At 71.7% G+C, this 56,452-nt stretch carries 52 protein-coding genes, 1 pseudogene and 1 riboswitch (2 of these 54 only partly in view); of the genes and pseudogenes, 18 read left to right on the top strand and 35 right to left on the bottom strand.

The window, feature by feature from the left end; all coding sequences use genetic code 11:
* Positions 1-14: the start of a class II 3-deoxy-7-phosphoheptulonate synthase gene (locus tag AMK26_RS04795; RefSeq protein WP_073753038.1), read on the bottom strand. Its footprint begins 1,333 nt before the window's first position; the window shows 14 of its 1,347 coding nt (coding positions 1-14); the start codon lies at positions 12-14; the stop codon falls past the left edge of the window.
* Positions 15-123: 109 nt separating this feature from the next.
* On the opposite strand from AMK26_RS04795, the gene AMK26_RS38670 reads away from it, so the two are divergent.
* Positions 124-180: a trp operon leader peptide gene (locus AMK26_RS38670; RefSeq protein ID WP_078912442.1), complete on the top strand. Its 57-nt coding sequence runs from the start codon at positions 124-126 to the stop codon at positions 178-180.
* Between the two features lie 111 nt (positions 181-291).
* Positions 292-2,163, top strand: coding sequence for an anthranilate synthase family protein (locus AMK26_RS04785; protein ID WP_073752216.1), 1,872 nt, complete (start codon positions 292-294; stop codon positions 2,161-2,163).
* A 59-nt stretch (positions 2,164-2,222) separates the two neighbouring features.
* On the opposite strand, the gene AMK26_RS04780 is transcribed toward AMK26_RS04785, so the two are convergent.
* The 4 genes from AMK26_RS04780 to AMK26_RS04765 form a co-directional block, all read right to left on the bottom strand.
* Positions 2,223-3,251 carry a 6-phosphofructokinase gene (locus AMK26_RS04780; RefSeq protein WP_073752214.1) on the bottom strand — a complete coding sequence of 343 codons (1,029 nt, stop codon included), beginning with the start codon at positions 3,249-3,251 and terminating at the stop codon, positions 2,223-2,225.
* 125 nt (positions 3,252-3,376) lie between these two features.
* On the bottom strand, positions 3,377-4,048 hold the full coding sequence (locus AMK26_RS04775; RefSeq protein WP_073752213.1) for a response regulator: 672 nt from the start codon (positions 4,046-4,048) through the stop codon (positions 3,377-3,379).
* Entirely contained in the window at positions 4,045-5,253 is a 1,209-nt protein-coding gene (gene macS / locus AMK26_RS04770) for a MacS family sensor histidine kinase (RefSeq protein ID WP_073752211.1), read from the bottom strand. The genes AMK26_RS04775 and macS overlap by 4 nt, the downstream gene beginning before the upstream one ends.
* A 28-nt stretch (positions 5,254-5,281) precedes the next feature.
* Positions 5,282-6,028: a lysophospholipid acyltransferase family protein gene (locus AMK26_RS04765; protein ID WP_073752209.1), complete on the bottom strand. Its 747-nt coding sequence runs from the start codon at positions 6,026-6,028 to the stop codon at positions 5,282-5,284.
* A 205-nt stretch (positions 6,029-6,233) separates the two neighbouring features.
* Between AMK26_RS04765 and AMK26_RS04760 the strand changes: the two genes are divergently transcribed.
* Both AMK26_RS04760 and AMK26_RS04755 read left to right on the top strand, forming a co-directional pair.
* The gene (locus AMK26_RS04760; RefSeq protein ID WP_073752200.1) at positions 6,234-7,040 is read left to right on the top strand and encodes an alpha/beta hydrolase; all 807 of its coding nucleotides are present in this window, start codon (positions 6,234-6,236) and stop codon (positions 7,038-7,040) included.
* The gene (locus tag AMK26_RS04755; protein WP_073752198.1) at positions 7,033-7,593 is read left to right on the top strand and encodes a hypothetical protein; all 561 of its coding nucleotides are present in this window, start codon (positions 7,033-7,035) and stop codon (positions 7,591-7,593) included. The genes AMK26_RS04760 and AMK26_RS04755 overlap by 8 nt, the downstream gene beginning before the upstream one ends.
* Positions 7,594-7,627: 34 nt before the next feature.
* Here the strand turns inward: AMK26_RS04755 and AMK26_RS04750 are convergent, their stop codons facing one another.
* The 6 genes from AMK26_RS04750 to AMK26_RS04725 form a co-directional block, all read right to left on the bottom strand.
* Positions 7,628-8,386: an endonuclease/exonuclease/phosphatase family protein gene (locus AMK26_RS04750; protein ID WP_073752196.1), complete on the bottom strand. Its 759-nt coding sequence runs from the start codon at positions 8,384-8,386 to the stop codon at positions 7,628-7,630.
* 73 nt (positions 8,387-8,459) lie between these two features.
* Positions 8,460-9,401, bottom strand: coding sequence for an ROK family glucokinase (locus tag AMK26_RS04745; RefSeq protein WP_073752194.1), 942 nt, complete (start codon positions 9,399-9,401; stop codon positions 8,460-8,462).
* A 50-nt stretch (positions 9,402-9,451) separates the two neighbouring features.
* Entirely contained in the window at positions 9,452-9,886 is a 435-nt protein-coding gene (locus tag AMK26_RS04740; RefSeq protein ID WP_073752192.1) for a DUF5304 domain-containing protein, read from the bottom strand.
* A gap of 39 nt (positions 9,887-9,925) precedes the next feature.
* Positions 9,926-11,050 carry an ArsA family ATPase gene (locus tag AMK26_RS04735; RefSeq protein ID WP_073752190.1) on the bottom strand — a complete coding sequence of 375 codons (1,125 nt, stop codon included), beginning with the start codon at positions 11,048-11,050 and terminating at the stop codon, positions 9,926-9,928.
* Between the two features lie 386 nt (positions 11,051-11,436).
* The gene (locus tag AMK26_RS04730; protein WP_073752189.1) at positions 11,437-11,886 is read right to left on the bottom strand and encodes an SRPBCC family protein; all 450 of its coding nucleotides are present in this window, start codon (positions 11,884-11,886) and stop codon (positions 11,437-11,439) included.
* Between the two features lie 75 nt (positions 11,887-11,961).
* Entirely contained in the window at positions 11,962-12,729 is a 768-nt protein-coding gene (locus AMK26_RS04725; RefSeq protein ID WP_073752187.1) for a metallophosphoesterase family protein, read from the bottom strand.
* A 257-nt stretch (positions 12,730-12,986) separates the two neighbouring features.
* On the opposite strand from AMK26_RS04725, the gene AMK26_RS04720 reads away from it, so the two are divergent.
* Entirely contained in the window at positions 12,987-14,783 is a 1,797-nt protein-coding gene (locus tag AMK26_RS04720) for an AMP-dependent synthetase/ligase (RefSeq protein WP_073752185.1), read from the top strand.
* Here AMK26_RS04720 and AMK26_RS04715 read toward each other — a convergent pair.
* On the bottom strand, positions 14,771-16,360 hold the full coding sequence (locus AMK26_RS04715; RefSeq protein WP_073752183.1) for a GMC oxidoreductase: 1,590 nt from the start codon (positions 16,358-16,360) through the stop codon (positions 14,771-14,773). The genes AMK26_RS04720 and AMK26_RS04715 overlap by 13 nt on opposite strands.
* 411 nt (positions 16,361-16,771) lie before the next feature.
* Complete coding sequence (locus AMK26_RS04710) at positions 16,772-17,914, bottom strand: glycosyltransferase family 4 protein (protein WP_073752181.1); 1,143 nt, start codon at positions 17,912-17,914, stop codon at positions 16,772-16,774.
* Between the two features lie 96 nt (positions 17,915-18,010).
* Here AMK26_RS04710 and AMK26_RS04705 point away from each other — a divergent pair, with 96 nt between their 5' ends.
* Entirely contained in the window at positions 18,011-19,270 is a 1,260-nt protein-coding gene (locus AMK26_RS04705) for a glycosyltransferase family 87 protein (protein WP_073753036.1), read from the top strand.
* A 99-nt stretch (positions 19,271-19,369) separates the two neighbouring features.
* Here AMK26_RS04705 and AMK26_RS04700 read toward each other — a convergent pair whose 3' ends face one another.
* From AMK26_RS04700 to AMK26_RS04680, 5 genes are all read right to left on the bottom strand, one after another.
* Positions 19,370-20,500, bottom strand: a complete 1,131-nt coding sequence (locus AMK26_RS04700) for a hypothetical protein (protein ID WP_073752179.1) — start codon at positions 20,498-20,500, stop codon at positions 19,370-19,372.
* 15 nt (positions 20,501-20,515) lie between these two features.
* Positions 20,516-21,547 carry a C40 family peptidase gene (locus AMK26_RS04695; protein WP_073752177.1) on the bottom strand — a complete coding sequence of 344 codons (1,032 nt, stop codon included), beginning with the start codon at positions 21,545-21,547 and terminating at the stop codon, positions 20,516-20,518.
* 218 nt (positions 21,548-21,765) lie between these two features.
* Positions 21,766-22,791 carry a C40 family peptidase gene (locus tag AMK26_RS04690; RefSeq protein WP_073753034.1) on the bottom strand — a complete coding sequence of 342 codons (1,026 nt, stop codon included), beginning with the start codon at positions 22,789-22,791 and terminating at the stop codon, positions 21,766-21,768.
* Positions 22,792-23,112: 321 nt separating this feature from the next.
* The gene (locus AMK26_RS04685) at positions 23,113-24,477 is read right to left on the bottom strand and encodes an NYN domain-containing protein (protein ID WP_073752175.1); all 1,365 of its coding nucleotides are present in this window, start codon (positions 24,475-24,477) and stop codon (positions 23,113-23,115) included.
* 54 nt (positions 24,478-24,531) lie between these two features.
* Positions 24,532-24,774, bottom strand: a complete 243-nt coding sequence (locus tag AMK26_RS04680; protein ID WP_073752173.1) for a hypothetical protein — start codon at positions 24,772-24,774, stop codon at positions 24,532-24,534.
* Between the two features lie 151 nt (positions 24,775-24,925).
* On the opposite strand from AMK26_RS04680, the gene AMK26_RS04675 reads away from it, so the two are divergent.
* From AMK26_RS04675 to AMK26_RS04645, 7 genes and pseudogenes are all read left to right on the top strand, one after another.
* Positions 24,926-25,624, top strand: coding sequence for a rhomboid family intramembrane serine protease (locus AMK26_RS04675; RefSeq protein WP_073752172.1), 699 nt, complete (start codon positions 24,926-24,928; stop codon positions 25,622-25,624).
* Complete coding sequence (locus tag AMK26_RS04670; protein ID WP_073752170.1) at positions 25,621-25,902, top strand: Lrp/AsnC family transcriptional regulator; 282 nt, start codon at positions 25,621-25,623, stop codon at positions 25,900-25,902. Before AMK26_RS04675 ends, AMK26_RS04670 begins: the two co-directional genes overlap by 4 nt.
* 308 nt (positions 25,903-26,210) lie before the next feature.
* Positions 26,211-26,621 (top strand): hypothetical protein, encoded by a 411-nt coding sequence (locus tag AMK26_RS04665; protein ID WP_073752168.1) that lies wholly within the window; start codon positions 26,211-26,213, stop codon positions 26,619-26,621.
* The gene (locus AMK26_RS04660; RefSeq protein ID WP_073752166.1) at positions 26,584-28,032 is read left to right on the top strand and encodes a sensor histidine kinase; all 1,449 of its coding nucleotides are present in this window, start codon (positions 26,584-26,586) and stop codon (positions 28,030-28,032) included. The genes AMK26_RS04665 and AMK26_RS04660 overlap by 38 nt, the downstream gene beginning before the upstream one ends.
* On the top strand, positions 28,029-28,688 hold the full coding sequence (locus AMK26_RS04655; protein ID WP_073752164.1) for a response regulator transcription factor: 660 nt from the start codon (positions 28,029-28,031) through the stop codon (positions 28,686-28,688). The genes AMK26_RS04660 and AMK26_RS04655 overlap by 4 nt, the downstream gene beginning before the upstream one ends.
* Before the next feature lie 61 nt (positions 28,689-28,749).
* Positions 28,750-30,180, top strand: coding sequence for an SLC13 family permease (locus tag AMK26_RS04650; protein WP_073753032.1), 1,431 nt, complete (start codon positions 28,750-28,752; stop codon positions 30,178-30,180).
* Positions 30,177-31,352: pseudogene (locus AMK26_RS04645) on the top strand (glycerate kinase family protein); the annotation flags it as partial. The gene AMK26_RS04650 and the pseudogene AMK26_RS04645, both read left to right, overlap by 4 nt.
* On the opposite strand, the gene AMK26_RS04640 reads toward AMK26_RS04645, so the two are convergent.
* From AMK26_RS04640 to ctaE, 6 genes are all read right to left on the bottom strand, one after another.
* Positions 31,336-32,694, bottom strand: coding sequence for an aminotransferase class V-fold PLP-dependent enzyme (locus AMK26_RS04640; protein WP_073752160.1), 1,359 nt, complete (start codon positions 32,692-32,694; stop codon positions 31,336-31,338). The pseudogene AMK26_RS04645 and the gene AMK26_RS04640 overlap by 17 nt on opposite strands.
* A 186-nt stretch (positions 32,695-32,880) precedes the next feature.
* Positions 32,881-32,998, bottom strand: a riboswitch (SAM riboswitch).
* A 97-nt stretch (positions 32,999-33,095) separates the two neighbouring features.
* The gene (gene trpD / locus AMK26_RS04635) at positions 33,096-34,160 is read right to left on the bottom strand and encodes an anthranilate phosphoribosyltransferase (protein WP_073752158.1); all 1,065 of its coding nucleotides are present in this window, start codon (positions 34,158-34,160) and stop codon (positions 33,096-33,098) included.
* A gap of 147 nt (positions 34,161-34,307) precedes the next feature.
* A complete protein-coding gene (gene qcrB / locus AMK26_RS04630; protein ID WP_073752156.1) occupies positions 34,308-35,939 on the bottom strand; it encodes a cytochrome bc1 complex cytochrome b subunit in 1,632 nt (543 codons plus the stop codon).
* The gene (gene qcrA, locus AMK26_RS04625; RefSeq protein WP_073752154.1) at positions 35,936-36,988 is read right to left on the bottom strand and encodes a cytochrome bc1 complex Rieske iron-sulfur subunit; all 1,053 of its coding nucleotides are present in this window, start codon (positions 36,986-36,988) and stop codon (positions 35,936-35,938) included. Before qcrA ends, qcrB begins: the two co-directional genes overlap by 4 nt.
* Positions 36,985-37,794 (bottom strand): cytochrome bc1 complex diheme cytochrome c subunit, encoded by an 810-nt coding sequence (gene qcrC / locus AMK26_RS04620; protein WP_073752152.1) that lies wholly within the window; start codon positions 37,792-37,794, stop codon positions 36,985-36,987. Before qcrC ends, qcrA begins: the two co-directional genes overlap by 4 nt.
* Before the next feature lie 77 nt (positions 37,795-37,871).
* On the bottom strand, positions 37,872-38,492 hold the full coding sequence (gene ctaE / locus AMK26_RS04615; RefSeq protein WP_073752150.1) for an aa3-type cytochrome oxidase subunit III: 621 nt from the start codon (positions 38,490-38,492) through the stop codon (positions 37,872-37,874).
* Between the two features lie 198 nt (positions 38,493-38,690).
* Between ctaE and AMK26_RS04610 the strand changes: the two genes are divergently transcribed.
* Complete coding sequence (locus AMK26_RS04610; RefSeq protein WP_073752148.1) at positions 38,691-39,092, top strand: response regulator transcription factor; 402 nt, start codon at positions 38,691-38,693, stop codon at positions 39,090-39,092.
* Between the two features lie 31 nt (positions 39,093-39,123).
* Here AMK26_RS04610 and AMK26_RS04605 read toward each other — a convergent pair whose 3' ends face one another.
* The 4 genes from AMK26_RS04605 to ctaC form a co-directional block, all read right to left on the bottom strand.
* Positions 39,124-40,365 (bottom strand): L,D-transpeptidase, encoded by a 1,242-nt coding sequence (locus AMK26_RS04605; RefSeq protein ID WP_073752146.1) that lies wholly within the window; start codon positions 40,363-40,365, stop codon positions 39,124-39,126.
* 124 nt (positions 40,366-40,489) lie between these two features.
* Entirely contained in the window at positions 40,490-40,888 is a 399-nt protein-coding gene (locus tag AMK26_RS04600) for a cytochrome c oxidase subunit 4 (protein WP_073752144.1), read from the bottom strand.
* Positions 40,885-42,633, bottom strand: a complete 1,749-nt coding sequence (gene ctaD / locus AMK26_RS04595; protein WP_073752142.1) for an aa3-type cytochrome oxidase subunit I — start codon at positions 42,631-42,633, stop codon at positions 40,885-40,887. The genes AMK26_RS04600 and ctaD overlap by 4 nt, the downstream gene beginning before the upstream one ends.
* Positions 42,630-43,595 carry an aa3-type cytochrome oxidase subunit II gene (gene ctaC, locus AMK26_RS04590; protein ID WP_073752140.1) on the bottom strand — a complete coding sequence of 322 codons (966 nt, stop codon included), beginning with the start codon at positions 43,593-43,595 and terminating at the stop codon, positions 42,630-42,632. Before ctaC ends, ctaD begins: the two co-directional genes overlap by 4 nt.
* A gap of 320 nt (positions 43,596-43,915) precedes the next feature.
* On the opposite strand from ctaC, the gene AMK26_RS04585 reads away from it, so the two are divergent.
* The gene (locus AMK26_RS04585; RefSeq protein ID WP_073752138.1) at positions 43,916-45,295 is read left to right on the top strand and encodes a cysteine desulfurase/sulfurtransferase TusA family protein; all 1,380 of its coding nucleotides are present in this window, start codon (positions 43,916-43,918) and stop codon (positions 45,293-45,295) included.
* Between the two features lie 81 nt (positions 45,296-45,376).
* Here the strand turns inward: AMK26_RS04585 and AMK26_RS04580 are convergent, their stop codons facing one another.
* Complete coding sequence (locus AMK26_RS04580) at positions 45,377-46,351, bottom strand: carbohydrate kinase family protein (protein WP_073752136.1); 975 nt, start codon at positions 46,349-46,351, stop codon at positions 45,377-45,379.
* 127 nt (positions 46,352-46,478) lie between these two features.
* Here AMK26_RS04580 and AMK26_RS04575 point away from each other — a divergent pair, with 127 nt between their 5' ends.
* Together AMK26_RS04575 and AMK26_RS04570 are read left to right on the top strand one after the other, a co-directional pair.
* A complete protein-coding gene (locus AMK26_RS04575; RefSeq protein WP_073752135.1) occupies positions 46,479-46,685 on the top strand; it encodes a hypothetical protein in 207 nt (68 codons plus the stop codon).
* A 76-nt stretch (positions 46,686-46,761) separates the two neighbouring features.
* The gene (locus tag AMK26_RS04570; RefSeq protein WP_073752133.1) at positions 46,762-48,207 is read left to right on the top strand and encodes a hypothetical protein; all 1,446 of its coding nucleotides are present in this window, start codon (positions 46,762-46,764) and stop codon (positions 48,205-48,207) included.
* Between the two features lie 72 nt (positions 48,208-48,279).
* Here AMK26_RS04570 and erpA read toward each other — a convergent pair whose 3' ends face one another.
* Positions 48,280-48,636 carry an iron-sulfur cluster insertion protein ErpA gene (gene erpA, locus AMK26_RS04565; RefSeq protein WP_064071056.1) on the bottom strand — a complete coding sequence of 119 codons (357 nt, stop codon included), beginning with the start codon at positions 48,634-48,636 and terminating at the stop codon, positions 48,280-48,282.
* A gap of 243 nt (positions 48,637-48,879) precedes the next feature.
* Between erpA and nadA the strand changes: the two genes are divergently transcribed.
* Positions 48,880-50,067, top strand: a complete 1,188-nt coding sequence (gene nadA, locus AMK26_RS04560; RefSeq protein WP_073752131.1) for a quinolinate synthase NadA — start codon at positions 48,880-48,882, stop codon at positions 50,065-50,067.
* A 187-nt stretch (positions 50,068-50,254) separates the two neighbouring features.
* On the opposite strand, the gene AMK26_RS04555 is transcribed toward nadA, so the two are convergent.
* From AMK26_RS04555 to AMK26_RS04535, 5 genes are all read right to left on the bottom strand, one after another.
* The gene (locus AMK26_RS04555; RefSeq protein ID WP_073752129.1) at positions 50,255-53,368 is read right to left on the bottom strand and encodes an efflux RND transporter permease subunit; all 3,114 of its coding nucleotides are present in this window, start codon (positions 53,366-53,368) and stop codon (positions 50,255-50,257) included.
* A gap of 119 nt (positions 53,369-53,487) precedes the next feature.
* Positions 53,488-54,177: a response regulator gene (locus AMK26_RS04550; protein WP_073752127.1), complete on the bottom strand. Its 690-nt coding sequence runs from the start codon at positions 54,175-54,177 to the stop codon at positions 53,488-53,490.
* Positions 54,174-55,397, bottom strand: coding sequence for a sensor histidine kinase (locus AMK26_RS04545; protein ID WP_073752095.1), 1,224 nt, complete (start codon positions 55,395-55,397; stop codon positions 54,174-54,176). Before AMK26_RS04545 ends, AMK26_RS04550 begins: the two co-directional genes overlap by 4 nt.
* 276 nt (positions 55,398-55,673) lie before the next feature.
* Positions 55,674-55,952, bottom strand: coding sequence for a PspA-associated protein PspAA (gene pspAA, locus AMK26_RS04540; protein WP_073752093.1), 279 nt, complete (start codon positions 55,950-55,952; stop codon positions 55,674-55,676).
* Between the two features lie 12 nt (positions 55,953-55,964).
* Positions 55,965-56,452, bottom strand: partial view of a PspA/IM30 family protein gene (locus tag AMK26_RS04535; protein WP_073752091.1) — the 3' portion only. The gene runs 307 nt beyond the window's last position; the window shows 488 of its 795 coding nt (coding positions 308-795); the start codon falls outside the window, past its right edge; it ends in the stop codon at positions 55,965-55,967.

Below are 56,452 nucleotides of genomic sequence, written 5' to 3'. Positions count from 1 at the left end.
GACTTAGCGTTCACGGTCACCTGCACAACCTTACGGGGTCTTCCCATACGTCCAGCTGGCCGCTCACCTGATGAGACAACGAATCTTGAAGGTTCTGGGGTTCCATGCGGTAGGGTGCGGCCCATGTTCGCGCTTTCGACCCAGAACTGGTGGTGGACCGCTCATCCGGCGGCCCACTGACTGCGCGTACACCGACACACGCGAAGGCCGCCCGAGGGGCGGCCTTCTTCCGTTTCGTACGGGCCGTTCCTCCCCACCTGGACATCCGTCCACCTGGAAGGAACACATCCGATGGACCTCACTCGGCTGCTCGACGACTCCTGCCCGCCCTTCGCCCTGCTGCGCCGCCGCACCCCCGGTCGGGACCACGACACCGTCGAGGTGCTGATCGGCGCCGTGCACGAGGCCGGGCGCCTGGCCGAGATCCCCGTCGGGGACCGGCCTTCCCTCGCCCTGGTGCCGTTCCGGCAGCTGCGGGAGCGGGGCTTCGACGTGCGGGACGACGGCACGCCGCTGTCCGTGCTGGTCGCCGACGAGGCGTACGAGCTGCCGCTCGCCGACGCGCTGGAGCAGCTTCCGGCGCACGACGTGACGGTCGAGGACGGTGCCTTCGACGTGTCCGACGAGGAGTACGCGGGGACCGTGCGCCGCGTCATCGAGGACGAGATCGGGCGCGGCGAGGGGGCGAACTTCGTCATCCGCCGTACGTACACCGGCACGATCCCCGGGTTCGGGCGGCGTGACGCGCTGGCGCTGTTCCGCCGGCTGCTGGCCGGCGAGCGGGGCGCGTACTGGACCTTCGTCGTGCACACCGGGGAGCGCACGCTGGTCGGGGCGAGCCCCGAGGTGCACGTCCGCATGTCGGGCGGGACGGTCACCATGAACCCGATCAGCGGCACCTACCGCTATCCGGCCGGCGGGCCGACTCCCGAGGGCCTGCTGACGTTTCTCGCCGACCGGAAGGAGACCGACGAACTCTCCATGGTGGTGGACGAGGAGCTGAAGATGATGTGCACGGTCGGCGACATGGGCGGGGTGGTGATCGGGCCGAGACTCAAGGAGATGGCGCACCTCGCGCACACCGAGTACGAGCTGCGGGGCCGGTCCTCCCTGGACGTACGGGAGGTGCTGCGCGAGACGATGTTCGCGGCCACCGTCACCGGGTCGCCCGTCCAGAACGCCTGCCGGGTCATCGAGCGCCACGAGAGCAGGGGCCGCGGCTACTACGCGGGCGCCCTGGCGCTCCTCGGTACGGACGCGGGCGGGGCGCAGACCCTGGACTCGCCGATCCTGATCCGTACCGCCGACATCTCGGCCGCCGGCCGGCTGCGCGTCCCGGTCGGCGCCACGCTGGTGCGGCACTCGGATCCGGCGGGTGAGGTCGCCGAGACGCACGCCAAGGCGGCGGGCGTCCTGGCGGCGCTGGGGGTACGCCCCGGGCGGCCGCGCGAGGAGGCGGTACGGCCCCGGCTGGCCGACGATCCGCGTGTACGGGCGGCCCTGGACGCGCGGCGGGCGGACCTGGCGCCGTTCTGGCTGAAGATGCAGAGCCCGTCCGCCGAGCTGACCGGGCACGCCCTGGTGGTCGACGGCGAGGACACGTTCACCGCGATGCTCGCGCACCTGCTGCGCTCCTCGGGCCTGGACGTCACGGTCCGGAGGTTCGACGAGCCGGGGCTGCGGGAGGCGGCGCTCGCGCACGAGGGCCCGGTGGTGCTGGGGCCCGGCCCCGGTGACCCCGGAGACCTGACCGACCCGAAGATGTGCTCGCTGCGGGCGCTGGCCGCCGATCTCGTACGCGGTCATCGTCACGGGCTGCTGGGCGTGTGCCTCGGCCACGAGCTGATCGCCGCCGAGCTGGGCCTGCCGATCGTGCGCAAGGCGGTGCCCTTCCAGGGCGCACAGGTGCGGATCGACCTCTTCGGTACGGAGGAGACGGTCGGGTTCTACAACAGCTTCACCGCCCGGTGCGACGAGGAGACGGTCACCGAGCTGGCGGCGCACGGCGTCGAGGTGAGCCGCGACCCGGTGACCGGCGAGGTGCACGCGCTGCGTGGGCCGGGCTTCGCGGGCGTGCAGTTCCATCCCGAGTCGGTGCTGACGCTGCGGGGCGCTTCGGTGGTCCGGGACCTGGTGCGGGCGCTGGACGTCAGCCGGAGGTGAAGGGGCCGGGCTCACGGGCCGGGAGCCGCGCGCGCCCGGCCCAGGGCACGAGGGTGGGCTCAGCCGAAGAAGACCCCGACCTCCTCGTACAGCTTCGGGTCCACCGTCTTCAGCCGCGCGGTCGCCTCGGCGATCGGTACGCGGACGATGTCCGTGCCGCGCAGGGCGACCATCGTGCCGAAGTCGCCGTCCCGCACGGCGTCGATCGCGTGCAGACCGAACCGGGTGGCCAGCCAGCGGTCGAAGGCGCTGGGGGTGCCGCCGCGCTGGACGTGTCCGAGGACGGTGGTGCGGGCCTCCTTCCCGGTCCGCTTCTCGATCTCCTTGGCGAGCCACTCGCCGACCCCCGAGAGCCGGACGTGGCCGAAGGAGTCCAGCGTCTCGTCCTTGAGGACCATGTCGCCGTCCCTCGGCATCGCCCCCTCGGCGACGACGACGATCGGCGCGTACGACGCCCGGAAGCGGGAGGTCACCCAGGAGCAGACCTGCTCGACGTCGAAGCGCTGCTCGGGGATGAGGATGACGTTGGCGCCGCCGGCGAGGCCCGAGTGCAGGGCTATCCAGCCGGCATGACGCCCCATCACCTCCACGACCAGGACACGCATATGGGACTCGGCGGTGGTGTGGAGGCGGTCGATGGCCTCGGTCGCGATGCCGACCGCCGTGTCGAAGCCGAAGGTGTAGTCGGTGGCGGACAGGTCGTTGTCGATGGTCTTCGGTACGCCGACGCACGGGATGCCGTACTCGTCGCTCAGGCGCGCGGCGACGCCGAGGGTGTCCTCGCCGCCGATCGTGATCAGCGCTTCCACGTCGTGCTCGGCGAGGGTGTCCTTGATGCGGCGGACACCGTCCTTCACCTTGAGGGGGTTGGTGCGCGAGGAGCCGAGGATGGTGCCGCCGCGCGGCAGGATGCCGCGCACGGCAGGGATGTCGAGGCGTACGGTGTCGCCCTCCAGGGGGCCGCGCCAGCCGTCCCGGAAGCCGGTGAAGGAGTAGCCGTACTCCTGGACGCCCTTGCGGACGATGGCGCGGATGACCGCGTTGAGACCGGGGCAGTCGCCGCCCCCGGTCAGTACTCCGACCCGCATGGATACTTCCCTTCGCCGTCACGGAGACGCACACGGAGACGTACACGGGCCACGCTAATGGTGACCTGCGTCACTCCGGGACGGTACGAAAGGTGAATTCCAGGCAGGCGTAGGAGAGTTACGCGCTACGCGTCGTCGAGGCCGCGTTCTATCGCGTACCGCACCAGCTCGACGCGGTTGTGGAGCTGGAGCTTGCCGAGCGTGTTCTGGACGTGGTTCTGGACGGTGCGGTGCGAGATGACCAGGCGCTCGGCGATCTGCTTGTAGCTCAGGCCCTTGGCGACCAGCCGCAGCACCTCGGTCTCGCGCTCGGTGAGCTGCGGGGCCTTCGGCTCGTCCGCGCCGGTCGCCGGCAGCGGCTCGGAGGCCAGCCGGCGGTACTCTCCGAGGACCAGGCCCGCCAGGCCCGGCGTGAAGACCGGGTCGCCGACGGCCGTCCGGCGCACGGCGTCGAGCAGCTCATCGGTGCTGGCCGACTTCAGGAGGTACCCGGTCGCGCCGGACTTCACCGCCTCCAGTACGTCGGCGTGCTCGCCGCTCGCGGAGAGCACCAGCACCCGCAGGGCGGGGTTGGCGGCGACGAGCTCCTTGCAGACCTGGACGCCGGGCTTGGCCGGCAGATTCAGGTCGAGGACCAGCACGTCGGGGCGGGTGGCCTGGGCGCGGCGCACGGCCTGCTCGCCGTCGCCGGCCGTGGCGACCACGTCGAACCCGGCCTCGGCCAGGTCGCGGGCGACCGCGTCCCGCCACATCGGGTGGTCGTCGACCACCATCACCTTGATCTGCTGCTCGCTCATTTCCCTGCCTTCCCCCGTGAAACCCTTGGAACCTTCAGTTCGACTTCCGTGCCCTGCCCCGGGACGGAGACCAGCTCGGCGGTGCCGCCCAGGTCCCGGAGCCTGCCCCGGATGGACTGCGCGACGCCGAGCCGCCCTTCGCCTTCCGCCTGCGCGAGCCGCCCGTCCGGGATGCCCGGCCCGTCGTCCCGGACCGTGACGATCACCTCGTCCGGCCAGTCCTCGACCAGGATCCACGCCCGGGCACCGTCGCCCGCGTGTCTGCGGACATTGTCCAGGGCGGCACTGACAGCGGCCGCGAGCTCCCTCGCCGCACCGGGCGCCAGCAGCACCGGAGCGCCCGGTTCCGAGAAGGTCACCCGGGCCCCGGCGTGCGGGGCGAGCAGGGCGCGCAGGTCGGCCGGGCCGTCGTCGTCCGGTTCGTCCACCTCGCGGACGACGGCGCCCAGCGACTCGTCCTCCGAGACGCGCGAGGTACGGGTCAGGCCGCCCGCGACCAGGGTGCGCAGCGCGACCTCCTGCTCCCCCGCCATCCGGCCGAGCTCGGCGGCCTCGCCGCCCAGGGCCGTGCCCCGGCGCTGGACCATGGCCAGTACCTGGAGGACCGAGTCGTGGATGTCGCGGGCCAGCCGCTCCCGCTCCCGGGTGGCCGCCTCGATCTCCAGGGCCCGCGCGAGGGTCCGTTCGGAGGCGCGGGCGACTTCGACGACGTAACCGATCGCTATGGAGGCGACCCACACCAGCAGCACATTGTGCAGGGTGTCCCGGCTGGGGTGGCCGCGCTCGACGATGTTGGCGACGGCGACCAGGGACGAGGCGAAGGCGGCCCAGCGCCAGCCGCCCTTGATGGCGTACGCGAGGACCGAACCGGCCGTCCAGATGGTCGGCAGCGTCGGGCCGTCGAACGACTGGGCGTGCACGTCGGCGAGCGGGGTGAGCAGGATGCCGGTGAGGGCGACGGTCAGGTCGGCGACGAGGAACCGCTTGGTGCAGCTGGTGGCGCCGGCCACCTTGGGGAGCGTGGCCAGCGTCCAGACGGACATGACGGCGAGGAACGCGACGGCGACCCACGGGCGCTCGAACTTCTCCCGGCTGGAGATGAAGAGGAGCACCGCGTACGCCATGGTGAGGACGCGGTAGGCGGTCAGAGCCCGCCACAGCGGCTGCTCGACGGACATGCGGACGACACGCTCGCGCCTGGCCAACTCCCCCACCCCCGGACGAACGGCGCGCTTACGCGCCGGACTGTTCGCGCTCGGCCTTCGCCGCTTCCTTCGCCGCTTCCTTCGCAGCTTCCTTCGCCGCCTTCTCCGCGTCGGCGATCTGCCGCTTGGCCGCCGTCGCGTAGATGTCCACGTACTCCTGGCCGGACAGCTTCATGATCTCGTACATCACCTCGTCGGTGACCGAGCGCAGGATGAAGCGGTCGCCGTCCATGCCCTGGTAGCGGCTGAAGTCCAGGGGCTTCCCGATCCGGATCCCCGGGCGCATCAGCTTGGGGATGACCTTGCCGGGCGGCTGGATCTTCTCGGTGTCGATCATCGCGACCGGGATGACCGGCGCGCCGGTGGCCAGCGCCACGCGCGCGAGGCCACCGGGCTTGCCCCGGTAGAGCCGGCCGTCCGGCGAACGGGTGCCCTCCGGGTAGATGCCGAAGAGCTCACCGCGCTCGATGACCTCGATACCGCTCTTGATCGCGGCCTCGCCGGCGCCGCGCGCACCCGAGCGGTCCACGGGCAGCTGGCCGACGCCCTTGAAGAACGCGGCGGTGAGCTTGCCCTTCACACCGGGCGAGGTGAAGTACTCCGCCTTGGCGATGAAGGTCACCTTGCGGTCCAGGACCGCCGGCAGGAAGAAGGAGTCGGAGAAGGAGAGGTGGTTGCTCGCGAGGATCGCCGGCCCCTCGGCGGGAATGTTCTCGAGGCCCTCCACCCAGGGCCTGAAGGCAAGCTTCAGCGACCCCCCGATGGAGAACTTCATTGCGCCGTAGATCAACTCGAATGCCTCCTGTGTTCCGTCGATCAGACCTTAACCCGAGCGGGGCCCCCGATCCCGCCCGCCGCCGTGCGCGGGCTCTCCCGTGGCCGTGCGGGGGCGGCGACGGCTCTGGTCGGTGTCAGTCCGGTCGCGTACGGTGAAGTACACCTTTCCCGAGAACCGTCGAACCCCCGAACAGGAGACCCCGGTGCCGGTCCTCCCTGGAGCCGAGCCGTACCGCCACGAGGGCGGAGAGGTCGGCGTGCTGCTCTGTCACGGCTTCACCGGTTCGCCGCAGTCGCTGCGGCCCTGGGCCGAACATCTGGCCGAGCGCGGCCTGACCGTGTCGCTGCCGCTGCTTCCCGGGCACGGCACGCGCTGGCAGGACATGCAGGTCACCAGCTGGCAGGACTGGTACGCCGAGGTGGACCGCGAGCTGCGCACGCTGCTGGAGCGGTGCCGCCACGTCTTCGTCTTCGGCCTGTCCATGGGCGGCGCCCTGACGCTGCGGCTCGCCGCCAAGCACGGGGACGCCGTGGCGGGCATCGCTCTTGTGAACCCGGCGAACAAGGTCCACGGCCTCGCCGCCCACGCGCTGCCCGTGGTGCGCCACCTCGTCCCGTCGCAGCCCGGCATCGCGAGCGACATCGCCAAGGAGGGCGTGGCGGAGATCGGCTACGACCGGGTGCCGCTGCACGCCGCGCACTCGCTGCGGCAGTTCCTCCGGATCGTCGACCGCGAGCTCCCGCAGGTCACCCAGCCGGTGCTGCTGCTGCACAGCCCGCAGGACCATGTCGTACCGCCCGCCGACTCGGCGCGGATCCTCAGCAGGATCTCCTCCACGGACGTCAAGGAGATCCTGCTGGAACAGAGCTACCACGTGGCGACGTTGGACCATGACGCGGAGCGGATCTTCGAGGAGAGTCACGCGTTCGTCGGGCGGCTCACTCCGGGTGTGGGCACGACGGGGTCCCCCATGCCGGAGGGCCGGGGAGGGAGCACGACCGGTGGCTGAACAGCACGACTCGGACAAGAGAGACGAGCAGCCGTTCGACGAGGAGGCGGCCTGGGCGGCAATCGTCGCCGGGTACGGCGAGGAGCCGGCGGACCCCCCGGGCGCCAAGCCGTTCAAGTCCATCGAGGACCTGGCCCTGCTGGAGGACGACGTCAACGACGTACCGGAGAGCACCTCGGCGGAGCCCTCGAAGCCGGACAAGCCGCTCGGCAGCTCCGTGGTGTTCGCCCCGGGCGTCGGCACGGGCGGTCCGCGCGACTACGAGGTGGCCGAGCCGAAGGACGACGACCTCGACGACACCGACGAGGGGCATTTCGTGCCGCCGGAGCCGCCGCCGCTGCCGGAGGCCGACGCGACCGCCAAGTTCGCCTGGCTCGGGGTCATCGGCGGCCCGGTGCTGATGTTGGTCGCCGTGATACTGCGGTGGGACATGACCTGGTGGCTGACGACGCTCTGCATCGGCGGCTTCCTGGGCGGCTTCGCCACCCTGGTGGCCCGGATGCGCAGCGACGACGAGGACGACGACGACCCGGGCCGCGGGGCGGTCGTCTGATCTTCACGGCCGCCCTCGTACGGCTGCGCCGGGGTCACCCGGCCGGTACGCGGAGCGCCGCGAGCACCGGAAGGTGGTCCGTGGCCGCCCTGAGGTCCGCGTCGTCCAGGCCCGGCACGTCCTGTGGGCGCGGGACGCCGCAGCCCAGCACCTCGATCCCCTTGGTGGCGAAGACCGCGTCGATCCGCTGATGCGGGTCCCCCGGGGTCGAGGTGTGCTCGCCGCCCCAGGGCCGTACGGTCCAGCAGTCCTGCAGCTCGGCCGCCAGCCGCCGGAACGAGCGCCCGTCGGGCCGCTCGTTGATGTCACCGGCCGCGATCGCGTGCGGCACGTCGAGAGCGGCCAGCCGGTCGAGGAGCATCCCGGCCTGGGCGTACCGCTCGCGGGCCTGGAGGCTCAGGTGGCAGCTGAGCAGGCCGAGGCGGGCGCCCCCGATCCGTACGACCGCGGTCGCGAAGCCGCGCCGGTGCAGGCCGGGGGTGAGCGGCAGCAGCACGTCCTCCGTGCGCTCGGCGGTCACCCGCAGCGAGCACAGCAGCAGCGGCCCGGACGCGGTCGCGCCGCCGCTCAGCGTCACCAGCTCGCTCTTCGCGGCCAGCCGCGCCGCGTGCTTGCGCCAGCGGAAGAAGCGGGGCGCCTCCTGCACGAAGACGAGGTCGGGCGCGCAGGCCCGGATCACGCGCGCCAGCGCGTCCTCGTCGTCCCGCATCGAGCGGATGTTGTAGCTGAGGACCCGGATCACGGCCGAACCGTCCGGCTCGGTGCGCGAGTTGGGCAGTTCGGTGATCGGCATACGAGCACGATATGACGGTGCCCGCCGCATCCGGGCGAGGACGCGGCGGGCACCGTTCACACGTACGTGGGGCTCAGCCCTGGCGGGCCAGGTCCGCCGCGCCGACCAGGCCGGCCTTGCCGCCCAGCTGGGCGGCGAGCACCTGGGCGTGCGGCCGCCACTGGCCGCCGATCAGCCAGCGCCGGAACGACTTGCGGATCGGGTCGAGGACCAGCTCGCCCTCGTCCGACACCCCACCGCCCACGATGAACGCCGACGGGTCGAACAGCGAGGCCAGGTCGGCCAGGCCCGCGCCGGCCCAGCGGGCCAGCTCCCGGAACGAGTCGACGGCCACGGGGCAGCCCTGACGGGCGGCCTCGGAGACGTGCTTGCCCTCGATGCCCTCGGGGGTGCCGTCGCCGAGCCCCAGCAGGATCGTGGCGTTCTCCGGGGTGGCGTTGGCGCGCTGCTTGGCGTACCGCACCAGGGCGCGGCCCGACGCGTACTGCTCCCAGCAGCCCTGGCTGCCGCACCCGCACAGCAGGCCGTCCGGGACGACCCGGATGTGGCCGAACTCGGCGGCCACGCCGAAGCGGCCGCGGCGCAGCTTGTTGCCGATGATGATGCCGCCGCCGAGACCGGTACCGAGGGTGATGCAGATGACGTCCTCGTGGCCCTTGCCCGCACCGAACTTGTACTCGCCCCAGGCCGCGGCGTTCGCGTCGTTCTCCACGACCACCGGCAGGCCGACGCGCTGTTCGACCTTGTCCTTCAGCGGCTCGTGGCGCCAGTCGATGTTCGGCGCGAAGAGGACCGTGGCGCGCTTGTCGTCGACGTACCCGGCGGCACCGATGCCGACCGCCTCGATGTCGTGGCCCTTGCCGGCCTCGGAGACGGCCGCGCAGATCGCGTCGACGATGCCTTCGGCGGTCGGCGGGGTGGGCACCTTGTGGGTGTCGAGGATCGTGCCCTCCTCGTCGACCACTCCGGCCGCGATCTTCGTGCCGCCGATGTCGACGCCGATGGTGAGTCCCATGTGTCCCTCAGTTTTCGGTCGAGCCCCGCTACGGCCAACCGTACCCGGTGTCAGTCCAGGTCGATGTGCTCGGTGGGGTCCGGGCCGCCGTCGTCCCGCTTCCCGCGCCCGGACGGGGTGTCCGGTCCGCGGGTCCAGCGGCGCTCCTGGCCCTCGACGGCGGAGCGGTAGGCGGCCAGCAGTTCGTTGCCGGCGGCCGCGAGGTGGTCGAAGACCTGCGGGTTGCGCTCGATGACCGGCTCGACGGCGGCCTTCGCCTGGCTGACGAGCTGCTGTACGGCGTTCTGGGCGCCCGCGCCGAGCAGCGGGGTGCGCAGCGAGGCGACCTTGTCGGCGACCGCGTCGACGAGCTTGCGCAGCTCCTCGGCGGCGGCGCCGGGGGGCGGGCCCTCGGTGCCGCGGCGGCGGGCCTTCTCGGCCGCGAGGTCCTCGGCGCAGGCCTTCGCCCAGGCGTCGGCGTCGGGATGCTGGGTGGCATCGCTCATGGCGTACTCCTGCGGCAGCGTGGCGTGATACCCCCGACGTTACCGCGTACGGGGCCACAAATCCGGGTCGGGTGAGAAGCGGACGCGCAGCACCCCGTCGTCGAGGCCCGCCCCGGAGACGGTGCAGCGGCGCAGCGCGGACGGCAGCGGCACGGCGCGGCGGAACGGTCCGACCGTGAGCACGAGTTCGTCGCCGCGGCGTACGAGCCGGAGGTCCGGCTTGGCGGCGCCGGGCAGCGGGATGCGCCAGACCAGGACGCCGTCGGGGTCGCGCCGGTCCTCGACGGTCCACTCCGGCGCGGAGGCGGCCCGGGTAACGGGCGGTTCCAGGAGGGCGAGGTCGTCGGCGGTACGGGGCTCGCGCCCGAGGTGGGGCAGCTCGTGCACGTCCCCGAGGGCCTTGAGGTGGTCCTGCTGCTGGGCGGCCAGGCCCGAGAGCCAGGGGTCGGGGGACTCGGTGGGCAGCATCCGGTTGGCGACGACCGGCTCCAGGGCGAGGCGCTGCAGGGCCAGCCCCGCGCGGGCGGTACGCAGCGCGGCGGCGGCGGCCGGGCCGGGTTCGGCGACCAGCCGGACGGTGGTGGCCGGGTCCTCGATCATGGCCTGGACGGCGGCGAGTTCGACGTCCCAGCGGGCGGCGGTCTCGTACAGCCACTCCGCGGGCATCGGTACGCCGGCGAGCTGGGCGAGCATCGGGCGCAGCGCGCGGGCGGCCTGCCGCTCGGCGGGCAGCAGGCGGCGCAGGTAGCGGCGCAGCTGCTCGGGCAGGGCCAGTACGGCGACGGCGTCGGGGGCGGGCGGCAGGTCGACGACGACGAGGTCCCAGTCGCCGGCCGCGGCGTCCCTGAGGGCCCGCAGCAGCGCGAACCGGTCGCTGCCGGGCAGCTCGGTCAGCTCCTCGTCGGCGAGCGGTGTGGCGCCGAGCAGCCCGAGGGCGGTGGCGGCGCGCTCCTGGAAGGCGAGGATCTCGGCGCGGAAGTGGGCACCGGAGTCGATACGGCGCACGACCGGCCGGCCGTCGCCCTCGAACCACCCGTCGGGCACCACCCGGTCACCGGTGAGGAACAGGACCCGCTGCCCGCGCCGGGCCCCGCCGAGCGCGGTCGCGGCGGCAACGGTCGTACGCCCGGCGCCGCCGGGCCCGGTGACCAGGATGGTTCGCATGGACCCCCACGCTACCGGGGCGTTGCCCCCTGCCGGGGAAGGGGTTCCTCCGGGGGCTGCCGCCCCCCACGCCCCCGGGTGCGGCCGCGCCGGAGCGCCCGGGAGCACCGCCCGTGGAGCAGCCCCGCCGGGGCGGGGTTCTCGCGGGGGCCGGCCCCCCGACGCGGCAGCTTCGCGCCGCGGGGCCCCGGCACGAGGGCGCCAGGGCAGGGTGGCGCCCAAGACGAGAACCCGGACACAGGGCGGGACATCCGGATGAGCCGCGCCCGACTCCGGGCGGGGGGTGCCAGCCCCTGCCGGAGGGCGCCTGGCCCCCGCCCGTCAGGACCCGCCCGTCAGGACCCGGCGGTCAGGGCCCGGCGGTCAGGCGCCCAAGGACCCCGCCGTCAGGCGCCGGGGGTGGACTCGACGCGCTTCTTCAGGCCCGCCAGGGCGCGGTCGATGATGACCTTCTCGGCCTTGCGCTTGATCATGCCCAGCATCGGGATCTTGACGTCCACCGTCAGCTGGTACGTGACCTTGGTGCGGGTGCCGCCGGCGAGGGGGGCCAGGTGGTAGGAGCCGTCGAGGGCGCGGAGCATCTGGGACTTGACCAGGGTCCAGCTGACCTCGTTGTCCCCGGTCCAGGTGTACGCCAGGGTGTGGTCGTCCTTGATCGCGCCGGCGTCCAGCAGCAGGCGGACCTTCTCGGCGCGGCCGGCGGCGTCCTTCTCCAGGACCTCCGCCTCCTTCACCTCACCCGTCCACTCCGGATAGCGCGCGAAGTCGGCGATCACTCCCATGACGTCGGCCGGTGCCGCCTCGATCTCAATGCTCGAGCTGGTGTGTTCGGCCATCGCTGTGGCTCCTCCAGTGCGGTCCGGTCCCAAGGGTGTCAAGGGTGTGGGGTGAAGGCTATCGCGTGGGCGGGCTCACCATTCCAGGGCCCAGGGCCTTCCCGTCGCCGCGAAATGTCCCACGTTGACGCACTCCGTCGGCCCCACCCGCATCCGCCGCGCCAGCGGCTGGTGGACGTGGCCGAACAGGGCGTACCGGGGCTTCGTCCGGCGGATCGCCGCCAGCAGGGCCGCGCTGCCGCGCTCGAAGCGGCGCGCGACCGTGTCGTACGTCAGCTCCGGCACCTCCGGCGGGATGTGGGAGCAGAGCACGTCCACCTCCCCGAGCGCCTCCACCTTGGCCGCGTACTCCTCGTCGGAGATCTCGTACGGCGTACGCATCGGGGTGCGCAAGCCACCGCCCACGAAGCCGAAGACGCGGCCGTCGAGCTCGATCCGCTGCCCGTCCAGGACGGTGGTGCCGGGGCCGGCGTACTCGTGCCAGAGGGCCGGGATGTCGACATTCCCGTACGTGGCGTACGTCGGCGTCGGAAAGGCCGCGAACAGCGCCGCGTACTGGCGGCGCACCGCCGACTCGATGGCGGTCTCGCGGTCGACGTCGAGCTCCGCCCACAGCCGGCGGCCGAACTCCCGGGCCTCCTCGAAGCGCCGGGCCGTGCGCAGTGCGACGATCCGGTCGGCGTTCTCGACGCCGAACAGATCCGGGAAGATGCCCCGCGCGTGATCGTGGTAGTCCAGGAAGAGCACCAGGTCACCGAGGCATATCAGGGCGTCGGCGCCCTCCCCCGCCGTGGCCAGGCCCTCGGCGTTCCCGTGCACGTCACTGACCACATGGACTCGCATGACAACCCACCTTAGGCGGTCGGACCTGCGGTTACTTCCGAGTCGTCACAGGTGTGGACTACTGTGCGCGAAGCACCAGCAATTACGTGTGACGCAGCGAACATCTGGCCTACGCCCCTATCGGGAACCGAGTACTGGTGGGTAACGTCCGGGCAGTCCAGTCGTGCTCGCCCCCACCGAGCACCTGCCCGATCTTGGACCGCAACCGGTGCATCACACAGAGCCGTGGCGCCGGCGCCCGATGAGGAGCAGCAGTTTTGCGCGAGTTCAGCCTTCCGGCCCTGTACGAGGTCCCCACGGACGGCAACCTGACGGATCTCATCCGCCGCAATGCCGCTCAGCACCCAGATGTCGCCGTGATGGGGCGCAAGGTGGCCGGCGTCTGGACGGACGTCACCGCCACCGAGTTCCTCGCCGAGGTCCGCGCCGCCGCCAAGGGCCTGATCGCGCAGGGCGTACGCCCCGGTGACCGGGTCGGCCTGATCTCCCGCACCCGCTACGAGTGGGTGCAGCTGGACTTCGCGATCTGGAGCGCCGGCGCCGTGACGGTGCCGGTGTACGAGACCAGCTCCGCCGAGCAGGTGCAGTGGATCCTGGGCGACTCGGGCGCGGTCGCGGTGATCGTGGAGACCGGGGCGCACGCGGCCGCGGTGGAGTCCGTACGCGAGAACCTCCCGGCGCTGCGGCACGTGTGGCGCCTCGACCAGGGCGCCGTCGAGGAGCTGAACACCCTCGGCGCCGACGTCCCGGACGAAGCCGTCGACGAGGCGACGTCCACCGCCAAGGCCGACGACATCGCGACGATCGTCTACACCTCGGGCACCACGGGCCGCCCCAAGGGCTGCGTCCTGACGCACCGCAACTTCTTCGCCGAGTGCGGCAATGTCGTCGAACGGCTCAAGCCGCTGTTCCGCACCGGCGAGTGCTCGGCGCTGCTCTTCCTCCCCGCCGCGCACGTCTTCGGACGGCTCATCGAGGTCGGCTCCGTGCTGGCGCCGATCCGCCTCGGCTGCGTACCGGACATCAAGGAACTCACCGACGAGCTCGCCGCCTTCAAGCCCACCCTGATCCTCGGCGTCCCGCGCGTCTTCGAGAAGGTCTACAACTCGGCGCGCGCCAAGGCGCAGGCGGAGGGCAAGGGCAAGATCTTCGACAAGGCCGCCCAGACGGCCATCGAGTACAGCCGCGCCACGTCCTCCCCGCAGGGCCCCTCCCTCGGTCTGAAGCTGAAGCACTTCGTCTTCGACAAGCTGGTCTACAGCAAGCTCCGCACGGTCCTGGGCGGGCGCTGCCAGGCGGCCGTCTCGGGCGGCGCGCCGCTGGGCGAGCGGCTCGGGCACTTCTACCGGGGCATCGGCCTCACCGTCCTGGAGGGCTACGGCCTGACGGAGACCTGCGCGGCGACGGCGTTCAACCCGTACGACCGGCCCAAGATCGGCACCGTCGGGCAGCCCCTGCCCGGCTCGGTCGTCCGCATCGCCGACGACGGCGAAGTGCTGATCCACGGCGAGCACGTCTTCTCCGGCTACTGGCAGAACGAGTCGGCGACCGCCGAGGCGCTGGCCGACGGCTGGTTCCACACCGGCGACATCGGCACCCTCGACGAGGACGGCTACCTGGCCATCACGGGCCGGAAGAAGGAGATCCTGGTCACCGCGGGCGGCAAGAACGTCGCTCCCGCGGTGATCGAGGACCGCATCCGCGGCCACGCGCTGGTCGCGGAGTGCATGGTGGTGGGCGACGGCCGGCCGTTCGTGGGCGCGCTGGTCACCATCGACGAGGAGTTCCTGGGCCGCTGGGCCGCCGAGCACGGCAAGCCGGCCGGTTCGACGGCGGCGTCGCTGCGCGAGGACCCGGACCTGCTGGCGGAGGTGCAGCGGGCCGTGGACGACGGCAACGCGGCGGTCTCCAAGGCGGAATCGGTGCGGAAATTCCGCATTCTCACCTCCCAGTTCACGGAGGAGGCCGGTCACATCACGCCGTCGCTGAAGCTCAAGCGCAATGTGGTGGCGAAGGACTTCGCGGACGAGATCGAAGCGATCTACCGCGCGTAATCCTCCGCGAGCACCCGGCTCATGGTCCGCTCGGCCAGAGCGGTGATCGTGACGAACGGATTGACGCCGATGGAGCCCGGAACGAGGGCTCCATCGGTCACGTACACCCCCGGAGCGCCCCGCACCCGCCCGTAATCGTCGGTCGCCCTCCCGAGCACGCACCCGCCCAGCGGGTGGTACGTGAAGTCGTCGGCGAAGGTCTTGTTGCCGCCGAAGAGGTCGTACCGGTAGATGGTGCCGTTCTTGGCGTTGACGCGGTCGAAGAGCTTCTTGGCCGAGGCGACCGAAACCTCGCTCTGTGCCCGGCTCCAGTCCAGCCGCACCGCGTCCGTCGCCGGGTCGTACGTGAACGTCCCCCGCTCCGGGTTCCTGGTGATCGCCAGATACAGGCTCACCCAGTGCTCCAGCCCCGTCGGAAGCGGGGCGATCTCCGCGAACACCGCGTTGTCCGGGTCGTCGATGCCCATCACCGGCATGGTCGACTGGTTGGCCCCGACGGTGTCCCAGACGTGGTTGGCCCGGCCGGTCATGACGTTGCCGTTGGGCCCCCAGCCCTTGCCGATGTCGGCGCTCAGCCCGGGCAGCGCACCTGTCTCCCGGGCGCGCAGCAGCAACTCGGTGGTGCCGAGGCTCCCCGCCCCCAGGAAGAGCCGCTCACAGCCGAACTCGCGGCTCTCGACCACCTTCCCGCCGGCGTCGAGCCGGTCGGCCGTCACCACGTACGTGCCGTCCGCCTCCCTTCGCACGGCTCTGGCGCGGTGGAGCGTCTCGATGGTGACGTTCCCGGTCCCCAGGGCGGCGGCGATATACGTCCGGTCGAGGCTGCGCTTGCCGTGGTTGTTGCCGTAGATGACCTCACCGGCCAGCGCGGACCTCGGGGCCGTCCCCTCCGCCTCGCGCCGCATGTGCCCGAAGTCGTACACATTCGGTACGAAGGTGGTCCTCAGCCCCGCGTTCGCCGCGTGCTTCCGCGACACCCGGCTGAAGCGGTACCACTCGGTGGACTCGAACCAGGCGGGGTCGACGGTGTTGACGCCCAGCATGGCGCGGGCGCGCGGGAAGTACGTGCCGTACATCTCGTCGGCGTCCACGTGCGGCAACACCTGGGAGAAGTAGGCGCGCTGCGGGGTGACGGCCATGCCGCCGTTGACGAGGGACCCGCCGCCCACGCCCCGCCCGACGTACACCGACATGTCGCTGTACCGCACCCGGTCCAGCACTCCCGGGTACGGGCTGATGTCCTTGTTGACGACGTCCAGCCACAGGAACGTGGCGAGCGGCGCCTCGGTGCGGGTACGGAACCACATGGACCGGTGGTCGGGCGTGGCGGTGGAGCAGAAGACCCGCCCGTCGGGGCCGGCGCTCTTCCACAGGGCGCCCATCTCGAGAACGGTGGTCCGGATGCCGGCCTCGCCGAGCCGGAGCGCCGCGACGGCGCCTCCGTAGCCGGACCCGATGACGACCGCGGTGCTGTGACCGGTGGCGGTGGCCCGGCCGATCCGGGTGAGCCCGAGGGCGGCGGCGGTCTGGAGAGCGCCGAGGCCGAGGAGGTGACGGCGCGTCAGGTTTGGTGTCATGGGCGCAGCATGGGCGGAATCCTGGGCTCCGCCCATGGGGGGCGCGGGCCCAAATGTGGCCGTGCCCCTGCCCCCCACCGGCCCGCGGTCGGCCACCGGCCGGGGTGGGGCCGTGCCCCTCTCCCCCACCGCCCCGCAGTCGGCCGACGACCGGGGTGGGGCCGTGCAGGGTCGTCCCCGCAGAGGTTGGCGGCGCCGTAACGGCTCCCTTGCCCGTACCGGAGGTAGCCGCCGCTCGGGCACCGCCCCGGGGGGAACCGAGAAAGGGCGCCGCCCCGGTCCCGTTGTGCCCACCCGTTCCTCCCCCTAGGACTTCGTCCTGGGGGGACCCCCAGCGGGACGACTGCCCACAACGGGGAGGGGCCGTGCAGGGACGATTGCCCGCAGCGGGGGAGCCCACCGGGGTGGGGGTCAGAGCAGGGTCTTGAGGGTTTCTGCCAGGAGATCCCAGCGCCACTTCTCCTCGACCCACGCCCGGCCCCGCTCGCCCATCCTCCGGCGCAGCTCCGGGTCCTCCAGGAGCGTGACGATCCGGTCGGCGGACTCCGCCGGGGAGGAGCCCCGCACCACCCAGCCCGTCTCGCCGTGCAGGACGGCGTCCGGCGCGCCGCCCGAGTCGCCCGCGACGACCGGGAGGCCGGTCGCGGAGGCCTCCAGGTAGACGATGCCGAGGCCCTCCACGTCCAGCCCGCCCCGCCGCGTACGGCACGGCATGGCGAACACGTCACCCGCCCCGTAGTGCGCCGGGAGCTCCTCCCACGGCACCGCGCCCGTGAAACGTACCGATCCGGCCACGCCCGTCTCGGCGGCGAGGCGCCGCAGGTCCTTCTCGTACGGGCCGCCGCCGACGATCAGGAGGACCGCGTCCGGCACCCGGGCCAGCACCGTCGGCATGGCCCTGATCAGGGTGTCCTGGCCCTTGCGCGGGACCAGCCGCGAGACGCACACCACCACCGGCCGCTCCGCCAGGCCCAGCCGCTCCCGTACCGCGTCCCCGCCCGAACCGGGGTGGAAGGTCTTCTCGTCGACCCCCGGCGGCAGCTGCACCATCCGCCCGGCCGCCCCGGGCGTCAGCGCCGTCGCGATGCGCGAGCGCGTGTACTCGCCGAGGTACGTGATCGTGTCCGTACCCTCGCCGATCCGCCGCAGCAGCTGCCGCGACCCCGGCAGCTGCGCCCAGCCCGCCTCGTGCCCGTGCGTCGTCGCGACCAGCCGCTTCGCACCGGCCCGGCGCAGCGCCGGGCCCATCAGCCCGAGCGGCGCCGCCGCCCCGAACCACACGGACTCGCAGCCGTGCTCGCGCAGCAGCCCGGCCGCCCGCGCGGTCACACGTGGCGTGGGCAACAGCATTGTCGTGCGGTCCCGGACAACCTTGAACGGCTGTTCGGCGTCGAACAGGGCGGTCGCCTCGGCGCCCTCCCGGCCGCGCTTCCACGTGGAGGCGTAGACGACGATCCGTTCCGGATCGAGTCTGAGCGCCATGTTGTGCAGAAACGCCTGAATCCCGCCGGGTCTGGGCGGAAAGTCGTTGGTTACGATCAAGGTCTTGTGCATCGCATGCCGACAGTACCGAACGGCGCCGCTCCACCGCTCAGCACAGTCCCGCCCGGCACCAGCACCGGCACCGGCACCGAGACCGAAGAGGTATGCATGAAGGGCCACAGCGGCACCCGGCTCCCGCTCGAAATCATCGGCATATGGCTCCTGACCAGGACTCTCCTGCTGCTCCTCGTCTTCAAGGTCTTCGTCCTCCCCGGGCCCGACATCACGACCGACGTCTCGGTGATCTACCAGGGCTGGTACGACGTGCTGCGCACGGGCACGTACCCTCTGAACGACGTCACCTGGCAGTACCCCCCGGCCGCCGCGCTCGCCATCCTCTCCCCCGGCCTGCTGCCCTTCCTGGACTACGCCTCCGCGTTCTTCCTCCTCGTCTTCGTCTGCGACGCGCTGGTCTTCGGCCTGCTCCTGTACGCGGGGCGGCGCCCCGGCAAGTGCCTCTCGGGCGCCTGGGTGTGGGTCGCGGGCGTACCGCTGCTCGGCCCGACCGCGTACGCGCGCTACGACCTGATGGTCACCGCCGTCGCGGTCGCCGCGCTGCTGGCGGGCATCCGGCACCCGCGCGTGCTGGGCGCGCTGGCCGGGTTCGGCGCCCTGCTGAAGGTGTGGCCGGCGCTGCTGCTGGCGGGCACCCGGCGCGGCCGGGTCACGTGGCGCTCCTGGACGGCCGCGGCGGTCACGGGTACGGCGGTGCTGCTGGCGTGCACGGCGGCGATGCCGGGGGCGCTGGCGTTCCTCACCTTCCAGCGGGACCGGGGCACGGAGGTGGAGTCGCTGGGCTCCCTGGTCTTCCACGTGGCGCGGAACTTCGGCTGGGAGGGGCAGGTGCTGCTGAACTACGGCTCGGTGGAGTTCCTCGGCCCGTACGTGCCGGTGGTCTCCACCGCCGCGCTGGCGCTGACGGTGGCGGCGTTCGGCTGGCTGCTGGTGTGGCGGGTCCGGGCGCGCGCGTTCGGTACGACGACGCTCGCCGACGCGGCGTTCGCGGCCGTGCTGCTGTTCACCACCACGAGCCGGGTGATCAGCCCGCAGTACATGATCTGGCTGGTCGGGCTGGCGGCCGTGTGCCTGGTCTTCCGGGACAGCCCGATGCGCCGGCCGGCGCGGATGGTGTTGGTGGCGACGGGCGTGACGATGCTGGAGTTCCCGATCTGGTTCACCCACGTCGTGCACAGTGACCTGTGGGGCATCGTGCTTCTGGGCGTACGCAACGGGCTGCTCGTCGCGGCCACGTTCACCGCGTGCCGGCACCTGTGGCGGCAGACGGTCACCGAGCCGCGCCTGCGCGAGCAGCACGCCACGGTGCCGGCGCAGGCCAGCCGGGACAGGCAGGGCCTGCTCACCCCCTGACGAGCGCGCCCGCAAGGCACGCCCTGACGAGCACGCCCCCGCAAGGCACGCGCCCGCAAGGCACACCCTGCCGAGGCACGCCCCCGCCAAGCACCGCGCTCACCCCAGCCGCTCCCCCAGGTATCCCCGCCACTGGTCGGTGAACGCCTCCGGGGTCGTCGCCAGCACGTCGGCCGAGGCGGCCTCCCAGCCCCGCGCCCCCGCCGCCCGGTAGAAGGCCCGCAGCTTCGCCTCGCCCCACCGGTCGGCGATCAGCTCGCAGGCCAGCCAGCCGCCCTCGTACGCACGCGCCAGGCCCGCCGCGTCGGCGGCGAAGGAGAAGTCGCCGTCCGTCGGCAGGGCGGCCGGGGTGGCGCCCGCGCGGACCGCGTCACGCAGCTCGGGCGCCGCCTGCTCCGCCGAACGCCCCGTCCCCCGGTAGGCGACCCAGTCGGCGAAGCCCTCGGAGAGCCACAGGGGCGTGGCGGCGGAGGTGTGCGCCCGGGTGGCGACGTGCGTGGTCTCGTGGGCGAGCACGAAGCGCTGCCCGAACTCGCCGAGCACCGCGTACGCCTCCGGGTTGACGACCACCCGGTCCGCCGGGGCGTCCGGCCCGCCGCCGACCCGGCCCGTCGTGACCGCCGCGATCCCCCGGTACCCCGCCGCCGGCTCCCCCAGCAGCGCGCCCATCGCCGTCAGGGAGCCCGGCACCACCACCACCACCACCACGCGCCCCGCCCACCGCTCCGGCCAGGCGTCCGACACGGCCGGCACCGCGCGGTCGGCGGCCGCCGCGACGGACCGCAGCCGCGCCGCGTCCTGGCCGACGCCCAGGACCAGGCTCCGCTTCCCCCGTACGACGTCGATGTCGCCCTGTTCCCACAGCTGCTGGGCGGCGCCCTTCGCGGGCCGGTCGGAGGTTACGTACCAGCGGCCGTCCCGCCGCGCGAGCCGCAGCGCCCGCTCGCCGGTCACCGCGCCGTTGTCGTACCCGGCGATGCGGTAGCTGAGCTCGGCGCGCGCGGTGGCCCGGTCGTCGCCGTCCCGCCGCACCTCCGTCACCCGGTACGACCAGGCTCCGAGCGGTACGTCGGCCAGCTCAGCGGCCAGGACCTCGGCGGCCCGCCGGTCCACCGCCGCCCGGACGCCGGCCGTGTCGGGTGCCCGTTCCCGGGCCGTGCAGCCGCCGACGAGCAGGACGAGCAGCGACAGGCCGAGTGCCGCCACCGCCGCACGCCTCCGGACCGACATTCTCCCGATGGTAGGTCAGACCCGCGTGACCGCCGAGACGGGCATCATGCCGACCGGGTCGTAGCGCACCGGCGCGCCCGGGTAGGGGGCGTGCACCACCTGGCCGTTGCCCACGTACATCCCGACGTGGCTGGCGTCGTCCCGGTAGGTCACCAGGTCGCCGGGGCGCGCCTCGGACAGCGGGACGTGCCGCCCGGCGTTGCGCTGGGCCTGGGAGGTGCGAGGGAGGCCGACGCCCGCCTGCGCGTACGACCACTGCATCAGGCCCGAGCAGTCGAAGCCGGAGGGGCCGTTGGCGCCCCACACGTACGGCTTGCCGACGGCGGAACGGGCGGCGGCCACCGCGGCGGCAGCCCGGCCGGTCACGGCCTCGCCGCCGGGCGGCGGGAGGTCGTCGCGGCCGGAGCGGGAGGCCCGGTCGAAGGCGTCGCGCTCGTCGGACGGGAGGGAGTTGAGCAGCGCACGCGCCTCGGCGAGCTTGCGCTCGACGGTGCGCTTGTGGAGGGCCACGGCAGCCCGGCTGCGCTCCAGTTCGGTGAGCATCCGGCCGGCTTCGGCGCGCTGCTGGGCCAGGCCGCGCTGGGCGCGCCGGAGTTCGGCGAGGGCGCTCGCCTGCCGCTCGCTGATGCGGTCGAGGGCGGCGGCCTTGTCGAGGTAGCTGTCCGGGTCCTCGGAGAGGAGCAGCGCGAGCGCGGGGTCCATGCCGCCGGACCGGTACTGCGCGCCCGCCACGGCGCCCAGCGCGCCGCGCATCCGGTTGATCCGCTCCTGGCCGCGCGCCACGCTGTCCTGCACGCGGTCCACCTGCTCGCGCAGCGCGTCCGCGCGCTCGTCGGCCTTGTTGAACCCCTCGGTGGCCTTCTCGGCCTCCTCGTAGAGCCGGTCGACCTTGGCGCGGGTCACGTCCACCGGGGTGCCGGGGTCTGCGCTCGCCGGGGCGGCGCCGAACGCGGCGGCGGTGGCCGCCGCGGCGGAGAGGACAGTGACCTTCGCGCTCCGGGAGAAACCCGAGGACGAGGATGACGGGGACCGGCGATGGGACGCCACGTACCGCGCTCCCTTCCGCTGACGTAAGGCTGTGCGGGCTGTTGCGCGCCAGACAGTAGCCGGGCCACTACGCGGCGGCCAGCGACCGTACGGGCGTCGAACAGCGGCGCCCCGCCCGAGACCACAAGGTCACCGGCGGGGCGGAGCGTCAGCTTGGAGGGCGGTAAACCACCCGATCGGGCGCGCGGTTCGGGCGCGTCAGACGCGCCCGCGCACCATCAGATACGTACGCCGAACTGGAAGTCGCCCAGCCACTCCATCGACTCGTAACGGACGAAGGTGCCGGGCTTCGGGGCGTGCAGCACCTGGCCGTTGCCCGCGTACAGGCCCACGTGCGCGAGGTTGTTGAAGAAGACCAGGTCGCCGGGCTTGAGCTGGCTGCGGCCGATCTTCACACCGTCGTTGTGCTGGGTGAAGGTGGTGCGGGTGATGCTCACGCCCGCCTGCCGGTAGGCCCACTGGGTCAGGCCCGAGCAGTCGTAGGCGTTGGGGCCCTCGGCTCCGGAGATGTACGGCTTGCCGACCTGGGTGTCGGCGGCGGCGAGGGCGGCGGCGCCGCGCTGGGAGGCGGGGACCTCGTTGCCGAGGTCGACTCGGTCGCTGGCGGCGCGGCTGGCGCGCTGCTCCTCCTCCTGCATCTTCGCCCGCTCTTCGGCGGTCAGGGTGTTGAGCAGCTTCTGCGCCTCGGCGAGCTTACCCTGGTAGGCCTTCTTCTTCTCGGCGAGGGTCTTGCGTACGTCCTCGAGGCCGGCGAGCTTCGCGGTCGCCTCGGCCCGCTCCTGCGCCAGGGCCCGCTGCTTGGCCTGGATGGTCTCCAGGGTCTCGGCCTGCTTGGCGCTGATGGCGTCGACGGCGGACGCCTTCTCGAGGTAGCTGTCCGGGTCGGAGGAGAGCAGGAGCTGCAGGGAGGGGTCCATGCCGCCGGAGCGGTACTGGGCGGTGGCCACCGAACCGAGGCTGTCGCGCAGCTCGTTGAGCTCCTGCTGGCCGCGCGCGACCTTGTCCTGGAGGGCGTCGACCTCCTTCTGGAGCTTGCCGCGCTGCTCGTCGGCGAGGTTGTACTGCTCGGTGGCGGCCTCGGCCTCGTGGTGGAGCTTGTCGACCTTGGCCTTGACCTCGCTCTTGCTCGGCTTGGGGTCTGCCTGAGCGGCTTGGGAGGACAGGGCGACGGCAGCGGCGGCGGTCGCGGTGAGCACGGTCACGCGGGCGCGGCTCGGCTGCTTGGGACGACGGTGGGACGCCACGGAGGCGAGCTCCTTCTTCCTCATGCTGCCGCCTGCCGGGCTCAGGGTCGGGCCCCGGCTCCGCGCGTGATGTCCGGCTCCCCCGCGAAACAGGCCGAACCGCACGGAATTAGGCGGTTCCTCCGCTGCCACTCCCGATGAGTGATCAACCGCGCGGAGGTTCGAGGCCAGACCCTAGTGACCATCTTGTGATCAGTTCAAATCCTCATGCGAAAAATCTCGCTCAGGAGCCACATTCTTTGCACACAGTCCACGCTGCGTCATGGGCACTTGACGGTACGTTTCCCGAAATCGGGCATTACGCCCAGGAGTTATGGAGCGTTACGAGAGGCGCGAAAGCCGCTTCAGCAACAAGGCCGACGCGACGGGCCTGGCGCCCGACTTCGCGACGCCGTCGGCGACTTCCCGGTCGGTGGAGACCACGACGACCGGCCGGCCCGGCGGCTCCGCCCGTACCAGCTGGCGGATCAGCTCGTCCGCCGTCACGCCCGGCTTGGAGAACAGCACCCGCACCCCGCGCGGCGGCGCGAGCAGCACCGGAGCGGCCAGTTCCGCGCCGTCGAAGACACAGGTGACCTCGGCGCCCGTGCGGGCCGCCAGCGCCGACAGGCCGCCGAGCAGCCGCAGCCGCTGCTTCTCCAGCGGCATGGTCGGATAACCGGTCTTGGTGACGTTGTAGCCGTCCACGACCAGATGGGCCTGCGGCAGCGCCAGCAACTGGTCCAGCAGCGCCGGGTCGGTCTCCGACAGGGCGCGGGCGGCGATGTCCTTGGGCGACATCCGGCCCGGCTCCACCGCGTCGACGGTGTCCGCCGGGTGTACGGAGACGGGCGGCAGGGCCAGCTCGCGGCGCAGCCCCTGGGCCGACTCCAGGACGGTGTCCAGCAGCAGCCGCAGCCGCATGTCCTCCACGGAGCGGCCCTCGCGGGCGGCCCGGCGGCTGGCCTCCAGCGCGGCCTCCGCCTCACTGAGGCGGGCCTTGAGGCGCCGTGCCTCGCTCTCCGCGGCGGAGACCTGAGCGGCCGCCTCGGCGCGTACGGTGTCGATGTCGGCCTGACTGCGGCGCAGGGCCGCCTCGCCGCGCTTCACATCGCTCTGGGCGCTGCGCAGCTTGCGCTGAAGCGATTCGGCTTCCTTGCGCGACGCGTCCAGCTCCGTACGCAGCCGCTCGGTCTCGGCCTTGGTCTGCGCGCGGGCCTCGGCCAGCTCGGCGCGCAGCCGCTCCAGCTCCCGCCGGCCGGCCTCGTCGGCACGTTCGGCATCGGCGCGCTGGGCCTCCTCGCCGGCGGCGGCGACCAGCTTGACCCAGCCGGCGGGGCGCAGCACATAGGCCGCCGCGGCCACGTCCACCGGGTCGGCGGCGGCCGGGGGCGAACCGGACTCGACCGCGCCGGCCAGCTCCGGCTGCCGCTCCTTGAGCCGCTCGCCGATCCGCTGCCGGAACAGCGCGTCGCCCTCCAGCGCGGCCGCCATCGCGTTGCCCGCGAACCTGGCCCGGCGGGACGGGGTGAACCGGGCGTACTGGCGCAGCTGCGCGGGCAGTTCCGCGACCGTCAGGCCGCCGAAGGCGTCGGAGACGAGCGCGACGACCCGGCGCCGTACCCCTTCGGGCAGCGGGCGGTCGAGCGCCTCGGCGGCGTCACCGGCCGCATCGGCCGGCTCAGCGCCGCTGGCGGGCTGCTCCACGATTCGTCACCCCACTACCCGTCCGTCTTGGCCCGCCGGGCCGCTCCCGGTTCCTCAGGAAGCGGTGCCCGGCCTGTCCACCAGCTCGATCTGGTCCACCGCGTTGCACCAGCGGCAGCGGACCGACTCGATGGTCTCACTGACCACCTCGCGCTCCTCCACCCTGGGCTCGCCCGCGAGGTCCAGATGGACGTACTCCACGACCTTCGACGACCGTGTGACGTCGAAACGCGTCAGATTGCCGCAGAGCGTGCAGCGCCAGCGGGTCGTCGCGGTCGGCAGGGGAACCGTCGTCATCGTTCCGTCCTCTTCCATGGTGCCGGGTGCGGGAGCCGCGGTGCGCCGTCGAACTGCGGGTGTACGTCCCGTAACCCTACGGCCTCGCGGGTACCCCCGTGCGCGGCGAGGCACCCTGTCCCGCTCCCTCCGTTTACGTCATGATCTGTCCATGATCGCCTGGCGCGGACCGAACGTGACATACGCCGTGATCGGCGCCTGCTTCCTGATCTTCCTGATCAGTCCGGTGTCGGGGCTGAACCCCTCCTACGGCACGGGCGACGCGCTGCTCGCCGCCCAGAGCGCGTACTTCCGCCGCTGGGGCATCGTCCCCACCGAGCTGCTGAGCGGCTCCCCGCACGCCCTGCTCACCCCGCTGACCGCCCTCTTCGTCAGCGGCAGTTGGCTGCACCTGCTCGGCAACATGCTGTTTCTGTACGTGTTCGGCGCGATGGCCGAGGAGCGGCTCGGGCACCTGGAGTTCGCCCTCTTCTACACGGGCTCCGGCTGCCTCGCCCTCCTCGCGTACGCGGCGGCCCACGCGCACTCGGACCAGACCCTGGTGGGGGCGTCGGGGGCGATCTCCGGGGTGCTCGGCGCGTTCCTCTACCTCTTCCCGAGGGCACGGGTCACCAGCCTCTTCCCGTTCCTCTTCTTCCTGCCGCTGCGCTTCCCCGCCTGGATCGTGCTGATCTTCTGGTTCGTCCTGCAGTGGCTGGCCGCCCGGGGCGCCGACAGCGGCCCCGGCGTCGCGTACCTGGCGCACGTGGTGGGCTTCTGCCTGGGGTTCCTGTACGCGTGGGTGCGCTTCGGCCGGGGGGCTAGAGTGAAGGCCCACCCAGCGGCCACCGAGGGAGAAGGACAGCCGTGATCACCGCGATCGTGCTCATCAAGACCAGCGTGGACCGCATCCCCGAGATCGCCGAGTCGATCGCCGCGCTGGAGAACGTCAGCGAGGTCTTCTCCGTCACGGGTACGTACGACCTGATCGCCATGGTCCGCGTGGCCCGGCACGACGACCTGGCGGACGTCATCCCCGGCCGGATCAGCAAGATCCCGGGCGTCGAGGCGACGGACACGCACGTGGCGTTCCGCACGTACTCCCAGCACGACCTGGAAGCCGCGTTCGCGATCGGCCTCGACGCGTAACGCCTCCCGGCGGGGCCACGTTCCGTGGCGGCCCACGCCCGGCGCCCGGCCGGGCATCACCCGGACGGATGACGTCTTCGTGTACGGACGCGCACGGGGGCGGCCGGGCGCGGACGCGTGCCGTTGAGGCCGCTCCGGGGATCGTGTCCTGGGCTCTCCCTCGCAAGCTCGGTCGTTTTACGCCCAGAACACGACCCGCTGCGCGTCCCCTTCGGGGCGGGACCACGTACAAGAACCACTGCGGTTTATGAAGGAGCCTTCATCCGGCGCTCATTCAGGGGTGCGTGCGCCGCGACCAGGATGGGTGCATGGCCTTCTCCCAACGCATGGCGACGCTCGCCGCGGTCGTCGCCATCCCGCTCGGCATCGCCGCGACCAGCTACACGCTGACCGATACGCCCGAGGCGCCCAAGGTGCCGCCCGAGGTGGAGCTGGGCACGACCACGCCCCGGCCGGCCGGGAGTACGGGGTCGAGCGCGGAGCCGAGCCGGACGCCGGGCACGGGCACGGGCACGAGCACGAGCACGGACACGAGTACGGGCCCCGGCAGGACGCCCACCGGCGTGCCCATGCCGAGTGCGACGCCGCCCCGGACGCCGAACGGCACGCCGCCCGCGCCGCGGACCCTGCCCACCGACACCGTCGTGCCGGGGCCGCCGGCCACCGCGGGGGACGACGACGATGACGACCTCGGTGACGACGCCGGTGACGAGAGCTGACCGCCGCGTCTCGGCCCGCGTACGGATCCTGCTGTGGCTGCTACTGGTCATGGCCGTGGCGCTGGTCGCCGTCGCGATGACGACCCGGTCCATCCTGCTGCGCGACGTGGACCACCGGATCAGCCAGCTGCTGACCCAGGAGACCCGCGAGTTCGCCAACTTCGTCGAGCAGGGCGTGGACCCGGACACGGGCGCCGAGTTCACCGAACCGCGCCGCCTGCTGGAGGTGTTCCTCCAGCGCCAGTACTCCGACCCCGACGAGGAGTTGCTCGGCCTGACCCGGGGGCCCGAAGGCGTCCCCGCCGTGCTGCGGCAGCCGCGGGACACCAGCGGCGCCGCCCTGCACCGCGACCGGGACGCGCTCGCCCGGATCTTCGCCTCACCCGCCCGCTCCGGCACCCTGGACCGCCCGCAGGGCGAGGTGCGGTGGGCCAAGGTGCCCATCCACCCGGCGGGGCGCGCCGCGCCGGGCGCCTTCGTCGTGGCGTTCCACGCGGACAACGAGCAGGCCATCGCCGCCGAGGCGTTCCGTACCCAGCTCGCCATCTCGGGGGTGGCGCTGCTGATGACCACCGGCATCGGCTGGGCCGTCGCGGGCCGCATCCTCGCCCCCGTACGCCTGGTGCGCCGGGCCGCCGCGCAGCTCACCGAGCAGGACCTGACCCGGCGCATCCCGGTGCAGGGCCGGGACGACATCGCGCTGCTCGCCGAGACGTTCAACGCGATGCTGGACCGGCTGGAGCGGGCCTTCGCGGCGCAGCGCCAGTTCGTCGACGACGCCGGACACGAGCTGCGTACGCCCATCACGATCGTGCGCGGCCATCTGGAGCTGATGGGTGACGACCCGGCCGAGCAGGCGGAGACGATCCGGCTGGTCACCGACGAGCTGGACCGGATGAGCCGGATCGTGGAGGACCTGCTGCTCCTCGCCAAGGCCGAGCGCCCCGACTTCGTCACGCCCGAGCCGGTCCAGCTGGGCGAGCTGACCGCCGACGTGTTCGTGAAGGCGCGGGCGCTGGGCGAGCGCGAGTGGGTCCTGGACGGGGTTGCCGACCGGGAGGCCGAGCTGGACCCGCAGCGCATCACGCAGGCGATGGTCCAGCTGGCGCAGAACGCCGTCCAGCACACCGTGCCGGGCCAGCGGATAAGGATCGGTTCCCGCGAGCTCGACGGGCGGATCGAGCTGTACGTCGCCGACACCGGTCCCGGCGTGCGGCCCGAGGACGCCGCCGTGATCTTCGAACGGTTCCGGCGGGGCGCGGCCCGGCGCGGCACCCGTGCGGGCGGTGGCGCCGGCCTCGGGCTGTCCATCGTGAAGGCCATCGCCGAGGGCCACCGCGGCCGCGTGGAGCTGTGCGCGACGGAGGGCGGCGGCGCCACCTTCGTACTCGTACTGGAGGAGGACGAGTGAACCGGATTCTGATTGCGGAGGACGAGGAGCGGATCGCCTCCTTCGTCGAGAAGGGGCTGCGCGCCAACGCCTTCACCACCGCTGTCGCGGCCGACGGCGACACCGCGCTCGACTACGCCGTCACCGGCGGCTTCGACCTGATGGTGCTGGACATCGGCCTGCCGGGTCGGGACGGTTTCACCGTGCTGCGGGAGCTGCGCGAGGCCCGGGTGACGCTCCCGGTGATCGTGCTGACGGCACGCGATTCGGTACGGGACACGGTGGCCGGCCTGGAGGGCGGCGCGGACGACTGGATGACCAAGCCGTTCCGCTTCGAGGAGCTGCTGGCGCGGGTGCGGCTCCGGCTGCGCACCGCCGCCCGCGCGCCCGAGGTGACGGTCCTGCGCAGCGGCGACCTGAGCCTGGACCTGCGTACGCGCCGGGCCCGTGCGGAGCAGCGCACAGTGGACCTGACGGCTCGTGAGTTCGTGCTGCTGGAGCTCTTCCTGCGCCATCCCGGGCAGGTGTTGTCGCGGGAGCAGATCCTGTCCCACGTATGGGGGTACGACTTCGACCCCGGCTCGAACATCGTGGACGTGTACGTACGGAATCTGCGGAAGAAGCTGGGCGCGCGGCGACTTGAGACGGTACGCGGTATGGGGTACCGCCTGCCCTAGATGAGTTTTCCTTCACAGAGCGCTCATGGGGGACTCACGGCCCGTGCCCAGACTGATCACCGTGACCCTCTCCCCCAGCCGGGCGGCATGGCTCGGCGGTGCGCTCGGGGTGTGCGCGCTGCTGGCCCTGCCGTCCCGGTTCCCCGGCCTCGGTGGCGAGGCGCGGCTGACCCTGGCGGTGTTCGTGCTCGCCACCGTCTCCTGGATCGCCACCCCCGTCGACGACACGTACATCGCGCTGGGCGCGGGCCTCGCGCTCACCGCGACGGGGGTGATCAGCAGTGAGACCCTGTTCGCCACGCTCGGCGACGAGACGATCTGGCTGCTGATCTGCGCGTTCGTCCTGGCGGCCGCGGTCACCCGGACGGGGCTCGCGGGGCGGGCGGCGGCGTTCCTCGTCAGCGGCGCCCGGACGGTCCGTCAGCTGGTGCACCTGACCACCGCCGCGCTCGTCGTCACGTCGTTCGCCGTCCCGGCCACCTCGGGGCGGGCCGCGCTGGCGCTGCCGGTGTTCCTGGCGCTGGCCAAGGTTCTGGCGGGCCGTGAGCGACTGGTGGTGATGCTGGCGCTGCTGTTCCCCACGGTGGTGCTGCTGTCGGCCGTGGCCACGCTGATCGGCGCGGGCGCGCATCTGATCACCGTCAATGTGCTGTGGGAGCAGACCGGGCAGCGGCTGGGCTTCGTGCAGTGGCTGCTGCTCGGCCTGCCGCTCGCGATCGTGTCGTCGCATCTGGCCGCCGAGGCCGTGCTGTTCACCACCACCTCGCGGGCCGACCGTCGCGGCCCGGTGCACATCACCCCCGCCGACATCGAGGCGCACTCCCCCATGCCCGTCACGGGGCCGCTGACCACCGCCGAGGCGCGCTGCGCGCTGCTGCTGGCGACGGTGGTGGTGCTGTGGTGCAGCGAGCCGCTGCACCGGGTGTCCCCGGCCGTGGTGGCGCTGATCGGCGCGGTGGTGGCGGCGTCGCCGGCGCTGGGGACGGTACGGCTCAAGGACGGGCTGAAGACCGTGCCGTGGCCGCTGCTGCTGTTCATGGCGGCGACGATGGCGATGGGCGTGGCCCTCGCCGACTCGGGCGCCGCGAAGTGGCTGGTGGCCGGGCTGCCGGTGCACGCGCCGCCGTGGCTCTTCCTCACCGTCGTCGTGGTCGTCAGCACGGCGGCGCACCTGGTGCTCCAGTCCCGCTCGGCCCGCTCGTCGGTGCTCGTGCCGCTGGTTGTCGTGGCGGCGGCCGCGGCGGGGGTCAACCCGGTCGCCGCCGCGCTCGCCTCGACGGCGGCGGCGGGCTTCTGCCACACCCTGCCCGCGTCGGCCAAGCCGGTCGCCCTCTTCTCCGACGTCCCCGACGGCGTGCCCACCTACACCCCGCGCGACCTGCTGCGGCTGTCGGCGGTGCTCGCGCCGCTCACGGCGGGCCTGGTCCTGCTGTTCGCCCTGACCGTCTGGCCGCTGCTCGGCGTGCCCGTCCTCCTGGAGACCCGCCCATGAGCCACCCGTCCCCCTCGTACCCCTCGTACCGCATCGCCGTCGCGCCCAGCGGCTTCAAGGAGTCGCTGTCCGCACGGCAGGCCGCCGAGGCCATCGCCGAGGGGGTGCGGCGTGTCCTGCCGGACGCCGAGCTGGACCTGATCCCGCTGGTCGACGGAGGTGAGGGTACGGCGGAGGCGCTGGCCGCCGCGACGGGCGGGCGGCTGGTGTCCCGGGTGGCCACCGGCCCGCTGGGCGATCCGGTCGACACGCACTTCGCGCTCCTCGGGGACGGCTCGGCGGTGGTGGAGATGGCCGCCGTGGCCGGGCTGGCCCTGGTGCCGCGGGGCCGCCGGGACCCGGGCGCCACGACCACGTACGGCGTCGGCGAGCTGATCCGCGCCGCCCTGGACGCGGGCGCCCGGCGCGTCCTGGTGGGCTGCGGCGACTCCGGTACGTCGGACGGGGGCGCCGGCGCGCTCCAGGCGCTGGGCGTCCGGCTGCTGGACGCGGGCGGCGGCGAACTGCCCTACGGGGGCGGGGCGTTGTCCCGGCTGGCGGGCGTCGACACGGGCGGGCTCGACGCGCGGCTGGCGGAGGCCGAGCTTCTGGTGGCGTGCAACCCGTACAACGTGCTGTGCGGCGAGCGCGGCGTGGCCCGGGTGTTCGGCCCCCAGAAGGGCGCCACCCCGGCCCAGTGCGAGGAGCTGTCGGCCGCCCTGGAGCGCTGGGCGGCCGCGCTGACGACGGCGTTCGCCCCGGCGGTGGACCTGCGCGGGGCGCCCGGCACCGGGGCGTCGGGCGGGCTCGGGGCGGGGCTCGCGGCGGTGGGCGCCCGGCTGCTCCCGCGCTTCGAGGTGCTCCTCGACGGGCTGGACCTGGGTGCCCGGCTGGGCCACGCCGACCTGGTGATCACCGGCGAGGGCGCCCTGGACGCCCAGACCGTGCGCGGCAAGGTCCCGGGGGAGGTGGCCCGGCGGGCGCGGGAGGCGGGCGTCCCGGTCCTCGCGCTGGCCGGGACGCTGGGGCCCGGGGCGCAGGACGCGGGGCTGGACGCCTACGAGTCGATCGCGCCCGGCCCCGTACCGCTGTCGGAGGCCCTGGACCGGGCCGCCGAGCTGCTCGCGGACGCCGCCGAGCGGGCGCTGCGCACGGTCCTGGTGGGCACCCGGCTGGTCAGCCGCGGTCGGGCACACAACGCCCGTCCTCCGTACGGTAGTTCCACCGCGCCCCGTCCCGGACGAGCTCCTTCACGGCCCGAACGAACCGGTCGACGTGCTCGTCCGGCGTCCCCGCCCCGAAGCTGACCCGGATGGCGTTGAGCGCGGTGGTCCCGCCGTCGGGCGCGCCGCACTCGCCGATGTCCTCGCGTTCGCCACCGAGCAGGGTGCGCACCAGCGGGTGGGCGCAGAACAGGCCGTCGCGGACGCCGATGCCGTACTCGGCGGACAGGGCGGCCGCGAAGTGGGAGCTGTTCCAGCCCTTCACGACGAACGAGATGACGCCGACCCGGGGAGCGTCGTCGCCGAACAGCGACAGCACCTTCACCTCGGGCACCTCGGCGAGCCCCTCGCGGACCTTGCCGATCAGGTACTGCTCGCGCGCCACCAGGGTGTCGAACCCGGCCTCGGTGAGCGCCCTGCAGGCGGAGGCGATGGCGTACACGCCGATGACGTTGGGCGAGCCGGCCTCGTGGCGGGCGGCGGTGGTGTGCCACTCGACGTCCACCCCTCCGTCGGCGCGCCGCGCGACCTTCCGGGAGGCGCCGCCGCCGGCCAGGTACGGCTCGGCGTCCTTCAGCCAGTCGGCGCGTCCGGCGAGGACGCCGGAGCCGAACGGGGCGTACAGCTTGTGCCCGGAGAACGCCACCCAGTCGACGTCCAGCTCCCGTACGGAGACGGGGTGGTGGGGGGCGAGCTGCGCGGCGTCCAGGACGATGCGGGCGCCGTGGGCGTGGGCGGCGGCGGCCAGCTCCCGCACGGGCCACAGCTCACCGGTGACGTTGGACGCGCCGGTGACGCAGACCAGGGCGGGGCCGTAGGGGTCCCGGTCGGCGAGCGCCCGTTCCAGCGTCTCGACCGCCTGACCGGGCGTACGGGGCGCGTTGAGGTAGGTGACCCGCGCGTCCCTCCAGGGCAGCAGCGAGGCGTGGTGCTCGGTCTCGAAGACGAACACCTGGCAGCCGGCGGGCAGGGCCCCGGCCAGCAGGTTCAGCGAGTCGGTCGTCGACCGGGTGAAGACCACCTGGTCGCCCTCGCGGCAGTCCAGGAACTCCGACACCGCGGCGCGGCTGTTCTCGAACAGGTCGGTCGACAGCTGCGACAGGTACCCGGCCCCCCGGTGCACGCTGCCGTAGTACGGCGCGTACGCGGCCACGTCGTCCCAGACCCGCTGGAGGGCCGGCGCGCTGGCGGCGTAGTCGAGCGCGGCGTACGTGACCTCGCCCCCGGTGACGAGGGGCACGGTGACGTCCCGTCCCAGGACGGGCAGCGGGGCACAGACGGACCGGTCGGCGGCGATGGTGGTGACGGACATGGCGAACTCCCGTACGAGGCAGGCGAATTCCGGGTGCGCGGACGCGTCGGAGACGTCACGGCGCGGTGCGACGCGAACACCGGAAAAAAGGAAAAAGGGGGTACCGAAGAAGGGGCGATACGCCCTATCGCATTCGCTTGCTCACGAGACTGCTCCCTTGAGGACCAGGACCCCAGGGTGTGCAGGGGTCCGCGCTTGCCGCAGACCTCGCTGCCTGCGACCTGGTCTTCACCCGGGGCACCCCGCCACGGACGGAGGGTTGCCGGACAGCGGGCCGGGGCCGTAGTCGCTGTCACTCATGACCTTGAAAGGCATCTTGCCATACGTCTCGGCATGCGCAAGGCGCAGTCCGGTTCCTGAGATGAGAGGGGCCGGACCGCGCCTTGCGTCACACCCACGTCCTACCGGTGGCTGGCCTCCACCCACCGCTCCAGCACCGCCCGTGCCGCGCCGGAGTCGATCGCCTCGGCCGCCTTCGCCATGCCCGCCCGGATCCCGTCGGCCAGCGGCGCGTCCGACGGTTCCAGGGCCACGAGCGCCGCCGCCGCGTTGAGCAGCACCGCGTCCCGTACCGGCCCGGTCTCACCGGCCAGCAGCCGGCGCGCCACGTCAGCGTTGTACGAGGCGTCCGCGCCGCGCAGCGCTTCCACCGGCACCAGGTCGATGCCCACGTCCCGGGGGTCGAACGCCTCCTCGCGCACCGCGCCGTCCCGGACGACCCAGACCTTCGAGGTGGCCGTGGTGGTCAGCTCGTCCAGTCCGTCGTCGCCGCGGAACACCAGGGCGGAGGAGCCGCGCTCGGCGAGCACCCCGGCCATGATCGGTGCCATCCGCGCGTCGGCGACGCCGGTGGCCTGGGCCTTCACCCGCGCGGGATTGGTGAGCGGTCCGAGGAAGTTGAACGTGGTGCGGATGCCGAGCTCCTTGCGGGCCGCCGCCACATGGCGCAGCGCCGGGTGGAACCTCACCGCGAAGCAGAAGGTGATGCCCGCCTCCTCGGCGACCTCGGCGACCCGCCGGGGCGTGAGGTCCAGGTTGACGCCGAGCTTCTCCAGCACGTCGGAGGAGCCGGAGGCGGAGGACGCGGCGCGGTTGCCGTGCTTGACGACCTTGGCGCCCGTACCGGCGACGACGATCGCCGACATGGTGGAGATGTTGACGGTCTTGGCGCCGTCGCCGCCGGTGCCGACGAGGTCGACGGTCGGGCCGGGCACCTCGATGAGGTTGGCGTGCGCGTACATGGCGCGGACGAGGCCGGTGATCTCCTCGACGGTCTCGCCCTTCGCCCGCAGCGCGACCGCGAAGCCGGCGATCTGGGCGTCGGTGGCCTCGCCTCGCATGATGTGGTCCATCGCCCACGCCGTGTCGTCGGCGCTCCGGTCGCGGCCCTCCAGCAGAGCGTTCAGCACCTCGGGCCAGGAACGACCCGCCGAGCTAGGGCCTCCAGCGGGTTGCACAGCGCTCATGGTCGCTCCTGGTGTCCGTACGTACAGGGATGACCACAGCCTATCGAGACGGCGGGACGGCAAAGAGCCCCGTCCGGTGAATGGACGGGGCTCGATGCGGTGTGGCGACCTTCTGGGCCCCCGGGGCGAAGCCCCGGGGGAAGGTGATCAGTGGTGGCCGTGGCCGCTCGTGATCTCCTTGTACTCCTCGACGGTGGCCTTGGGGATCTGGTTCCCCTCGGCGAAGTAGCCCTTGCTGAGCTTGGCGCGGAGCCGCTGCATGCGCGACGGCTTGCGCTCGACGCCGTTCTCGTCGACCGTCGGGCCGATCTCGGCCGGCGCGTACTGCTCGTGCGCGGTGAGCGCGTGCAGCTGGGCCTGGCTGAGCGGCTCGTGGATCTCGACGAACTCGCCGTGCGGCAGGCGCTTGATGATGCCGGACTCACGGCCGTGCAGCACCTTGTCGCGGTCGCGCCGCTGCAGACCCAGGCAGATCCGCTTGGTGACGATGAACGCGATGACCGGGCCGAGGAAGAAGAAGATCCGGACGAACCAGGTGATCGAGTTGATCGACATGTGGAAGTGGGTGGCGAAGATGTCGTTGCCACCACCGATCAGCATGACCATGTAGGCGGTCACCCAGGCGACACCGAGGGCGGTCCGGGTGGGCGCGTTGCGCGGCCGGTCCAGCAGGTGGTGTTCGCGCTTGTCGCCGGTGATCCAGGCCTCGATGAACGGGTAGACCGCGATCGCGATGAGCATCACGCCGAAGAGGACCAGCGGGATGAACACGCCCAGGACCAGCGTGTGACCCCACAGGTTGATCTCCCAGCCCGGCATCACACGGATCAGGCCCTCGGCGAAGCCCATGTACCAGTCGGGCTGGGCGCCGGTGGACACCTGGTCCGGACGGTACGGGCCGAGGGCCCAGACCGGGTTGATCGTGAACAGGCCGGCGATGATCGCGATGACACCGAAGACCAGGAAGAAGAAGCCTCCGGCCTTGGCCATGTAGACCGGCAGCAGCGGCATGCCGACGACGTTCTTGTTCGTCCGGCCGGGGCCGGGGAACTGCGTGTGCTTGTGGTAGAAGACCAGGATCAGGTGCGCCACCACGAGGCCGAGCATGATGCCCGGCAGCAGCAGGATGTGGATCGAGTAGAACCGCGCCACCATGTCGTGGCCGGGGAACTCGCCGCCGAACAGGAACATCGAGATGTACGTGCCGACGATCGGCGTGGCCAGGATCGCGCCCTGCGTGAAGCGGACACCGGTGCCGGAGAGCAGGTCGTCCGGGAGCGAGTAGCCGGTGAAGCCGGTGAACATGCCGAGGACGAACAGCAGGAAGCCGAACAGCCAGTTGATCTCACGCGGCTTGCGGAACGCGCCGGTGAAGAAGACGCGCATCATGTGCACGAACATGCCGGCGATGAAGATCAGCGCGGCCCAGTGGTGGATCTGCCGGATGAGCAGACCACCGCGGACGTCGAAGCTGATGTCGAGCGTCGAGGCGTACGCCTCGGTCATGCGGATGCCCTGCATCGGCACGTACGAGCCGTGATACTCGATCTCGTTCATGCTCGGGTGGAAGAACAGCGTCAGATACACACCCGTGAGGATGATGATGATGAAGCTGTAGAGGCAGATCTCACCGAGCATGAAGGACCAGTGGTCCGGGAAGATCTTCCGCATATTGGCCTTGGCCAGGCCGTAGATCCCCAGCCGGCCATCCGCCCAGTCGGCCACCCGCTCGCCGGCGGGCGCCTTCCGCTTACTGTCTGTTGCGGTCGTGGTGCTCATCCGCGCTCCCAGAATGCAGGGCCGACGGGCTCGTCGAAGTCGCCGAGCGCCTCGAGGAAGCCCTTGTCGTTCACGCCGATCCGCAGCTGCGGGAGGGCGTGACCGGCGGGGCCGAAGATGACGCGGGCGCCGTCGGAGAGGTCGAAGGTGGACTGGTGGCACGGGCAGAGGACGTGGTGCGTCTGCTGCTCGTACAGGGAGATCGGGCAGCCCACGTGGGTGCAGATCTTGGAGAAGGCCACGATGCCCTCGTGCGACCACTCGAGCTCGCGCTTGTCCTTGATGTCCTCCGGCTGGATCCGGACGATCATCAGGGCATCCTTGGCGATCTTGTTGTTGAACTCGTGGTCGCTCTCCTCCAGGCCCTCGGGCATGGCGAAGGTGAGCGAGCCGACCGCGACGTCCTCGGGACGCAGCGGCTCGTGCGTGTTCATGTTGATGAGCTGCTTGCCCTTGGCCCACGAGGTGTGGAACAGCTTCTTCTCGGGCAGCGGGCCCAGCTCGCGCAGCAGCACCACGCCGGAGAGCGGCACCATGGCGAGCGCGCCGAGCATGGTGTTGCGGATCAGCGGGCGGCGGCCGATGACCGACTCGCGCGCGCCGTCCGCGAAGTCCGCCATGACCTTGGCCTTGACCTCGGGCGTCGCCTCGATGGCGTGCCGGTCGTCGGCCATCTCCTCGTCGGACATCAGGGTGCGGGCCCAGTGGACCGCGCCCGCGCCGATGCAGAAGAGCGCGAGGCCCAGCGTCAGGCCGAGCGACAGATTGGTCGCGCTGACGTGACCCAGCGGCCAGACGTAGACGATCTTGTCGACCGGGAAGATCACGAAGGAGGCGATGAAGCCGATCGTGGCCAGCATCGACAGCGTGAACAGCAGGGCGACCGTGCGCTCGGAGCGCTTGGCGGCCCGCTCGTCGATGTCCTGGATGCGCGGCTTGTGGGGCGGCAGCCCCGGGTCGGCGAACGGGTTCTCCGCCAGCGCCGTGCCGTGCGTGGTGTCCTGCTCGCTCGGCAGGCTCTCTGCTTCTGAAATCTCGTGGCTACTCATGACTTCTTGGCCTTAGCGGTGTGGGCCGCGACCCAGACGGCGACAGCGATCAGGGAACCCAGACCGAAGATCCATCCGAACAGGCCCTCACTGACGGGGCCGAGACCGCCCAGTGCGAAGCCGCCGGGGGTCGGCGTCTCATCACCGTTGACGGTGTTGATGTACGCGATGATGTCCTTCTTCTCCTTCTCCGGCATCGTGGTGTCGGGGAAGGACGGCATGTTCTGCGGGCCGGTCTGCATGGCCTCGTAGATGTGCTTGTTGCTCACGCCGTCGAGGCTGGGGGCGAACTTGCCGTGCGTCAGGGCACCGCCCTCGCCGGTGAAGTTGTGGCACTGGGCGCAGTTGGTGCGGAACAGGTCGCCACCACGGGCGATGTCCGCGCCTTCCGGGCTGTACTGCTTCTCGGTCGGCGTGATCGGACCGGCGCCGAGGGACGCGACGTACGCGGCGAGCTGGTCGATCTCGGCCTGCGAGTAGATGTTCCTCTTCTTCGGCACCTGGGCGCCGGGCTGCTGCGCCGGCATACGACCGGTGCCGACCTGGAAGTCCACGGCTGCGGAGCCGACGCCGACCAGGCTCGGGCCGTCAGTGGTTCCCTGACCGCCGGTTCCGTGGCAGCTGGCGCAGCCGACGGAGTAGAGCTTCTTGCCCTCCTCGATGGCGAGGGACTGGGCGGTTTCGTCTGCCTGCGCCTTGCCCGCGGGCGCGAACGCGGCGTACAGCCCCCCAGTGGCCGCCAGCGCGAGGAGTAGGACGACGACCGCCGCCAGCGGATGGCGTCGTCGTGCGGAGAGCTTTTTCACGGATTACCCCGGTGTCAGGATCTTCTGCGTCGATGCTTGCTGGATGTGTCGGGTGTACCTGTCGAGGTACGGCCCGATTACTTGATCATGTAGATCGTGGCGAAGAGGCCGATCCAGACGACATCGACGAAGTGCCAGTAGTAGGACACGACGATGGCGGCGGTTGCCTGCTCGTGAGTGAATCTCCGGGCCGCGTACGTACGGCCGAGGACCAGCAGGAAGGCGATGAGACCGCCCGTCACGTGCAGGCCGTGGAAGCCGGTCGTCAGGTAGAACACGGAGCCGTACGGGTCGGACGAGAGCGACAGGCCCTCGTGCTTGACCAGCTCGGTGTACTCGAAGACCTGGCCTCCGATGAAGATCGCACCCATCACGAACGTGATGATGAACCACGCCCGGAGCTTCTTCACATCGCCCCGCTCGGCGGCGAACACGCCGAGCTGACAGGTGAGGGAGGAGAGCACCAGGATCGTGGTGTTGGTCGCCGAGAACGGGAAGTTCAGCAGGTCGGCTTTCTCTGACCAGAACTCGGCACCCGTCACCGATCGCAGGGTGAAGTACATCGCGAAGAGGGCCGCGAAGAACATCAGCTCGGAACTCAGCCAGATGATGGTTCCGACGCTGGTGAGGTTCGGCCGATTGACCGACGGGTGCGCGTGCCCGGTTTCTACTGTCGTTGCTGTCGCCACGACCGACATTATGTCGGTCGCTTATCCCGCCCTCACTCCGGGGGGTGCCGTTCGGTGTGTTGGTGCACTCTGTCCAGCCCGAACGGCCCAGCGCGGCGACCGTCGAAGACATGTCCGAACCGGTGTGGAGCGGGGGTGGACAGGAGTAGCATCCGGCCCATCGGTACCTGCCTTCCTGCCCATGCCGCCGACGTACTCGGAGGAACAATGCAGTCGAGCGCCACCGTCCTGGTCTACAGCGACGACGCCAACACCCGCGCACAGGTGCGGCTGGCGGCCGGCCGCAGGCCCGCGCCCGACGTTCCGCCGGTCGAGTACATCGAGTGCGCGACGCTCCCGGCCGTGCTGGACCAGCTGGACCAGGGCGGCATCGACGTCTGCGTCCTGGACGGCGAGGCGGTGCCGGCGGGCGGTATGGGGGTGTGCCGGCAGATCAAGGACGAGGTCTTCCGCTGCCCGCCCGTGCTCCTGCTCATCGGCCGCCCCCAGGACGCCTGGCTGGCGACCTGGAGCCGCGCGGACGCCGCGGTGACCCTCCCGGTCGACCCGGTGGAGCTTGCGGACTCCCTGGCGGCGCTGCTGCGCAGCCGCCTGGCTGTGGAGGCGTGAGCCTCCCGGCCGGCGCGAGGCGGGTGGGCCCTCAGAAGAGGGGCCGGAGGCGGACCTGTTCGGTGCGGGGGGCGTCGGCGCGGGCGGCGCTGCCCGCCTGCCACTTGTCCCAGGGCAGGTTCCAGTCGCCGAAGCCGTTGCCGAAGTGGTCCATCTCCTTGCCGGCGCTGTTGATGACCTGGACGAGGTCGCCGGGGCGGACGTTCTCGTAGAACCAGGCGGCGTTGCTGGTGGACATGCCGGTGCAGCCGTGGCTGACGTTGGCGTACCCCTGCGAGCCGACGGACCAGGGCGCGGCGTGGACGTATTCGCCGCTCCATGTCACCCGGGTGGCGTAGTAGACGGGTAGGTCGTACGACTCACTGCTGCCCGCCGCGATGCCGACGGTGGTGCTGCGCATCCGTACGAAGTACTCCTTGCCGAGCACCACTTTGATGCCGTTACGGGTGGAGAAGCCCGGTTTTCCGGTGGTCACCGGAATGGTGTTGATCACCTTTCCGTTGCGCTTGACCACCATGTGGTGGCTGGCCGCGTCGGTGATGGCCTCGACGCGGTCGCCGATGCTGAGGTTCAGGGGCTTGGCGGAACCGCCGTAGAGGTCGCCCGTGACCTTCACGCCCGCGAGGTTGCCCGCGACGGTGACGGACGCGCCGACGGGCCAGTACTCCTTCGGGCGATAGTGCAGCTTCTTGTCGTCGACCCAGTACCAGGAGCCCGTGACGGCGGGCGTGGAGCGGACCTTGAGGGAGCGTTCGACGGCGGCGCGGCCCTCCCTGGTGGTGACCGGGGCGCTGAGTTCCGCCGTGAGGGGCTGCCCGACGCCGTACTTGCCCGCCTCCGGGCCGAATTTCACGTTCAGGAGCCGTTTGGCGGGCGCGGTCTCGAAAGTCAGCGTACGGGCGCCAGGAGCGCCCTTGCGGTCCTCCGTGGCGACCCTGACGGTGTAGCGGGTGCCGGCCACCAGAGGGGCCGTGGAGCGCCAGCGGCTGCCGTCGGCGGAGAGTTCGCCCGCGAGGTAGTGGCCGGCCGTGTCGACGGCCGTGACGTCCGTGATGCGGCCGTCCTTGCCCTTGGCGGTGACTTCGAGGGGCTTGTCGAGAGCCGCCTTGGCGGTGCCGGACGGGGTGTTGAACCCCACCTGGCGGGCCGCGTCGTACGGCTCCGCCGACAGGGGATGGCCGTCCGGGCCGCCGCACGCGGTCGCGCTCGCGCCGGTGACGGCGACCAGCAGGATGCAGCTTATGGCGGTGCGCATGCGGGGCGTGTTGCTCATAACCACACCGTAGGAAGGTATGCCCACAGCGGCACGCGGGATGACTCCGAACGGATGACAACGAACGAGGGGCCCGGCAACCTCCGTACGGAGGTTGCCGGGCCCCTGCGTCCGAGCGACGGACCTACTGGTTCTGGTTCTCGCCCCGGTAGTACTCGAAGACCCATCCCCACAGACCGATCAGGATCAGCGGGGCGGAGAAGTACAGGAGCCACCAGCCGAGCGCGATGGCCAGGAAGGCGAACGCACCACCGATCGCCAGGGAGAGCGGCTGCCAGCTGTGCGGCGAGAAGAAGCCGACCTCACCGGCCTCGTCCGCGACGTCGGCCTCCTTGTCGTCCTGGGCCATGGCGTCCACTCGCCGGGCCGTGAAGGCCAGGTAGTAGCCGATCATGATCGCCAGGCCGAAGGCCAGGAACAGCGCCGTCGTACCGGCCGGCTCCTTCGACCACACGCCATAGAGGATCGCCATGGCGAGGATGAAGATGCTCAGCCAGATGAACATCTTGCCCTGGATCTTCACTTGCCGACCTCCTTGCCACCGAACAGCGCGGTGTCCTTCTGCCCGTGGTTCTCGAGCTGGCCGACAGCGGCGATCTCAGGGTGATGCAGGTCGAAGGCCGGGGATTCCGAACGGATGCGCGGCAGCGTGAGGAAGTTGTGCCGCGGCGGCGGGCAGGAGGTCGCCCACTCCAGCGAACGGCCGTAGCCCCACGGGTCGTCGACCTCGACCTTCTTGCCGTACTTGGCGGTCTTCCAGACGTTGTAGAAGAACGGCAGGATCGACATGCCCAGCAGGAACGAGGCGATCGTGGAGATCGTGTTCAGCAGGGTGAAGCCGTCGGCGGCGAGGTAGTCCGCGTAACGGCGCGGCATGCCCTCGGCACCGAGCCAGTGCTGCACCAGGAACGTGCCGTGGAAGCCGATGAACAGCGTCCAGAACGTGATCTTGCCGAGGCGCTCGTCCAGCATCTTGCCCGTGAACTTCGGCCACCAGAAGTGGAACCCGGCGAACATCGCGAAGACCACGGTGCCGAAGACGACGTAGTGGAAGTGCGCGACGACGAAGTACGAGTCGGAGACGTGGAAGTCCATCGGGGGCGAGGCCAGGATGACGCCGGTCAGACCACCGAAGGTGAAGGTGACCAGGAAGCCGATCGTCCAGAGCATCGGTGTCTCGAAGGACAGTGAGCCCTTCCACATGGTGCCGATCCAGTTGAAGAACTTCACACCGGTCGGTACCGCGATCAGGAAGGTCATGAAGGAGAAGAACGGCAGCAGCACACCGCCTGTGACGTACATGTGGTGGGCCCACACCGTCACGGACAGACCGGCGATCGCGATGGTCGCGGCGATCAGACCGATGTAGCCGAACATCGGCTTGCGGCTGAAGACCGGGATGATCTCCGAGACGATGCCGAAGAACGGCAGGGCGATGATGTACACCTCTGGGTGGCCGAAGAACCAGAAGAGGTGCTGCCACAGCAGCGGTCCGCCGAAGGCCGCGTCGAAGATGTGGGCGCCGAACTTGCGGTCGGCCTCCAGCGCGAAGAGCGCGGCGGCCAGCACCGGGAAGGCGAGCAGGACCAGCACACCGGTCAGCAGCACGTTCCACGTGAAGATCGGCATCCGGAACATCGTCATGCCAGGGGCGCGCATGCAGATGATCGTGGTGATGAAGTTGACCGAGCCGAGGATCGTGCCGAAGCCGGAGAAGGCCAGACCCATGATCCACATGTCGGCGCCGACACCCGGCGAGCGGACCGCGTCCGACAGCGGGGCGTAGGCGAACCAGCCGAAGTCGGCCGCACCCTGGGGGGTGAGGAAGCCGGCCACCGCGATGATCGAGCCGAAGAGGTACAGCCAGTACGCGAACATGTTCAGCCGCGGGAACGCCACGTCGGGCGCGCCGATCTGCAGCGGCATGATCCAGTTGGCGAATCCGGCGAACAGCGGCGTCGCGAACATCAGCAGCATGATCGTGCCGTGCATCGTGAACGCCTGGTTGAACTGCTCGTTCGACATGATCTGCGTACCCGGACGGGCCAGCTCGGCGCGCATGAAGAGCGCCAGCAGACCGCCGATGCAGAAGAAGGCGAACGACGTGACCAGGTAGAGCGTGCCGATCGTCTTGTGGTCGGTGGTGGTCAGCCACTTCACGACCACACCACCGGGCTGCCTGCGCCGCACGGGCAGTTCGTTCTCGTACGGCTCACGCGAGCCGTCGGCTGCCGTGGCGGCACCCTGAGGTTCGTTGAGGATGCTCACAGTTGGTTGCTCTCCGAGTTCCTGGCCGAGTCGGTGATCTCCATGCCCGCCGGGATGTAACCCGTCTGACCCTTCTCGGCCAGCTCCTTCAGGTGCTGCTGGTAGCGCTCCGGAGAGACCACCTTGACGTTGAAGAGCATCCGGGAGTGGTCGACGCCGCACAGCTCGGCGCACTTGCCCTTGAAGGTGCCCTCCTCCGTCGCGGTCACCTCGAAGACGTTCACGTTGTGACCGGGGAAGACGTCCTGCTTGAACAGGAAGGGGACCACCCAGAACGAGTGGATGACGTCACGGGAGGTCAGGATGAACCGGACCTTCTCGCCCTTCGGCAGCCACAGGGTCGGGCCGGGGTTGCCGTTCTGCGGATTCCGCGTGCCCGGGATGCCGTAGTCGTAGACGCCCTCGGCCCCCTGGGGGAACTCCTTCTGGTACTTGTCAGGAATGACGGCGAGTTCCTTGGCGGGCGCGGTGCCCGTGTCGGCCTTGCCGTCGACGTTCTCGATGTAGTTGAAGCCCCAGCTCCACTGGTAGCCGACCACGCTGATGGTGTGGGCCGGCTTGTTGGAGAGAGCCAGGAGCTTCGACTCGTCGCGCGCGGTGAAGTAGAAGAGCACCGAGACGATGATGAGCGGGGTCACCGTGTACAGCGCCTCGATGGGCATGTTGTACCGGGTCTGCGGAGGAACCTCGACCTTGGTGCGGCTGCGCCGGTGGAAGATGACGCTCCACAGGATCAGGCCCCAGACGAGGACGCCCGTGACGAGCGCAGCCGCCCACGAGCCCTGCCACAGGGAGAGGATCCGGGGAGCCTCCTCCGTCACTGGGGTGGGCATTCCAAGGCGGGGAAAGTCCTTGTATGTGCAACCGGTGGCGGTCGCCAGGATCAGGCCCGCAGTCAGCACCTGCGGCAGCTTCCGCCGCATCGGGCGCCGCGACGAGCGGTCGGAGCCGTTGGGACTCACGTAGCGCCTTCCCGAGAGTCTCGCCCGCGCGGTCGGCTGCGGCCGTCACGCTGGTCGGTCGCCGGCCCTGACGCGGGCAGGGGTTTGGATGTTTATGCGGACCAAACCCTACTGGACGCTATTTGGGGTCGCGCGGGGAGGGTGCCCAACGCGCCGCAGGGCCCCTCTTTCGGGGAAGCGGGCCCGATTCCACGGGGCAAGCGGGCCCGGTTCCTGGGCACCTGTTCGACGTGCCGGCGGCCCCGGTGGGCTCGGGGACCCTGCCCGGGAAGGGCTGGCGCGGCGGAGTTGGCGGGGCGCCGCGGAGTTAGCGTGGAGGCGTGCCCTACTTCGATGCCGCTTCCTCCGCCCCCCTCCACCCGGTCGCCCGCCAGGCCCTGCAGGCCTCGCTGGACGAGGGGTGGGCCGATCCCGCCCGGCTGTACCGGGAGGGGAGGCGGGCGCGGTTGCTGCTGGACGCGGCGCGGGAGGCGGCCGCGGAGGCGGTGGGGTGCCGTCCCGACGAGCTCGTGTTCACCCCCTCGGGGACGCGGGCGGTGCACACCGGGGTCGCCGGGGCGCTCGCCGGGCGCCGGCGGGTGGGGCGGCATCTGGCCGTGTCGGCGGTGGAGCACTCGTCCGTGCTCCACGCGGCGGCCGCGCACGAGGCGGACGGCGGGGCGGTGACCGAGGTGCCGGTGGACCGCGCCGGGCGGGTGGCGCCGGACGCGTACGCCGCCGCGCTGCGGGACGACACGGCGCTCGCCTGCCTCCAGTCGGCCAACCACGAGGTGGGCACCGAGCAGCCGGTGGCCGATGTGGCCCGGGCGTGCCGGGAGGCGGGGGTGCCGCTGCTGGTGGACGCCGCGCAGTCGCTGCCCTGGGGGCCGGTGGAGGGCGATTGGTCACTGCTCACGGCAAGTGCCCATAAATGGGGCGGCCCCGCGGGGGTCGGGCTGCTGGTGGTGCGCAAGGGTGTGCGGTTCGCGCCCCAAGGCCCGGCGGACGAGCGTGAGTCGGGCCGGGCGGCCGGGTTCGAGAACATCCCGGGGATCGTGGCCGCGGCCGCCTCGCTGCGGGCGGTGCGCGCCGAGGCCGAGGCGGAGGCCGGGCGGCTGCGGGAGCTGGTGGAGCGGATCCGGGGCCGGGTGCCACGGCTGGTGCCGGACGTGGAGGTGGTCGGCGATCCGGTGCGACGGCTGCCCCATCTGGTGACGTTCTCGTGTCTCTATGTCGACGGGGAGGCTCTGCTGCACGAGTTGGACCGGTCCGGTTTCTCCGTTTCCTCCGGTTCGTCGTGTACGAGTTCCACGCTGACGCCCAGCCATGTCCTGCGCGCCATGGGCGTGCTGTCGGAGGGCAACGTCCGGGTGTCGCTGCCGTTCGGCACGGCGGAGGCGGACGTGGACCGGTTCCTGGAGGTGCTGCCGGGCGTGGTGGCCGGGATCCGCGAGCGGTTCGGCGCGCCGGCCGCCATGCCCGCGACCGGGGGCGGTGAGTCCCTGGTGGTGGACGCGCTCGGCAGGCGGTGCCCGATCCCGGTGATCGAGCTGGCCAAGGTCTTCGGCGACGTCCCGGTCGGCGGCACCGTGACGGTCCTCTCCGACGACGAGGCGGCCCGCCTCGACATCCCGGCGTGGTGCGAGATGCGCGGCCAGGAGTACGTCGGCGACCGCCCGGCGGACCGGGGCACGGCGTACGTGGTGCGCCGCCTGACCTGACACGACCCGCCCTCGCCCCGGCGGGGTGCGCCGCGGGGCCCGGGTGGAGGGGTGCGGGGTGCCCCTCCACCTGGAGGGGCGTTACGCCAGGTGCGACTGGACCTCGGCCGCGGCCTCGTGCCCGTACGCCTTGGTGAAGCGGTCCATGAAGTGGGCCCGGCTCAGGGTGTACTCCTGGGTGCCGAGCGTCTCGATGACGAGCGTGGCCAGCATGCAGCCGACCTGCGCGGCGCGCTCCAGGTCGACGCCCCAGGACAGGCCGGACAGGAAGCCGGCGCGGAACGCGTCGCCGACGCCCGTCGGGTCGACCTTGGCCTCCTCCTCCGGGCAGCCCACCTCGATGACCGGCCCGCCGACGCTCTCGATGCGCACCCCTCGCGAGCCGAGGGTGGTGACGCGGTGGCCCACCTTGGAGAGGATCTCCGCCTCGGTCCAGCCGGTCTTGGACTCGATGAGCCCCTTCTCGTACTCGTTGGAGAAGAGGTACGTCGCCCCCTCCAGCAGCGTACGGATCTCGTCGCCGCCCATGCGGGCGATCTGCTGCGAGAAGTCGGCGGCGAACGGGATGCCGCGGGTCTTGCACTCCTCGGTGTGGCGGAGCATCGCCTCCGGGTCGTCCGCGCCGATCAGGACCAGGTCGAGCCCGCCGACGCGGTCGGCCACGGCCTGCAGCTCGATCAGGCGGGCCTCGCTCATGGCGCCGGTGTAGAACGAGCCGATCTGGTTGTGGTCGGCGTCCGTGGTGCAGACGAAGCGCGCGGTGTGCAGGACCTCGGAGATCCGTACGGAGCCGGTGTCCACACCGTGGCGGTCGAGCCAGGCGCGGTACTCGTCGAAGTCGGAGCCCGCCGCGCCGACCAGGACGGGGCGGGTGCCGAGCTGCCCCATGCCGAAGCAGATGTTGGCCGCCACCCCTCCCCGGCGTACATCGAGGTTGTCGACGAGGAAGGAGAGGGAGACCGTGTGCAGCTGATCCGCGACCAACTGGTCGGCGAATCGGCCGGGGAAGGTCATGAGGTGGTCGGTGGCGATGGAGCCGGTGACTGCGATACGCACGGCTGGGCGCTCCTGCGGGAAGGTGGAGTTGACAGTTCACGCTACCCGGTCGAGGCCCTCCCCACATGCGAAAACTACCCGATAGTAGGTCTTTTTCGGTCGGCTCCCGCGTGCGTACGGTGCGCTCATGGCGAAGTACAGCGTTCCACCTGAGCAGCACGAGTCCGAATTGAGCCTGGTCCAGCTGCGCGGGGACAGCGCGCGCATGGTTCCGCACTGGGTGGCTCCGGCGCAGGCGGCGCCCGCGCCCGTGTCGCCGGCCCTGATCCATGGCGTGGTCGTTCCGCCCGCCTCCGCCCGGCTGATCGACGCCACCCCGGAGTACGGCGCCTGAGGGAACCGTGCGCTCCCCCGCTCCGTCCCACGGGTGTCTCCCGTAAAGGGGCCACGGCGTACGAAGGAGCATTGCGGTGAGCAGTACGGAGCCGGCCAAGGAGCCGACACAGGACAGCCCTCGCCGGAGGCGTTCGCCGCTCGTCGTCGCCTCGGTGGCGGCAGCGGTGCTGCTCGCCGGGGGCGGTGGCGCGTACTTCGCCACGGTGGCGTCGGACGGCGAGGAGCCTCGCGGTGTTCCCGCGGCCGACGGGAAGCAGCCGCCGCCGCTGGTCCTGGACGGTCACACCGAAAGCGGTACGGGGCCGGGGATCGCGCCCGGTGAGCCCGACCCGAACGGGGTGGTCTACCGGGCCGCCGGCACGCTGCCGAAGGGCCCGGAGTCGGCGCACGTGTACCGGCCGGAGGGCGCGGTCGGCGCGGCCGAGGTGGCCCGGCTGGCCAAGGCGCTGGGCGTCGAGGGCACGCCCAAGGCGGCCGGTTCGGCGTGGAAGGTGGGGCCGGACAAGGACGGCTCGGGTGCGACCCTCCAGGTGGAGCGGCAGGCGCCGGGCGTGTGGACGTTCGGGACGGCGCCGGTCGGGGACAACTGCCTGAAGGGCAAGGAGTGCCCGACGGGCGGGCAGCCCCAGGGCGGCGGGCAGCCGGTGAGCGAGGCGGCCGCGAAGAAGGCGGCGGCCCCCGTCCTGGAGGCGCTGGGCCAGCAGGACGCCGAGCTGGACGCCACGCAGGTGATGGGTGCGGTACGGGTGGTCAACGCGGACCCGGTCGTGGGCGGGCTGCCGACGTACGGCTGGTCGACCGGCATCCAGGTGGACGCGGACGGCTCGGTCGCCGGCGGCAGCGGGCGGCTGAAGGCGCCGGCGGAGAGCCACGAGTACCCGGTGATCGGCGCGGCGGAGGCGCTGAAGCTGCTGAACGCCGGGGCCGGTGACGGCCGGGTCGGCATCGGCGGGGGCATCGGCGGGTGTGCCACGCCCGCGCCGCTGGAGGACTCAGGGACGACGCCGGCCGCCCCGTGCGAGCCGGAGCCCGGCTCCACGGCGAAGGAGACGGTGACCGTCTCCAGGGCGGTCTTCGGGCTGGCGGCCCACTACACGGCGGGGCGCCCGGCGCTCGTACCGTCGTGGCTGTTCGAGGTGGCCCCGAAGGGCGACGCCCGGCCGTTCACGATCACGTACCCGGCGGTGGCGCCGAAGCATGTGGCGCCCGCACCGGCCCCGGCTCCGACGACGCCTGGGACGCCCGGGACCGGGAAGGCGCCGCGGCAGGTCGAGTCGTACAGCCTGGACGGGAAGATCCTGACGGCGCGCTTCTGGGGCGGGGTGTGCAGCAAGTACACCGTCGAGGCCGAGCAGAGCGGTACGCAGGTGAAGCTGAAGGTGGTGGAGACGCCGATCGAGCCGGGCCGGGTGTGCATCCTGATCGCCAAGGAGCTGACCGGGACGGTGACGCTGGACGAGCCGCTGGGCGACCGGCAGGTCGTGGACGCGGCCAGCGGTGAGCGGGTGCCGCGGCGGTAGGAACCGGACGCGGAAAAAGGCGGCGGCCCCGAGGATGGTCCGGGGCCGCCGCCTTGCGTTCCAGCCGTTGCTTCAGCTGAACGAGTCGCCGCAGGCGCAGGAGCCGGTGGCGTTGGGGTTGTCGATGGTGAAGCCCTGCTTCTCGATCGTGTCGACGAAGTCGATGGAGGCGCCGCCCAGGTACGGGGCGCTCATGCGGTCGGTGACGACCTTGACGCCGTTGAAGTCCTTGACGACGTCACCGTCGAGCGAACGCTCGTCGAAGAAGAGCTGGTAACGCAGGCCGGAGCAGCCACCGGGCTGAACGGCGACGCGCAGTGCCAGGTCGTCGCGGCCTTCCTGGTCGAGCAGGGCCTTGACCTTGGCCGCGGCGGCGTCCGACAGGAGGATGCCGTCGCTGACAGTGGTCTTCTCGTCCGATACGGACATCTGCTTCTCTCCCGGGTTGTACGGAGACTGCTTGCCGACGGTTGCAACCGGCGGTGCCGCGGATTCATTCCGGGCACAGCACTTCTCTTTCACTTTCATGCTCGCACACCGGGCCCCGGACAAGCACCGGCCTGTGGAGAGGGGATGTGTCACATCGACACTATGGCCATCGTCAAAGTGACGTGAAGCGGTTATGATAGATAGCGTCATTTAGACGAAAAGGCTCTCCGCAGAAAAGAAAGGGTGCGTGACGTGACCACCGCCCAGCCCCTGGACGTCCAGCCGTCGCCCCTCGCCCTGCTGCTGCTCGGCCGCGAAGCGGACCCGAAGAGCGAGCGGGGAGTGGAGTGCCCCGGTGACCTGCCCTCGCCCTCGGATCCCGACCTGGTCGAGCGCGCCCGCGCCGCCAAGGAGAAGCTGGGCGACAAGGTCTTCGTCCTGGGGCACCACTACCAGCGCGACGAGGTCATCCAGTTCGCGGACGTCACCGGCGACTCGTTCAAGCTCGCCCGGGACGCGGCGGCGCGGCCGGAGGCCGAGTACATCGTCTTCTGCGGCGTGCACTTCATGGCCGAGTCGGCGGACATCCTGACCGGCGACGACCAGAAGGTCGTGCTGCCTGACCTGGCGGCCGGCTGCTCCATGGCCGACATGGCGACGGCCGAGCAGGTCGCGGAGTGCTGGGACGTGCTGACGGAGGCGGGCATCGCGGAGCAGGTCGTGCCCGTCTCGTACATGAACTCCTCCGCCGACATCAAGGCCTTCACCGGCAAGCACGGCGGCACGATCTGCACCTCGTCGAACGCCAAGCGCGCGCTGGACTGGGCCTTCGAGCAGGGCGAGAAGGTCCTCTTCCTGCCGGACCAGCACCTGGGCCGCAACACCGCCGTCCGGGACATGGGCATGTCCCTGGACGACTGCGTCCTGTACAACCCGCACAAGCCGAACGGCGGGCTGACGGCCGAGGAGCTGCGCGGCGCCAAGATGATCCTGTGGCGGGGGCACTGCTCGGTGCACGGCCGGTTCTCGGTCGACTCCGTCAACGACGTGCGGGAGCGGATCCCGGGCGTGAACGTGCTGGTGCACCCCGAGTGCAAGCACGAGGTCGTGGCGGCGGCGGACTACGTGGGCTCCACGGAGTACATCATCAAGACGCTGGAGGCCGCGCCGGCCGGGTCGAAGTGGGCCATCGGTACGGAGCTGAACCTGGTCCGGCGGCTGGCGAACCGTTTCGCCAGCGAGGGCAAGGAGATCGTCTTCCTCGACAAGACGGTCTGCTTCTGCTCGACCATGAACCGCATCGACCTGCCGCACCTGGTGTGGGCGCTGGAGTCGCTGGCCGAGGGCAACCTCGTCAACCAGATCCAGGTCGACCGGGAGACGGAGAGCTTCGCGAAGCTGGCGCTGGAGCGGATGCTGGCGCTGCCGTAGGGCTCTTTCCGCTACGTGTAGGTGAGGGGCGCCCCGCTTGGTGCGGGGCGCCCCTCTCGTTGTGCGCGGGCGCCGTGCGGGTGCGCGGCGCCCTGCCGGTGCCCGGCTGGCCGTTTGCGGGCGGTCCGCAGACGACACGGGGTGCGGGGCGGAGCCCCGGCGGGGGGTGCCCCCGCCGGGGGTGCTGTCAGGCGTTGGCCGGGGCCGGGGTCCTGTCCTCGGCGGGTGCCGACTTCGCCGCGCGCCTGGCGGCGCGCTTGGCGCGGCGGCGTTCCTTGCGGAGTTCCACCATCGCGTAGAGCGTCGGGACCAGCAGCAGGGTCAGCAGGGTGGACGTCACCAGGCCGCCGATCACCACGACCGCGAGCGGCTGGGCGATGAAGCCGCCCTCGCCCGTGACGCCCAGGGCCATGGGAAGCAGGGCGAAGATCGTCGCCAGGGCCGTCATCAGGATCGGGCGGAGGCGGTGGCGACCGCCCTCGATCACCGATTCGACGACCCCGAGGCCCTGCGCCCGGTACTGGTTGATCAGGTCGATCAGCACGATCGCGTTGGTGACCACGATGCCGATCAGCATCAGCATGCCGATCATCGCCGGGACCCCCATGGCCGTTCCCGTGACCACCAGGAGGCCGATGGCGCCGGTGGCCGCGAAGGGGATGGAGACCAGCAGGATCAGCGGCTGGACCAGGGACTTGAAGGTCGCCACGAGGAGCATGAAGACGATCGCGATCGCCGCCAGCATGGCCAGGCCCAGGCTGGCGAAGGCCTCCTCCTGGTCCTCGGAGACGCCGCCGATGGCGGCGGTGGCGCCGTCGGGGAGGTCCAGCGCGTTGATCTTCGACTGGAGCGCGGCGCTGACCGCGCCCGTGTTGTCACCGGTCGGCTTCGCCGTGATGGTCGCGGCGCGCGAGCCGTCGATGCGGGTCATCGAGACGGGACCGGGGACGAGCTTCACGTCGGCGATGTCGGACAGCTTGGCCGGGCCGAGGGGGAGCGCCTTGAGGTCGGCCAGAGTTTCGGCGGGAGTGGTGGAGGTGATGACGACGTCGCGCTCGGTGTCGTCCAGGACCGCCTTGCCGGCCGGGGTGCCGCGTACGGCCTGGGCGACCGCCATGCCGAGGGTGGCGTCGGTGAAGCCCGCCTGCGCCGCCTTCGCGTTGGCCTTGACCGAGATGCGCGGGACGGACTGCGACAGGTCGCTCTGGACGTCGGTGACGTCCTTGAGCTCGGCGACCTCCGCCCGTACCTGCTCGGAGGCCTGCTTGAGGGTGGTCGCGTCGGACGCCTTCACGATGACGCTCAGGTCCTGGTTGCCGAAGCCGTCGCCCGCCGCGATCGTCGTGTCGCCGATGCCGTCGAGCTTGCCCAGCTCGTCGTCGATGCGGTCGCGGGCCTTCTCGTACGAGGCCGAGTCCGTGAGCGTGACCTGGTACGAGGCCTGGTTGGCGCCCGTACCGCCGCCGAAGGCCGCCATGAAGCCGGAGCTTCCGACGGTGACCTGGTAGTCCTTCACCTCGGTGAGGGAGGACAGGACCTTTTCGACCTTCTTCGCCGCGGCGTCCGCCGCCTCCAGGCTGGTGCCGGCGGGCAGCTCCTGCTTGATGGACAGGACTTCCTGCTCGCCCTGGTCGAAGAAGTTGGTCTTGAGCAGCGGGGCCATGCCGAAGGTGCCCACGAGGACGACGACGGCGATGGCCACGCTGGTGAGGCGGCGGCGGGTGGCGAAGCGGAGGACGGGGACGTACAGGCGCTGGAGGCGGCTGCGGGCCTCCTTGGCCTCCGCCTCCCGGCGGGCCTCGTCGGGGTCGGCGGACGTGCCCTTGGGGGCGCGCAGGAACCAGTAGGAGAGGACGGGGACGACGGTCAGCGAGACCAGGAGGGAGGCGAGGAGAGCCGCCGTGACGGTGAGGCTGAAGGAGCCGAACAGCTCGCCGACCATGCCGCCGACCAGGCCGATGGGGAGGAAGACCGCCACGGTGGTGAGGGTGGAGGAGGTGACCGCTCCGGCCACCTCGCGTACGGCGGTGAGGATGGCCGCCTGGCGCTCCTCGCCGTAGCCGAGGTGCCGCTTGATGTTCTCCAGGACCACGATCGAGTCGTCGACGACCCGGCCGATGGCGATCGTGAGGGCCCCCAGGGTGAGCATGTTGAGCGACAGGTCGCGGGTCCACAGGACGATCAGGGCGAGGACCACGGAGAGCGGGATGGAGACCGCGGTGACCAGGGTGGAGCGGAGGGAGGCCAGGAAGACCAGGATGACGAGGACGGCGAAGAGCAGTCCGAGGGCGCCCTCGGTGGTCAGGCCGGAGATCGACTTGGAGACGGCCGGGCCCTGGTCGCTGACGACGGTCAGCTCGGCGCCGGAGCCGAGGTCCTCGCGCAGGTCCGGGAGCTTGTCGTGGACCGCTTCCGAAATGGCGACGGCGCTGCCGTCGTTGTCCATGGTGGCCATGACGGCGAGGCTCGGCCTGCCGTTCGTACGGGTGAGGGAGACCCGCCGGGACTCCTCCTGCTTCACGGTGGCGATGTCGCCGAGGCGTACCGCGTCGCCCTTCTCCGGCTTGATCGTCAGGTCCTCGATCTGCTTCAGCGAGGTGAAGCCGCCGCCGACCTGGACCGTGCGGCTCGTGCCGGCCTCGGAGAAGGAACCGGCCGGGACGGTCGCGCCGCCGGCCTTCAGCGCCTCGGACAGGGTCATGGGGTTCAGGCCGGCCGCGGCGAGCTTGCGCTCGTCGGGGGTGACGGAGACCTGGAGGTCCTGGACGCCGTCGATGGAGACCTGGCCGACGCCGTCGATGTCCTCGATGGCCGGGACGACGGTCCGCTCCAGCTGGTCGGCGAGGGCCTGCTGGTCCTTGTCGGACGTGACGGCGAGGACGACGGTGGGGATGTCGTCGGTCGAGCCGGCGACGACCTGCGGGTCGACTCCCTCGGGCAGCTGCGCGCGGGCGCGGTTGACGGCCTGCTGGACGTCGGCGACGAGCTGTTCGGTGCCCTCGTCGCCGTAGTCGAAGGTGGCCATGACGAGGGCGTTGCCCTCGCTCGCCGTGGAGGTGACGCCCTTGATGCCGTCGACGGCCTTGATGCTGTTTTCGAGCGGTTCGACGACCTGCTTCTCGACCACGTCGGGGGAGGCGCCCTGGTAGGGGGCGAGGACCGACACCATCGGAAGTTCGATGGAGGGCAGCAGCTGTTGCTTGAGCTGCGGGATGGCGATCGCTCCGAAGACGATCGCCACGATCGACATCAGCCCTATCAGGGCCCGTTGCGCGAGGCTGAATCTGGACAGCCAGGACATGGGGTCTCTCTTCTGTGGCGGATCGGCAGGTATTCATACGATCAGCCACGGAGGGGAGGGTTCCGTCGCCCCCAGGTCCCGTTTGCTTATGGCCGGCATACACCGAATGGAGTACTCGGTCACTCCGCCCTGGGGCGTACCAGACCGGATTCGTAGGCGGTGACGACCAGTTGGGCGCGGTCGCGGGCGCCGAGCTTGGCCATGGCCCGGTTGACGTGGGTCTTGATGGTGAGCGGGCTGACCTCCAGGCGCTCGGCGATCTCGTCGTTGGAGTGACCGCCGGCGACGAGGACGAGGACCTCCCGTTCGCGTACGGTGAGGGCCGCGAGCCGCTCCGCGTAGGCCTGGCCGTCCCCGGGGGCGGAGTCCGTGTGGCCGCCCTGGGCGAGGAACGTGGCGATCAGGCCCTTGGTGGCGACGGGCGACAGCAGCGCCTCGCCGGCGGCGGCGATCCGGATGGCGTTGAGCAGTTCCTCCGGTTCCGCGCCCTTGCCGAGGAAGCCGGAGGCCCCGGCGCGCAGCGACTGGACGACGTACTCGTCCACCTCGAAGGTCGTGAGCATGACCACGCGGACGCCCGCGAGGTCCGGGTCAGCGCTGATCATGCGGGTGGCGGCGAGGCCGTCCGTACCGGGCATGCGGATGTCCATCAGGACGACGTCGGCCCGCTGGGAGCGGGCGAGGGCGACGGCCTCGGCGCCGTCCGCCGCCTCCCCCACGACCTCCATGTCCGGCTCGGAGTCCACCAGGACCTTGAACGCGCTGCGCAGCAGGGCCTGGTCGTCGGCGAGCAGCACTCTGATGGTCATGTGTCCCCTTCTGTACGGGCGTTGACCGGCAGTATCGCCTGGACGCGGAAGCCGCCGCCGTAGCGGGGGGCGGCGGTGAGGGTGCCGCCGAGGGCCGCGACGCGCTCACGCATGCCGATGAGGCCGTGGCCGCCGCTGTCGCTCTGGGGGGTGGGCACGCCGTTGTCGAGGACCGTCACCTCGACGGTCCGGCCCACCCGGACGACGCTCACCTCGGCCTTGGCGTCGGGGCCGGCGTGCTTGCGCACATTGGTGAGCGCCTCCTGGATGATCCGGTACGCGGCGAGGTCGACGGCGGCGGGCAGTGGGGTGCCCTGGTCGGTGCGGGCCAGTTCCACGGGGAGGCCGGCGTGGCGGAAGGTGTCCAGCAGCGCGTCGAGGACGGCGAGGCCGGGAGCCGGTTCGGTGGGCGCCTCGGGGTCGCCGGACTGGCGGAGCAGGCCGACGGTGGCGCGCAGCTCGTTGAGTGCGGAACGGCTGGCCTCGCGGACGTGGGCGAGGGCTTCCTTGGCCTGGTCGGGGCGCTTGTCCATGACGTGGGCGGCGACGCCCGCCTGGACGTTGACCAGGGCGATGTGGTGGGCGACGACGTCGTGGAGGTCGCGGGCGATGCGCAGCCGCTCCTCGGCGACCCGGCGGCGGGCCTCCTCCTCGCGGGTGCGTTCGGCGCGTTCGGCGCGCTCGCGGATGGCGTCGACGAAGGCGCGGCGGCTGCGGACGGCGTCGCCGGCGGCCGCGGCCATGCCGGTCCACGCGAAGACGCCCAGGTTCTCCTGGCTGTACCAGGGCGCGGAGCCGGACAGCATCGCGGCGCCCGTCAGTACCGTCATCGTCAGCAGGCCGACCCGCCAGGTGGTGGGGCGGTCGGTGCGCGAGGCGACGGTGTAGAGGGCGACGACGGCGCTCATCGCAACCGGGGCCGGCGGGTCCTCGGCGATGTGCTCCACGAGCGTGACCGCGCCGGTGAACAGCAGGACGCCGAGCGGGTTGCGGCGCCGCGGGACCAGGGCCGCCGCGCCGATCAGCATGAGCAGCACGCTGCTCACCCCGGGGGTGCGCCCGCCGAAGTCGGGCCCGCCGTGCGGGCCGCCGTGCCGGTCGACGAACGAACCGGCGACCATGCACACCAGCACGGCGAGGGCCAGGGCGCCGTCGAACGCCAGGGGGTGCTCGCGCAGCCAGCACCGCCCGCGCGCGAGCGGGGTTCCGAGGGTGGTCACGGGAGGAAACGGTACGGCGTGGCAGGGCACCCCTCCTGCCCGGGCGCCCCCCAGGCCCGCGGCCAGGCCGTCGGCGGGTGCGGGGGCCGTGCCCACCAGGGCGGCGGGTGGGCCGGGCGGTGGTCGGCGGTGCGGTTCGCCGCGACGAGGCGGGGTCCGGCCGGGGGCGGTGGCGCGTGGCGGCGCGGAGTGCGTGTGCCCCGTTCCGGGGGTCCGGGACGGGGCACGCGTCGGGTGTTGGAGGTGCCGACGGCGGGGCGGCCGGGCCGCGGGGGCTCAGCCGGGGATGAGGCCGTCGTCGGAGAGCATGGCGCGGACCTCTTCGAGCGTCGCGTCCGGCGCCGGCAGGATCAGTTCGGAGGGTTCGAGGGAGTCGTCCGGAAGCGGCTCGCCCAGCTGGCGCACCGTGTCCAGCAGGGCGTGGAGCGTGCGGCGGAAGCCTTCGCCGTCGCCGCCCTCCATCTCCTCGAGCAGTTCGTCGTCCAGCTTGTTGAGTTCGGCGAAGTGGCTGTCCGCCAGCCTCACCTGGCCCTCCCCCATGATCCTGACGATCATGACGCGCCGTCCTTAGCTCTTGTCGAACCGGGTCTGGGACTGCTGCTGGGACTGGTCCTGCGGCGTGGCGCCGCCGCCCTCGATGGCCTGCTGCGGGGTGGTGCCCCCGGCCAGCTCGGCCTTCATGCGCTGGAGCTCCAGCTCGACGTCCGTACCGCCCGAGAGGCGGTCCAGCTCGGCCTGGATGTCGTCCTTCTGGAGGCCCGACTGGTCGTCCAGCGCACCGGAGGCGAGGAGCTCGTCGATCGCGCCGGCCCGCGCCTGGAGCTGCGCGGTCTTGTCCTCGGCCCGCTGGATGGCGACGCCGACGTCGCTCATCTCCTCCGAGATGCCCGAGAACGACTCGGCGATCCGGGTCTGCGCCTGGGCGGCGGTGTACGTGGCCTTGATCGTCTCCTTCTTCGTACGGAAGGCGTCGACCTTGGCCTGGAGGCGCTGCGCGGCGAGCGTCAGCTTCTCCTCCTCGCCCTGGAGGGTCTGGTGCTGCGTCTCCAGGTCCG

Source organism: Streptomyces sp. CB03234 (assembly GCF_001905885.1).
Classification (GTDB): Bacteria; Actinomycetota; Actinomycetes; order Streptomycetales; family Streptomycetaceae; genus Streptomyces.
The sequence above is the reverse complement of the archived record's forward strand: the minus strand, read 5'-3'. Positions and strand labels throughout refer to the sequence as shown.

Coding starts and splice junctions, on each gene's coding strand:
- AMK26_RS04610 (WP_073752148.1), top strand. CDS start 38,691: ATGCAGTCGAGCGCCACCGTCCTGGTCTACAGCGACGACGCCAACACC.
- AMK26_RS04700 (WP_073752179.1), bottom strand. CDS start 20,500: ATGTCGGTCCGGAGGCGTGCGGCGGTGGCGGCACTCGGCCTGTCGCTG.
- erpA (WP_064071056.1), bottom strand. CDS start 48,636: ATGTCCGTATCGGACGAGAAGACCACTGTCAGCGACGGCATCCTCCTG.
- AMK26_RS04750 (WP_073752196.1), bottom strand. CDS start 8,386: ATGCCGATCACCGAACTGCCCAACTCGCGCACCGAGCCGGACGGTTCG.
- AMK26_RS04730 (WP_073752189.1), bottom strand. CDS start 11,886: ATGGCCGAACACACCAGCTCGAGCATTGAGATCGAGGCGGCACCGGCC.
- AMK26_RS04715 (WP_073752183.1), bottom strand. CDS start 16,360: ATGACACCAAACCTGACGCGCCGTCACCTCCTCGGCCTCGGCGCTCTC.
- pspAA (WP_073752093.1), bottom strand. CDS start 55,952: ATGATCGTCAGGATCATGGGGGAGGGCCAGGTGAGGCTGGCGGACAGC.
- AMK26_RS04705 (WP_073753036.1), top strand. CDS start 18,011: ATGAAGGGCCACAGCGGCACCCGGCTCCCGCTCGAAATCATCGGCATA.
- AMK26_RS04675 (WP_073752172.1), top strand. CDS start 24,926: ATGATCGCCTGGCGCGGACCGAACGTGACATACGCCGTGATCGGCGCC.
- AMK26_RS04765 (WP_073752209.1), bottom strand. CDS start 6,028: ATGAAGTTCTCCATCGGGGGGTCGCTGAAGCTTGCCTTCAGGCCCTGG.
- AMK26_RS04725 (WP_073752187.1), bottom strand. CDS start 12,729: ATGCGAGTCCATGTGGTCAGTGACGTGCACGGGAACGCCGAGGGCCTG.
- AMK26_RS04775 (WP_073752213.1), bottom strand. CDS start 4,048: ATGAGCGAGCAGCAGATCAAGGTGATGGTGGTCGACGACCACCCGATG.
- AMK26_RS04785 (WP_073752216.1), top strand. CDS start 292: ATGGACCTCACTCGGCTGCTCGACGACTCCTGCCCGCCCTTCGCCCTG.
- trpD (WP_073752158.1), bottom strand. CDS start 34,160: ATGAGCGCTGTGCAACCCGCTGGAGGCCCTAGCTCGGCGGGTCGTTCC.
- AMK26_RS04680 (WP_073752173.1), bottom strand. CDS start 24,774: ATGACGACGGTTCCCCTGCCGACCGCGACGACCCGCTGGCGCTGCACG.
- qcrA (WP_073752154.1), bottom strand. CDS start 36,988: ATGAGTAGCCACGAGATTTCAGAAGCAGAGAGCCTGCCGAGCGAGCAG.
- AMK26_RS04745 (WP_073752194.1), bottom strand. CDS start 9,401: ATGGGACTCACCATCGGCGTCGACATCGGCGGCACGAAGATCGCGGCC.
- AMK26_RS04710 (WP_073752181.1), bottom strand. CDS start 17,914: ATGCACAAGACCTTGATCGTAACCAACGACTTTCCGCCCAGACCCGGC.
- AMK26_RS04735 (WP_073752190.1), bottom strand. CDS start 11,050: ATGCGAACCATCCTGGTCACCGGGCCCGGCGGCGCCGGGCGTACGACC.
- AMK26_RS04740 (WP_073752192.1), bottom strand. CDS start 9,886: ATGAGCGATGCCACCCAGCATCCCGACGCCGACGCCTGGGCGAAGGCC.
- AMK26_RS04640 (WP_073752160.1), bottom strand. CDS start 32,694: ATGTCCGTCACCACCATCGCCGCCGACCGGTCCGTCTGTGCCCCGCTG.
- AMK26_RS04575 (WP_073752135.1), top strand. CDS start 46,479: ATGGCGAAGTACAGCGTTCCACCTGAGCAGCACGAGTCCGAATTGAGC.
- ctaE (WP_073752150.1), bottom strand. CDS start 38,492: ATGTCGGTCGTGGCGACAGCAACGACAGTAGAAACCGGGCACGCGCAC.
- qcrB (WP_073752156.1), bottom strand. CDS start 35,939: ATGAGCACCACGACCGCAACAGACAGTAAGCGGAAGGCGCCCGCCGGC.
- AMK26_RS04660 (WP_073752166.1), top strand. CDS start 26,584: ATGACGACCTCGGTGACGACGCCGGTGACGAGAGCTGACCGCCGCGTC.
- AMK26_RS04555 (WP_073752129.1), bottom strand. CDS start 53,368: ATGTCCTGGCTGTCCAGATTCAGCCTCGCGCAACGGGCCCTGATAGGG.
- AMK26_RS04605 (WP_073752146.1), bottom strand. CDS start 40,365: ATGAGCAACACGCCCCGCATGCGCACCGCCATAAGCTGCATCCTGCTG.
- AMK26_RS04550 (WP_073752127.1), bottom strand. CDS start 54,177: ATGACCATCAGAGTGCTGCTCGCCGACGACCAGGCCCTGCTGCGCAGC.
- AMK26_RS04780 (WP_073752214.1), bottom strand. CDS start 3,251: ATGCGGGTCGGAGTACTGACCGGGGGCGGCGACTGCCCCGGTCTCAAC.
- AMK26_RS04665 (WP_073752168.1), top strand. CDS start 26,211: ATGGCCTTCTCCCAACGCATGGCGACGCTCGCCGCGGTCGTCGCCATC.